Source organism: Photobacterium proteolyticum (assembly GCF_001939735.1).
In the GTDB taxonomy this organism is placed as follows: Bacteria; Pseudomonadota; Gammaproteobacteria; order Enterobacterales; family Vibrionaceae; genus Photobacterium; species Photobacterium proteolyticum.
The window spans coordinates 173,015-228,381 of record NZ_MJIL01000060.1 but is presented as its reverse complement, the minus strand read 5'-3'; the positions used below and the strand labels follow the sequence as shown (position 1 = coordinate 228,381).

42 protein-coding genes and 1 pseudogene (1 of these 43 cut by a window edge) are annotated in these 55,367 nt (G+C 47.6%); 18 read left to right on the top strand and 25 right to left on the bottom strand.

Features of this window, described 5'->3' with window-relative positions; all coding sequences use genetic code 11:
• Positions 1-59 precede the first annotated feature (59 nt).
• Positions 60-1,322 carry a S41 family peptidase gene (locus tag BIT28_RS10280; RefSeq protein WP_075763457.1) on the bottom strand — a complete coding sequence of 421 codons (1,263 nt, stop codon included), beginning with the start codon at positions 1,320-1,322 and terminating at the stop codon, positions 60-62.
• Positions 1,323-2,221: 899 nt separating this feature from the next.
• Between BIT28_RS10280 and BIT28_RS10275 the strand changes: the two genes are divergently transcribed.
• Complete coding sequence (locus BIT28_RS10275; protein WP_075763456.1) at positions 2,222-3,880, top strand: putative transporter; 1,659 nt, start codon at positions 2,222-2,224, stop codon at positions 3,878-3,880.
• 54 nt (positions 3,881-3,934) lie between these two features.
• On the opposite strand, the gene astA is transcribed toward BIT28_RS10275, so the two are convergent.
• Positions 3,935-4,951, bottom strand: coding sequence for an arginine N-succinyltransferase (astA, locus tag BIT28_RS10270; protein WP_075763455.1), 1,017 nt, complete (start codon positions 4,949-4,951; stop codon positions 3,935-3,937).
• A 401-nt stretch (positions 4,952-5,352) separates the two neighbouring features.
• Here astA and BIT28_RS10265 point away from each other — a divergent pair, with 401 nt between their 5' ends.
• Positions 5,353-7,041 (top strand): methyl-accepting chemotaxis protein, encoded by a 1,689-nt coding sequence (locus BIT28_RS10265; protein WP_075763454.1) that lies wholly within the window; start codon positions 5,353-5,355, stop codon positions 7,039-7,041.
• Between the two features lie 69 nt (positions 7,042-7,110).
• Here the strand turns inward: BIT28_RS10265 and BIT28_RS10260 are convergent, their stop codons facing one another.
• The 4 genes from BIT28_RS10260 to BIT28_RS10245 form a co-directional block, all read right to left on the bottom strand.
• The gene (locus tag BIT28_RS10260) at positions 7,111-7,983 is read right to left on the bottom strand and encodes a nuclear transport factor 2 family protein (RefSeq protein ID WP_075763453.1); all 873 of its coding nucleotides are present in this window, start codon (positions 7,981-7,983) and stop codon (positions 7,111-7,113) included.
• Between the two features lie 162 nt (positions 7,984-8,145).
• Complete coding sequence (locus BIT28_RS10255; RefSeq protein ID WP_075763452.1) at positions 8,146-9,021, bottom strand: AraC family transcriptional regulator; 876 nt, start codon at positions 9,019-9,021, stop codon at positions 8,146-8,148.
• A gap of 89 nt (positions 9,022-9,110) precedes the next feature.
• Positions 9,111-10,469, bottom strand: a complete 1,359-nt coding sequence (locus BIT28_RS10250; RefSeq protein WP_075763451.1) for a Na+/H+ antiporter NhaC family protein — start codon at positions 10,467-10,469, stop codon at positions 9,111-9,113.
• An 83-nt stretch (positions 10,470-10,552) separates the two neighbouring features.
• Positions 10,553-11,473: an NmrA family NAD(P)-binding protein gene (locus tag BIT28_RS10245; RefSeq protein ID WP_075763450.1), complete on the bottom strand. Its 921-nt coding sequence runs from the start codon at positions 11,471-11,473 to the stop codon at positions 10,553-10,555.
• 379 nt (positions 11,474-11,852) lie between these two features.
• Between BIT28_RS10245 and BIT28_RS10240 the strand changes: the two genes are divergently transcribed.
• The 4 genes from BIT28_RS10240 to BIT28_RS10225 all read left to right on the top strand — a co-directional run bounded on the left by BIT28_RS10240 (position 11,853) and on the right by BIT28_RS10225 (position 16,681).
• Positions 11,853-12,773, top strand: coding sequence for a M14 family metallopeptidase (locus BIT28_RS10240; RefSeq protein ID WP_075763449.1), 921 nt, complete (start codon positions 11,853-11,855; stop codon positions 12,771-12,773).
• Between the two features lie 187 nt (positions 12,774-12,960).
• The gene (locus tag BIT28_RS10235; protein WP_075763448.1) at positions 12,961-13,908 is read left to right on the top strand and encodes a LysR family transcriptional regulator; all 948 of its coding nucleotides are present in this window, start codon (positions 12,961-12,963) and stop codon (positions 13,906-13,908) included.
• Positions 13,909-14,087: 179 nt separating this feature from the next.
• Positions 14,088-15,197 (top strand): NAD/NADP octopine/nopaline dehydrogenase family protein, encoded by a 1,110-nt coding sequence (locus BIT28_RS10230; protein ID WP_075763447.1) that lies wholly within the window; start codon positions 14,088-14,090, stop codon positions 15,195-15,197.
• Between the two features lie 77 nt (positions 15,198-15,274).
• Complete coding sequence (locus BIT28_RS10225) at positions 15,275-16,681, top strand: YfcC family protein (protein WP_075763473.1); 1,407 nt, start codon at positions 15,275-15,277, stop codon at positions 16,679-16,681.
• A 64-nt stretch (positions 16,682-16,745) separates the two neighbouring features.
• Here the strand turns inward: BIT28_RS10225 and trpB are convergent, their stop codons facing one another.
• Positions 16,746-17,981, bottom strand: coding sequence for a tryptophan synthase subunit beta (trpB, locus tag BIT28_RS10220; protein ID WP_075763446.1), 1,236 nt, complete (start codon positions 17,979-17,981; stop codon positions 16,746-16,748).
• Between the two features lie 613 nt (positions 17,982-18,594).
• Between trpB and BIT28_RS10215 the strand changes: the two genes are divergently transcribed.
• Positions 18,595-19,266 carry an outer membrane beta-barrel protein gene (locus BIT28_RS10215; protein ID WP_075763445.1) on the top strand — a complete coding sequence of 224 codons (672 nt, stop codon included), beginning with the start codon at positions 18,595-18,597 and terminating at the stop codon, positions 19,264-19,266.
• A gap of 111 nt (positions 19,267-19,377) precedes the next feature.
• Here the strand turns inward: BIT28_RS10215 and BIT28_RS10210 are convergent, their stop codons facing one another.
• From BIT28_RS10210 to BIT28_RS10180, 7 genes and pseudogenes are all read right to left on the bottom strand, one after another.
• Positions 19,378-21,180 carry a M3 family oligoendopeptidase gene (locus tag BIT28_RS10210; RefSeq protein WP_075763444.1) on the bottom strand — a complete coding sequence of 601 codons (1,803 nt, stop codon included), beginning with the start codon at positions 21,178-21,180 and terminating at the stop codon, positions 19,378-19,380.
• Between the two features lie 129 nt (positions 21,181-21,309).
• Entirely contained in the window at positions 21,310-21,801 is a 492-nt protein-coding gene (locus BIT28_RS10205) for a hypothetical protein (protein WP_075763443.1), read from the bottom strand.
• Between the two features lie 113 nt (positions 21,802-21,914).
• Entirely contained in the window at positions 21,915-23,165 is a 1,251-nt protein-coding gene (locus BIT28_RS10200) for a sensor histidine kinase (RefSeq protein WP_075763442.1), read from the bottom strand.
• The gene (locus BIT28_RS10195) at positions 23,149-23,823 is read right to left on the bottom strand and encodes a response regulator transcription factor (protein ID WP_075763441.1); all 675 of its coding nucleotides are present in this window, start codon (positions 23,821-23,823) and stop codon (positions 23,149-23,151) included. The genes BIT28_RS10200 and BIT28_RS10195 overlap by 17 nt, the downstream gene beginning before the upstream one ends.
• Positions 23,816-26,881 (bottom strand): annotated as a pseudogene (locus BIT28_RS10190) (efflux RND transporter permease subunit); the annotation flags it as partial. The pseudogene BIT28_RS10190 and the gene BIT28_RS10195, both read right to left, overlap by 8 nt.
• A gap of 3 nt (positions 26,882-26,884) precedes the next feature.
• A complete protein-coding gene (locus BIT28_RS10185) occupies positions 26,885-28,036 on the bottom strand; it encodes an efflux RND transporter periplasmic adaptor subunit (protein WP_075763440.1) in 1,152 nt (383 codons plus the stop codon).
• Complete coding sequence (locus tag BIT28_RS10180) at positions 28,033-29,400, bottom strand: TolC family protein (RefSeq protein ID WP_075763439.1); 1,368 nt, start codon at positions 29,398-29,400, stop codon at positions 28,033-28,035. Before BIT28_RS10180 ends, BIT28_RS10185 begins: the two co-directional genes overlap by 4 nt.
• A gap of 639 nt (positions 29,401-30,039) precedes the next feature.
• Here BIT28_RS10180 and BIT28_RS10175 point away from each other — a divergent pair.
• Positions 30,040-31,494 carry a DUF3360 family protein gene (locus tag BIT28_RS10175; protein WP_075763438.1) on the top strand — a complete coding sequence of 485 codons (1,455 nt, stop codon included), beginning with the start codon at positions 30,040-30,042 and terminating at the stop codon, positions 31,492-31,494.
• Positions 31,495-31,648: 154 nt separating this feature from the next.
• Positions 31,649-31,972 (top strand): hypothetical protein, encoded by a 324-nt coding sequence (locus tag BIT28_RS10170; RefSeq protein WP_139310454.1) that lies wholly within the window; start codon positions 31,649-31,651, stop codon positions 31,970-31,972.
• 19 nt (positions 31,973-31,991) lie between these two features.
• Here the strand turns inward: BIT28_RS10170 and btuD are convergent, their stop codons facing one another.
• The 6 genes from btuD to pheS form a co-directional block, all read right to left on the bottom strand.
• The gene (gene btuD / locus BIT28_RS10165) at positions 31,992-32,753 is read right to left on the bottom strand and encodes a vitamin B12 ABC transporter ATP-binding protein BtuD (RefSeq protein ID WP_075763437.1); all 762 of its coding nucleotides are present in this window, start codon (positions 32,751-32,753) and stop codon (positions 31,992-31,994) included.
• An 85-nt stretch (positions 32,754-32,838) separates the two neighbouring features.
• Positions 32,839-33,831 (bottom strand): vitamin B12 ABC transporter permease BtuC, encoded by a 993-nt coding sequence (gene btuC, locus BIT28_RS10160; RefSeq protein ID WP_075763436.1) that lies wholly within the window; start codon positions 33,829-33,831, stop codon positions 32,839-32,841.
• A 115-nt stretch (positions 33,832-33,946) separates the two neighbouring features.
• Positions 33,947-34,990, bottom strand: a complete 1,044-nt coding sequence (locus tag BIT28_RS10155; RefSeq protein ID WP_075763435.1) for a succinylglutamate desuccinylase — start codon at positions 34,988-34,990, stop codon at positions 33,947-33,949.
• Between the two features lie 237 nt (positions 34,991-35,227).
• The gene (gene ihfA / locus BIT28_RS10150) at positions 35,228-35,524 is read right to left on the bottom strand and encodes an integration host factor subunit alpha (protein ID WP_075763434.1); all 297 of its coding nucleotides are present in this window, start codon (positions 35,522-35,524) and stop codon (positions 35,228-35,230) included.
• 471 nt (positions 35,525-35,995) lie between these two features.
• A complete protein-coding gene (gene pheT, locus BIT28_RS10145; RefSeq protein WP_075763433.1) occupies positions 35,996-38,383 on the bottom strand; it encodes a phenylalanine--tRNA ligase subunit beta in 2,388 nt (795 codons plus the stop codon).
• 18 nt (positions 38,384-38,401) lie between these two features.
• Entirely contained in the window at positions 38,402-39,385 is a 984-nt protein-coding gene (gene pheS / locus BIT28_RS10140; RefSeq protein ID WP_075763432.1) for a phenylalanine--tRNA ligase subunit alpha, read from the bottom strand.
• Positions 39,386-39,683: 298 nt separating this feature from the next.
• Here pheS and BIT28_RS10135 point away from each other — a divergent pair, with 298 nt between their 5' ends.
• Positions 39,684-41,192 (top strand): acyltransferase family protein, encoded by a 1,509-nt coding sequence (locus tag BIT28_RS10135; protein ID WP_075763431.1) that lies wholly within the window; start codon positions 39,684-39,686, stop codon positions 41,190-41,192.
• A 118-nt stretch (positions 41,193-41,310) separates the two neighbouring features.
• Here BIT28_RS10135 and BIT28_RS10130 read toward each other — a convergent pair whose 3' ends face one another.
• The 5 genes from BIT28_RS10130 to thrS form a co-directional block, all read right to left on the bottom strand.
• Positions 41,311-42,594 (bottom strand): trypsin-like serine protease, encoded by a 1,284-nt coding sequence (locus tag BIT28_RS10130; protein WP_075763430.1) that lies wholly within the window; start codon positions 42,592-42,594, stop codon positions 41,311-41,313.
• 368 nt (positions 42,595-42,962) lie between these two features.
• Complete coding sequence (rplT, locus tag BIT28_RS10125) at positions 42,963-43,316, bottom strand: 50S ribosomal protein L20 (protein WP_007469869.1); 354 nt, start codon at positions 43,314-43,316, stop codon at positions 42,963-42,965.
• Between the two features lie 41 nt (positions 43,317-43,357).
• Positions 43,358-43,552 carry a 50S ribosomal protein L35 gene (gene rpmI, locus BIT28_RS10120; protein WP_007469870.1) on the bottom strand — a complete coding sequence of 65 codons (195 nt, stop codon included), beginning with the start codon at positions 43,550-43,552 and terminating at the stop codon, positions 43,358-43,360.
• Between the two features lie 97 nt (positions 43,553-43,649).
• The gene (gene infC, locus BIT28_RS10115; protein ID WP_075763429.1) at positions 43,650-44,201 is read right to left on the bottom strand and encodes a translation initiation factor IF-3; all 552 of its coding nucleotides are present in this window, start codon (positions 44,199-44,201) and stop codon (positions 43,650-43,652) included.
• 3 nt (positions 44,202-44,204) lie between these two features.
• Positions 44,205-46,136 carry a threonine--tRNA ligase gene (gene thrS / locus BIT28_RS10110; protein WP_075763428.1) on the bottom strand — a complete coding sequence of 644 codons (1,932 nt, stop codon included), beginning with the start codon at positions 46,134-46,136 and terminating at the stop codon, positions 44,205-44,207.
• Between the two features lie 365 nt (positions 46,137-46,501).
• Here thrS and ompV point away from each other — a divergent pair, with 365 nt between their 5' ends.
• From ompV to hxpB, 8 genes are all read left to right on the top strand, one after another.
• Positions 46,502-47,275, top strand: coding sequence for an outer membrane protein OmpV (ompV, locus tag BIT28_RS10105; RefSeq protein WP_075763427.1), 774 nt, complete (start codon positions 46,502-46,504; stop codon positions 47,273-47,275).
• A gap of 195 nt (positions 47,276-47,470) precedes the next feature.
• Positions 47,471-48,175: a histidine utilization transcriptional repressor HutC gene (hutC, locus tag BIT28_RS10100; protein ID WP_075763426.1), complete on the top strand. Its 705-nt coding sequence runs from the start codon at positions 47,471-47,473 to the stop codon at positions 48,173-48,175.
• Between the two features lie 305 nt (positions 48,176-48,480).
• Positions 48,481-49,713: an imidazolonepropionase gene (hutI, locus tag BIT28_RS10095; RefSeq protein ID WP_075763425.1), complete on the top strand. Its 1,233-nt coding sequence runs from the start codon at positions 48,481-48,483 to the stop codon at positions 49,711-49,713.
• On the top strand, positions 49,703-50,731 hold the full coding sequence (gene hutG / locus BIT28_RS10090) for a formimidoylglutamase (RefSeq protein WP_075763424.1): 1,029 nt from the start codon (positions 49,703-49,705) through the stop codon (positions 50,729-50,731). The genes hutI and hutG overlap by 11 nt, the downstream gene beginning before the upstream one ends.
• 27 nt (positions 50,732-50,758) lie before the next feature.
• Positions 50,759-52,471 (top strand): urocanate hydratase, encoded by a 1,713-nt coding sequence (gene hutU, locus BIT28_RS10085; protein WP_075763423.1) that lies wholly within the window; start codon positions 50,759-50,761, stop codon positions 52,469-52,471.
• A gap of 25 nt (positions 52,472-52,496) precedes the next feature.
• Entirely contained in the window at positions 52,497-54,029 is a 1,533-nt protein-coding gene (gene hutH / locus BIT28_RS10080) for a histidine ammonia-lyase (protein ID WP_075763422.1), read from the top strand.
• 229 nt (positions 54,030-54,258) lie between these two features.
• Complete coding sequence (locus tag BIT28_RS10075) at positions 54,259-55,125, top strand: fructosamine kinase family protein (protein ID WP_075763421.1); 867 nt, start codon at positions 54,259-54,261, stop codon at positions 55,123-55,125.
• A 133-nt stretch (positions 55,126-55,258) separates the two neighbouring features.
• Positions 55,259-55,367, top strand: the beginning of a protein-coding gene (gene hxpB, locus BIT28_RS10070; RefSeq protein ID WP_075763420.1) for a hexitol phosphatase HxpB. 545 nt of this gene lie beyond the right edge of the window; only the first 109 of its 654 coding nucleotides appear in the window; it begins with the start codon at positions 55,259-55,261; its stop codon lies beyond the right edge, outside the window.

The window sequence follows — 55,367 nt, the reverse complement described above, 5'->3', positions numbered from 1 at the left end:
AAAATAAGGGTAGAGAAAAAGAGGGTAAAAAGGTGATCGAAAAAAAACGGAATCCTAGATCACAATCGCCGGAATACGCAGCTGATACCGAAACCAACGAAATCTCTTCCGTCAGGGTAAGTATCTCGTTTGGTACACACTCTGAAAGAGCCCCCTCCGGGTAAATCAACGAAAATGGGTTGGCCTGTACTGCCATAAGTCCGCTCACCGATCGTCGTGAAGTGCTGTAAGTTATCGGCGTAGATCAAAAAATCCTCTGCTGCAGAAGCTGTGTGTCTGCCAATCAGCACCACGGTAGGCACTATGTGACTATCACTCTTGGCTTTAAGCAACGACATAGAGCCAGACTCCCACGCGTTATCTTGAGCATACTCCTTATACCCCCATGCCTTGTAAGCTGCGATATGCTTCCTTGATTTCCAAGTCGAGCCATATAAGTCTTGATTGGTAAAATAGGATAATATCTCGGCACCTATACCAGAATTGCCGCCGCCATTAAACCTGAGGTCAATAATGAGGCCTTCAGATTGTTTTATATCTTCGTAAGCTAACTTAAAGTCGTGCAAAATCTGTCTATCGCTGAAACTATTTAACGCCACGTAAGCAACTTGATTATCCAACCACCGAAACTCAAACAACTGACCATTAGAAGCTGGCAAGTTAAGTGCAACTGTCTCAGTTTTAATGTGTCGTGAGTTTCGCTTAAGTGTGATTGCTTTTTGCTCTCCCAAGGGGGATTGGATAGCGAAATTAACTTGACTGCCAGGCGATCCTTTTAACATATCCCTTACTGAATGACTCCACAAAGCTTGCTCTGTTGAACTTGAAAGGTAAGGCATAAGATTAGTTTTTAGATATGTGTCTAAATCAACGCCTTCGACTGATATGATCGTTGAGCCGAGAGGAATGTCAGTTAGTAATCTCTTATCAATTTCTGTGATTACAGCTTGGTGATTAGCTTCCGTGGCCTTTATTGCGGGCCAGTCAACATATCTATCAGAAAGTCCTTTCGGTAAGTAAATATTGGTATGCCCGTCATGCAATAAAGCACTGAATTTCATCAATTCACGGTAATACTCATAATTATTTTCAGTTGCTAATACCTTTGGTATAAATTCTCTGTAAGCGTTATCAAAATCTAGCTCAGGCACTTGATCAAAATAAGCAAAGTTGTAGCTGGCCTCTTTCCAAAACAAAGACAGGCCATACAACTTATCCTCATCAGATAGATTCTCAGGAGTATCCAACGCTTCTTTAGCACATACAGATGTGGATGCTATACCCAAGGCGATTAGCATTGGTAATAACACTTTTCTCATCATTTCAACCAATCCTTAGTTATGTCGTGTTTTAAAGTACATCGCAGTGTTATGACGCCGGATGGTGCGCGTTGACTTGATGATTCACATCACTGAACCATACTATTTAATTACAACATACTCTTTAAAACATACCCTAACTAAACAATCAAAGTTTTCATAATCAGTGTTCAAAACACAACCAATAACGATTTGCTCATGGGAGGAATAATCATCACCACTTACACAGCATGTTCAGTCTAATAAGCGTTATAAAATACTGATTGTAGTTATTGTTTGATGTTGCTTCATATCTAAAAATAACTGGCTTAGATAATAATTTTATTACCAATTAGTTTTAAGAGATGCATCACAAATATATTTATCAAACTGTAATTAACAACCTTAATAATTCGACTTATTTCAAGTCTGATTCATTAATAATCATTGACATAAAAACAGAATATCAAAGTCAGATAATTGAGTGAATTGTTTCCCCCCTTGATTTGTCACACAATTACAACCCTTAATTAACAAAGACTTATCCTAACTAAATTAGAATCAGGCGCACTGCACAATTTGGCATATTGGCTATTAAAACCTTTTATATTTTAAGGTATTACTATTTATCAAGTTAAGGCGACATCCCAAATGGGCATACTACATCGACAACTCTGATAGCGTTTTATACATGCAATTCGATTTTTCAATGTGGTATGAAAAAAAGAATACAATGAGATTCCACCAGCTGTAGACAAAACTCCCTAACCACTCCTTTCGTTATCTATTACGAAATCAGTCTTTACTGAGTTCATAAGCCTACCCCTGGCGTCACAATACCGTCCCGGCGGATTGTTGCCACACACCAGCAATAATGAAAAAAATTGCGGTGAACAGAATTTTTATTAACCAGGAGACTCACCATGAGTGACATTGCGCTCTCTATCAGCATTCTTGCGCTGGTAGCGGTGCTTGGGCTTTGGATTGGGAATTGGCGTATCTATGGCGTAGGTTTAGGGATAGGCGGAGTGCTGTTCGGCGGCATTTTCGTTGGTCACTTCACCGGCACCTGGGGCATCGCTCTCGATTCAAATACCCTGCACTTTATACAGGAGTTTGGCCTCATTCTCTTTGTTTATACAATAGGAATACAGGTCGGGCCGGGCTTTTTTGCTTCCTTGAGAAGCTCGGGGCTAAAATTAAACGGTTTTGCAGCGCTGATAGTCTTGCTTGGCTGCCTCGTAACCATCGCCCTGCACCAACTGTTCGATGTGCCTTTACCCGTGATCCTCGGGGTATTTTCCGGTGCCGTCACCAATACGCCATCGCTGGGTGCTGGTCAGCAAATTCTCTCTGAGCTTGGCGCTCAGGAAGGTATGCTCGATCTTACCGGTATGGGCTACGCCGTTGCTTACCCGTTCGGGATCTGCGGCATCTTGCTAACAATGTGGACCCTACGCCTCGCCTTTCGCGTCAATGTCAACAAAGAGGCCGATGAGTTTGAAATTCATAATGGCCATAAAAAAGAGAGCCTTCACACCATTAACGTCGCGGTCAAGAACCCCAACTTAAACGGACTGATGCTGATGAATGTTCCAGCACTGACCGAGGGTGATATTGTTTGCTCGCGCCTCAAGCGCGAAGACCACCTCTATGTTCCTAAACAAAACACGCATATCGAAACCAATGATCTACTGCACTTAGTGGGCGACAAGACTGCACTTGAAAAAGCACGTCTGGTTATTGGGGAAGAGGTTGATGCCTCGCTCTCAACCCGCGGCACAGAATTGCGTGTTCAGCGTCTGGTTGTCACCAACGAGATCGTACTCGGCAAAAAGATCCGCGATTTGGATCTGAAAGAAAAATACGATGTCGTTGTGTCGCGTCTCAACCGTGCCGGCGTCGAGTTAGTACCAACCAGCCAGTCTACCTTGCAGTTTGGTGACATTCTCAACCTGGTCGGCAAACAGGAAGCCATTGAAGCGGTGAGCGGTATCGTAGGTAATGCTCACCAAAAGCTTCAGCAAGTTCAGATGCTCCCTGTTTTCGTCGGTATCGGGCTCGGGGTGTTGCTGGGATCAATTCCGTTCTATCTGCCTGGTTTCCCGGCAGCCATCAAGCTTGGCTTGGCGGGCGGACCACTGATCGTCGCCCTAATCCTGGCTCGAATCGGCAGTATTGGCAAGATGTACTGGTTTATGCCGCCAAGTGCCAACCTTGCCCTGCGAGAGATCGGTATCGTGCTCTTCCTGGCTGTTGTCGGACTGAAATCCGGGGGTGGGTTTATCGATACTTTGGTTAATGGCGACGGGCTAAGCTGGATGGGATACGGAATCTTGATCACTGCGATCCCGTTGATCACGGTCGGCTTCATTGCTCGCATCTTTGGCCAACTTAACTACCTGACTATCTGCGGCATGCTAGCCGGCTCAATGACCGATCCACCGGCGCTGGCCTTTGCCAACGGCTTGCACCCAACGAGTGGCGCATCGGCATTGTCTTATGCCACTGTCTACCCGCTTGTCATGTGTTTGCGGATATTATCCCCTCAGTTGCTCGCTATTCTGCTCTGGGCAATGTAAGACTTCAGCAAGCCACGCTACTGCGTGGCTTGATTTTTTCATCTACTCCCGAGCCTATTGTGCCAGCAAACGAACCTGATCACCGTCATTCACTTGAAGGGCATCTGCCATTTCAGGGGAAATCCGCGCTTTGGAAAGCGCTTTGTTCACATCGACCTTGCCGGCAACCGCCCTGAAATGCTGAAACTCAGTATTGCTGACCAAATAGTCAGACTGGCTACTATGTTCACTTATTTCGACAGTGCAATAAAACGCCTGGTAGACAGAGCGAATATTCACCATATCGCATTCTACTGTTGGCCCGGCATCAAAAATCGCCGCATAACCACGGTTGGTAAATCCTTCTTTCTCTAGCAACCGAAGCGCCGGTCGTGTGTTTTCATGGACCTGACCTATAACCTCCTGCGCCTCATCACTAAGTAAACTGACATAAATCGGCAGTTTAGGCATAAGATCGGCAATAAACCCTTTTTGGCCTACCCCAACCAAATAATCTGCATGGGTAAATTCAATCGAAAAGAAATGATCTCTTAGCCACTCCCAGAATGGAGAGTGCCCCTCTTCATCGGATACACCACGCATTTCGGCAAACACTGTTTTGGAAAAACGCTGCGGGTGCTCACCCATCATTAAGAATCGACATTTTGACAGCAGACGCCCGTTGAGCCCTTCACGCCACTGAGGACGTAAAAACAAGGTACATATTTCGCTGCAACCTGTGTAGTTATTACCGAAGGTTAATAGCTCGACGATATTATGTACTCCCAACTTGCGCGAAGAATGCACCACTTTGCTTATATGGTAACTGTAAAAAGGTACGTCAAGCCCGACCGTGGCCTCGATACCTGTGGTGCCAACAACTTCTCCGGTTTCAGTATCTTCGGCCACCATCAGGTAACCTTCAATACCCGGCGAGCTCACCTCTTTGGCAAAGCTCTCCAGCGAGTGTTGAATTTTCCCCCGGATCAGTTCTTCGTTTACCGGAAGCGAGGTGAACCCATGACCTGACTCTTCGGCACAACGCATAAGCGCCGGAAAATCGGCCTCCGTAATTGGACGAATTACTAGCATCGAACATCCCTCCTGATGCATATAGTGGCCTCCTGGCCACTCGTTACAATAAGATCGCTAAGAAGATAGCTGGCAGCATGACTGCTGAGTAGAAGATCGAAATGAACACACTAAACAAACATAACAATTCAGACACAGAATAACTGTTATACCCCTTGCATATTTATAACAATAAAATCACTTCAACGCATAAATTGCTTATACTTCGTCCTCTGCCTGCCTTTCTTTGCGCACGAAAGTAAAATAACGCTTCATTTGTGAGCTGTAGCCCATTTTTTACTGATAGCTGTATAAATAACACAACATTCTGTAAAGAATTAATAGTCAGTGCCGACATACTTTATTGGGAAGTGCATAACCCCCAAAATTATAATTATGAATGTAGATGAGTCCGAGTCGCTATGAATAAATTACAGTTAAAAAGCAAATTATTGCTGCTAAGCATATTACCGGTTTTCATCATAATGAGTGTAGCGATAGGGATTATCGTGACACTTGAAAACAAAGCAGTAGAAGAAGAGGTTACCCTTTACAAAGAACGTCTGATCCTCGAACGCAAGAACCAGCTAAAAGATGCGACAACCATCGCCCAGCACGCTGTTGACGGCGTTCTTGCCGACAACACCAACCCTAGCATTGCACTAGAGAAAGTCCGTGCCCTGCTTACCCCTCTTCGGTTTGCCAGTGACCGCTCTGGGTACTTTTTCATTTATGACATGAAAGGCACCAACGTAGCGCATGCGACCGCTCCGGCCAACCACAATCAAAATCGACTGAACAACACCGACGTTAACGGTGTTGCCTACATTAAGGGATTAATCAAAGCCGCTCAGAGTGGCGGTGGTTTTGTTGCCTATAGCTATCCCAAAAGCAGTGGTGGTCAACCACAGCCGAAATTAAGCTACTCGACAACAGTTAATAACGGCCAGTGGTTCATTGGTACCGGCCTTTATATTGATGATATCGACGCCCAGGTCGATGCTTATCATACCCATGCTGCCGCTAGCATGGCTGAGAGGTTTAAGCTTGTTTTGCTTAGCTCTATCGTGCTGGGTGCGCTGAGTGTGCTTTGTATTCTGTTCATAGCCAACCGCATGACCCGCCCGGTTCAGAATATGGCTAAAACGCTCAACGAAATTGCCGATGGTGAGGGTGATTTAACGCGCCGTCTGGAAGTACAAGGGCATGACGAAATTGCCGAGCTTGGTAATGCATTCAACCGCTTTGTTGCCAAGCTGCAGGGGATCATTACCCAGGTTTCAGATGTGACTGATAATGTCAGCGGTGCTGCCAACAATATCCATGATCAGACTATTCGCCTAACGCAGCAGCTTCAGGAGCACAACAACGAAACCGAGCAAATCGTAACAGCAGTTACTGAAATGAGCTCAGCTGCAAGCGAAGTGGCAATGAATGCCAACGAAGTATCGAATGCCACCAGCAATGCCAGCGAAGATTCACATGTTGCCCAGCAACGTGTTGATACTTCCGTTGTCTCCATCAGCGCGCTCGTCGACGAAGTCGATCAGGCCGCCCAGCACATCCACTCTTTGAACCAGCAGTCACAAAAGATTGATAACGTTCTGAAAGTAATCGGTGAAATTGCCGAGCAAACAAACCTGCTAGCACTAAACGCAGCCATTGAGGCAGCGCGTGCAGGTGAACAGGGCCGAGGCTTCGCCGTCGTTGCCGATGAAGTTCGTGGGCTGGCAAGCCGTACCCAGTCTAGTACACAGGAAATCAAAGAGATGCTTGATGAGCTTCATGCCCTAGTTTCTCAGGCCGTATCATCAATGAACAACAGCCAGTCGACGTGTACCGAGGCGGTAGGTGCGGCGAACTCTATTACCGAAAGTCTGTCATCAGTTACCGGTGCAGTTGAAGCCATAAATGACATGACCAGTCAGATAGCTACCGCGGCTACTGAGCAAAGTTCGGTGACGGATGAAATCAACCGTAACATGGTTGCTATCCAGGATATCGTTACCGACCTTATCCATTCAAGCAGCAGCTCAGAGCAAGTGGTCAGTGAGCTAAACCATGCCGGCACAGAGCTAAAACAACTGGTTGGCCAGTTCAAGACAAGCTAACTATTTATCTCGGCTCTAACACTCCCTCAACAACGGCTACCTTGGAAAAGGTAGCCGTTTAACATCCTGTTACTGCGCAGTGAAACCAAACTTGCCGTTATTGTTCTTCCACTGATCTTTGGCAGGAATTGGTTCGATCGTATCCCAGTGTTCGACGATTTTACCTTCATCAATACGGAACAAATCATAGTAAGAAACATGTTCGCCACCCAGGCTTCCTTCGCTAATGCTCAAGACAAAGTTGCCTTCTCCAAGCACCAGGTGGTTCTTGTCATACACCATCTTGATACCTTGAGCTGTCATCTGCTCCAGTGCCAGCGCCAAGCCACTCAGGCCATCGGCTATCACCGAGTTATGCTGCAGATAATCTTGCTCTCCACTATCAATAAAGCGCCCGAGCTGGGAATAATCACCTTTCATGAGAACTGTGCTGACAAAGTCTTCCACCAACGCTTTATTCTGCTCGGTCTTTTCGAGATCCATAACTTGTGTCTGGCCGTCAAGCTGCGTTCTGCCGCTAGGGTTTGGCGACGTTTTCTCAGCCAGGTTATCCCAATGCTCAACAATCAGACCGTCTTCAAACCTAAACACATCAAAACCGACTTTAGGACCAAAGAAGTTATAATCGGTATGCGTAAAGACATAGTCACCATCCTGGAAGGCCCGTTTAACATCAACCTTCGCGCTGCCTTTAGGAAGCGCCTGAAGTACGGCACCAAACCCTGCAAGTCCATCTCCGACAGCAAGGTTATGCTGAATGTAATTATCTGGGTTCACGTAGCTAATGGCTTGGTGGTCACCTGTTTCGATACTGTTAAGAAGTGCAACAGCTTTGTCTTTATTGGGCAAGGACAGTAATTGCTCTTCAGCTGAAATCTGACTTGTGCAAGCACTACATAAGATAACGGTTGTTGCCAGTACGGCAGATAGACCTTTTTTCATTTTGTTCACCTCTTGTTGGAATGAGGAAATAGTAATGAAAGCAAGGAAGGGTCACATGGTCAGTACCCGCTGAAAAATGGTCAATTTCGAACATCTTTACCGAATCCAAAAACAGGTTCAGACACAAGGTAAACCAGACTCCGCAGAGGGTTCAATTTGAAGTCACTTAACTGAATACTGTTTCTGAAAGCGGGAGGGCGTTAGCAACGTATGCTTTTTAAAGTACTTAACAAAGTTACTGGCATCTTCAAAACCCAAATCATAAGCCAGTTGCTGGGTTGGCAAACCATCTAACACCAAGCGTCGTTTTGCCTCCAGAATCGTGTAAGCATCAATAAGTTGCTTGGCTGTCTGGTTCGTTGCCAGCTTCGATATCTGATTAAGCGTCTTATAGGTGGTATGTATTTGCTCTGCATAATACGTTGCATCACGGGTACGTTGAAAGTTTTTCTCCAGCAATTCAATAAAGTGGGAAAACTTACTCAGCTGCTCTTTGTTCAACCTGTCATGGTGACTTTCAGGCATAGCGCGGCGAAGTATTAACGACAGTGAGGAAAACAGGAACATTGCAATGAGGGGATCCGCATTCTGATAACTCAGCTCTTTGACGATCTCTGCCAGAATACTTTGGCTGCTACTCAGCACCTCAGAGTCCGGCGTAAATACTGGCTGATAAGCATGTTCGAGGTGGATGGGAGTAAACTCCGGAAGACGCATATTAGCCAGCGCCTGATCGATAAAAGTCTGGGTAAACAACAGCACCTTTCCTTTAGGCCTATGGCTAAAATCAAATGCATGAACCTGGTTTTTCTGCACCGAAATAAAGGCTCCGGATTGATAAGGATAGTTTACAAAATCAATAAAATGGCTCCCCTCTCCTTCTTCAATATGAATGAGAAGGTAGAAGTTGACTCGGTGCGGCAGAGTTGGCGTATGGTTAAGGCGATGAGTACGCTGATATATTTCTTCCAGATCAATGGCTTCGATTTCTCGGTTTGCCGTTTTTGCGTGATTGAAGCCTACTTCAGGTATATTCATACAACTCTTATTAACTTCTTGTTTGTCAGGAGCTTCTCAAAGCACTATCGCATACTCTATAGCCAAACAACCATGCCAAGCATTAAGTATTAGGCACTTAGTCCGACCACCAGATAAAATGCAAGTGACAATAAGGCCACTGCCAGCGTGTAGGGCAGCTGTGTCGCGAAGTGTTTTTCCGGAGGACAGTCTGCAGCGGATGATGCGACAATCACCGAGTCGGAAATTGGCGAACTTTGATCGCCAAATACCGCTCCGGAGATCATTGCCGCAATGCACAGCGGTACCGATGTACCAGTACTCACCGCCAGTGAAACCACTATTGACGTCATAATACTGACCGTCGCCCCCGAGCTGCCCGTTGAAAATGAAATCAGTATACACAACACAAAGATTGCAACAGGAACAAGCCCTAGAGGCAGCTCACCTGCAAACAAAGTTGCCAGGTATTTTCCGGTTCCCAGCTCGCCAGATACCCTGCTTAATGAGAAAGCCAAGATCAGAATAATCGCGGCAGGCAGCATATTTTTCATGCCTTGTAGGCACCAGTCTATATATTGTTCAACGCTCACCATATTGGCACGAAAATAAACACCTGAACCGATAAGCGAAATAAAACCGCTCAAATAGACTGCCGAGCTAATATCATCCGTCATATAAGTTATTAAGCCAATCGGTGTTATTAACAGAACAATAGGCACTAGCAGATAAAATGCAGTCGCTGATGAATGAGCAGCAACCCGGCTTTTCATGTTTTCATTATCGACGATAACAGTTTCACCAGTATTCGCAACAAGCCTCTCTTTCTTCAATAGTGCCAGCAACGGCACTAAAGCCAATATCACAATCGTATAGAACTGATAAGGCAAAGCGCTAAGTACATAGCTAGCTGGTTGCTCAGACAACATTCCCTTTTCAACTTCTGAAGCAATCAGGCTGGTCAGAAACACTCCGGCACCACTAAAAGGGACAAGCCAGGCCAGAGGTGCACCAGTGCAGTTAGCTACGAGTGCCAGCCTTTCATTAGAGATCTCAAACTGCTTGAACAAGGGTCTGCCAACCACACCAACCAACATCATCGAGCCAACACCTTCCAGACACATTAAGAATCCAAAGCCGAAAGTGACTAGCTGCGCACTGACTTTTGTTCTTACCGGGCCTCGTTGTCTGGAAAGCTGGTGAATTAGTGCTTCTACTCCGCCAGACTGTTGCATTACATTAATAATGGCACCAATCATCACGATAAAGATCAGGCTTTTCACCGAGCTCGGCGATGAAAAAGTGACGGCAATCGCATTGAAACTATCTGCAATTCCACCAATCACTGTTTGTGCAAGCAGAATTGAACCCGCCATGATGCCAGTAAAAATAGCGACGTAAACTTGCCGGGTAGTCATCGCAAGGAGTATTGATATACACGGGGGTAATAAGGTTAGCCAAGAGTCCATAAACGGCCTGTTCTGAAGGGAAGCTTGCAACAAACACGAAGAGATAACCCGGAAGCTATCTCTTCGCCATTAGCAAAAAGAGATCAGTCCTCGAAGACAAACTTAGCGTCGTTTAACACTTCTTCCGGCCGCTTACAGACATAATCAGGATAGAGTTCGCTGGTACGCAATGTCTGCTCATTAAACGCAGCAAGCTTACCAATGACATAAATCGCGTAGTTGATCCCCCAGCGCTCTTTGTCTGTTTCCGATCCTTTTTTCGCCGTCACTTCATCACCAGCACTCTCTTTCATGGTCGTAATATATTCTGATGAGAAGTGTTCATACTCGAAGGAATGATCAGGCCAGTTTCGTTTAAGCTGATCCAGCATGTCGTGTTGGGAAAGCGCATTGTAGTCAACCTGAACGCACTTGTTCAGAGTTCGCTCATCAGTTACCGCCAGCGCCGCAAGATAACCGATGTCTTCGATATCATGGGTATAGATAGGCAACTCAAGATCACCGAACGTGGTGATTTTTCTGAAGAACCGCAGGTTCGGCAGAAAATAGTCAAAGATGCCGCCGTTGTAAAATAGCGTCCAGCCAATGCCTGAGCTCATCAACAGGTCGTGAAAGCGCTTCTTGTTGTCAAACACTTCACCATCACCCATTTCAAGCGCTTGAGTATGACAACCAAACTCAGACGGAACAAAGCGTTTCACGCCGGCTTTCACTGCCGCCTCCAGCCAAACAGGCTCGGATTGCTCGATGATAGTTTTTGAACCCGGAACACTGGCAACCAGAGTATCAACCCCCTGAAGTATCTCTGTCATTGTATCCACATCATGCATATCAACACAGACAGAAATCAAAGCCCCCTGTTGTTCAAAAGCCATCAACTTAGCGTCTTTTTGCGGCTTACGGGTAATGATGGTGGCATCATGCCCAAGCGAGAGCAGACCTCGTGTTAATGGTGTCCCCACTTGTCCTGTCGCACCAATAACAGCCACATGTTGCTTTTTCATACCAAGCTCCTCTCACTTCATAAGATGCAATTTGTCAGGCACAGTTCACAACGGCTCAGAGTAATAGCACAAGCCTGCCTGTACCTGAGGAGAAAATTGTAAATGTCCCCATATTGCATTTCATGGTCAGAGCCAGTCTTAAAATGGTAAATATCGAACCCGGCACTCTCTTTCTGATGATAATCAAGGTTCCTTTCAATCGACTCACACTTACTTACATATAGCCGCGACCAATAACCTGCAGCTATACAGCATCTCTTTGATATAAAAGTTAAAACGAGCTGTAGATCTCCACAAAAAATACTGTTGCCTATGCGAAGTAGGCTGTTTATTCTCTAAATTGTATTTTCCGATAACGACGATCACTAAAGGCAGAGTAATGAGCAGTTCACACAGCTACCCGATTGGTGCTCCAGGGCAAAAATGGAGTGATAAAGAAAAGGCCGTATGGCTTAAACAAGTTACGATCAAACGCTCTTACCAGGACGAAGTCGTTAAAAAACTCACCCCGCTCGGGGAGCGCTTTGACTTGCTCCAGTATGGTGCTCTTTCTTATGATAGCGAGAAATACCCTCTCTTTGCGCTAAAGACCCGAAACTGGGACAGCAACAAACCAACAGTCCTGATCACGGGCGGTGTTCATGGCTATGAGACCAGCGGTGTGCATGGTGCTATTCAGTTTGTTGCTACGGAAGCTGACAACTACAGCGATACATTCAATATCATTGTCGCCCCTTGTGTCAGTCCATGGGGATATGAAACCATCAATCGCTGGAATCCCAATGCTGTCGATCCTAACCGCTCTTTCTATGAAAACAGTCCGTCTGAAGAATCGGCTGGCTTGATGGCATTGGTTGCTTCACTCGGTTGTGACATTCTTGCCCATATAGACTTACACGAAACTACTGATACCGATGAGCTGGAATTCAGGCCGGCCCTCGCCGCTCGAGACGGCATTGAGTATGTCAAAGGCATGATCCCAGACGGCTTTTATCTTGTCGGTGATACCGACAACCCTCAGGATGAGTTCCAGAAGGCTACTATCGAATCAGTCCGGAAAGTCACCCATATCGCCCCGCCTGACGGGGAAGGAAAAATCATTGGTGAGGCAATAACCCAGGAAGGCGTGATTAATTACCCAACCAAGAAACTAGGCCTATGCAGCGGCTTGACGAATTGTACTTACGGCACCACAACCGAGGTGTACCCGGATAGCCCTCTCGTTAATGATCAGGAATGCAATGACGCACAGGTAGCGGCAGTAACCGGCGCACTTGATTACATTATCAAGCTGTTGTAGCAAGACCCGACGTATTCTTTAACGCCTTCATACTCAAATGATATCGCATCAAGACAAAGCCAGGTTTTCAACCTGGCTTTGTCTTTTTACGTTGCCTGTCACGGTTGAGGTACGCCAAAAAAGTATTAACCAAAGATATTTGGTAGCTTACAGCCATAATCAAGCCAATAAGAGTAGCGCAACGCCGATGAAGCTATCCCAACTCAATGCATTCAAAGCAATTGTCGAATGCCAAACCGTTACCGCTGCAGCGGAGCGGCTCAGCCTCAGCCAACCCGCCGTCAGCCGATTGCTTTCTGGGCTGGAACAGCGCCTGGGTTTTCACTTGTTTATCCGCAAGGGAAACCGGTTGGTATTGAGCGATGAAGGACAGGCATTCCATCTGGAAGTTGCCAAAGTTTTCGATGCTGTGACCGGGCTCGACCTCGCTGCAGAATCCATCAGATCCAGTCACTTTGGAAGTCTGAATATTGCCGCTATGCCTTTGCTGTCCAACGCCTACCTTCCCCGTATTCTGGCAACCTTTCTCAAGAATGCCCCGAAAATGAAGGTCGGCTTCAAAACCTACCGTTCCGAAGAAGTGGTTCGCCGGATCCAAAGCCAGACCACCGATATCGGTTTTGCCTTCGTCGACGAACATCTGGCAGGGGTAAAAGCTCAGAAGATCGAGTGTGAATGCGTCTGCCTGATCCCCGCGGACAGCCCGCTCGCCAAACGTTCGGTGATCGATATTTATGATATCGCCGACCAAATGCTGATCCGCCATGAAAAAGATGCCATCCAACGGCGCATAGATGCCCTACTGCGCCGCTACAACCTATCGACCGTAGAACAAATAGAAGTATCATTGGCCAGTACAGCCGCCGTCCTGGTTCGCGAAGGGGTAGGAATTGCGATTACCGATCCGTTTACGGCCCATATGGAGTGCGAGCATCCCCAGGTTGTGATGCGCCCTCTGGTTTTTAGTCTTCCCTTTGAGTTCGACATGCTCTACCCGGCACTCAAGCCAATACATCGGCATGCCGAGCAATTCATCGAGCAATTCCTGCTCCTTGCCGACGAACTGGATATTTACCTCAAAATCGGCCCGATGCGGGATCTTGATGAAGATGCAGATGCGCAATCTCACAGATAACCAGTAACTGTCATGAATAAACACAACTTTAAAAATAGTCAAAATATCAGGTAGTTAAGATCAAACTCGATGACAACCATTACTTTTTTGCATGGTTGTTTGCGTCTTCTTCATTGGCTGTAAAAGCAGGTTCTTCCTTAATCTGAAAACACCAAATCACGTTTCAAAAAGGAAGAACTATGGCACCTCGTGTATCTGTTATCGGCTCTGGCAATGCCGGGTTAACAGCAGCCTATCATTTCACACTTCAGGGAGCGGATGTCTGCCTGTACGGCGCAACAGGTTTTGACCAGCCTTTGGCTGATATCGAAAAGTGCGGCGGTATCAAAGCGCTCGAAAGCTTTAATGATGTCCCCCTCACCTATTCGGGCTTTCAGGCTATTGATAAGGTAAGCCGCGATCTCGAAGAGACCATCCTCTATTCGGACTTGCTGGTCCTCCCCGTCCCTTCATTTGCCCAGGAACCTTTATTCACCAGCATGTTGCCGCATTTACGTGACGGTCAGATCATTATGCTGATGCCGGGTAACTACGGCTCATTGGTATTAAACCGGATCAAGAACGAACAAGGTTATGAAGACCTTAACCTCACCTTTGTCGATGCGATTTCCATCCCCTGGGCGACCCGGATTGTCGGCCCTGCCGAGCTGGCAATTCTCGGCATGAAAGAGTTTCTGCCAGTATCAGCACTGCCTGCCAGTAAGACAGCGGAGGCAATTAAAGCACTGCAACCTGTTATGCCGCTGCCACTAAAACCGTTGGACAATGTTATCGAAGCCGGGCTGGAGAATATCAACTTCGGTGGTCACCCGCTTTTGACAACGCTCAATATGGGGCTGCTAGAAAATTATGACGGCCAGTTCAACTACTACAAAGATTGCTGTTCAGTCTCGACAGCCAAAGCTGCTGCGGTGATGGAACAAGAACGCCTGGCAATAGGAAAGGCATTAGGAATTAGCCTACTCCCGGAACTTGAGGCGATGAATGCCCTCTACGCCATGGATTGTGAGAGTGTGTACGAGGTAAACCGTACCTCGGAAACCCATGGCAAACTAAACAGTGCGCCTAATTCGGCCAGTAACCGATACATCACAGAAGATGCTGCCTACCTGCTTGTGCCTTGCTATGAGCTTGGTCAGTTGGCTGGTGTCGAGACTCCGCTGATCACTTCCTGCCTGCATATCGACAATGCCTATAACGATACCGATTACTTTACCAGTGGCAGGACACTGAAAAAGATGGGGCTGGCTAATTTGTCACCACAAGAAATTCTCAATTTTGTGGCCTAACAGCTTTCGTTGCACCAATGAGAGGTGGTTACCACCCGTTTATGGGGCAGTTTGCCCCATCTGAAAAGGACATCTGTATGACTAGAATAAAATTTCCCTCTGCCTACACAATTTTGATGTTGCTTACCGTCGTCATGGCACTACTAACCTGGGTGATCCCGGCCGGGCAGTATCAAATGGAAAACAATGAAGTACTGGGTCGTATGGTGCCGCTTGTCGGCTCCTACCAAACGGTCGACGCTAATCCACAGGGTATTGTGGATGTACTCATGGCCCCCATTCAGGGCTTCTACGATCCGGCAAGCTACGCGGCACGCGCCGTTGATGTTGCCTTGTTCGTCTTGGTTATCGGTGGCTTTCTGGCCGTAGTAACAGAAACCGGTGCAATTGATGCTGGTATTGCCGGCACCATGAAACGCCTGGCCGGTCGTGAAAAGTGGATGATCCCAATCCTGATGGGTCTGTTTGCCCTCGGAGGCACCGTTTACGGTATGGCAGAAGAAACAATCCCCTTCTATGCGTTGCTGATCCCGGTGATGATCGCTGCTGGCTATGACAGCATTGTCGGGGTGGCCATTATTATGGTCGGTGCGGGAATTGGCTGTCTCGGCTCTACAATCAACCCTTTTGCAACAGTGATTGCCTCCAACGCTGCCGAGATCAACTTCATGGAAGGCTTCGCGCTGCGTGCTGTTATCCTAGTGTTAGGTTGGCTGGCCTGTGTTATCTACGTAATGCGCTACGCCGACAAAGTAAAGCGTGACCCGATGCAATCCATTGTTGCCCACCAAAAAGAAGACAACCTCAAGCATTTCCTTCACAGCAAAGAACAGCAAGCCCCAGAGCTGACAGGAAAACGTAAAGCGGTACTGGTGATTTTCGGACTCACCTTTGCAGTAATGATGTGGGGTGTGTCTCTTGCTGGCTGGTGGATGGCAGAGCTATCCGCACTATTTATCGGTTCGAGTATTGTTGTCGGATTTGTCGGCCGCCTGTCAGAGGTCGAGATTACCGACAGCTTTGTTAACGGCGCCCGCGATTTACTTGGTGTTGCCCTCATCATCGCTATCGCCCGGGGATTGGTTGTCGTGATGGATAACGGCAACATTACCCATACAATTCTCAATTATGCCGAAGGCCTGCTGGGAGGGTTACATGAAGTTGCCTTTATCAATGCTATTTATTGGGTTGAAGCGGTACTCTGCCTTGTTGTTCCCTCTTCTTCTGGCCTAGCCGTTCTGTCGATGCCGGTACTCGCCCCGCTTGCTGACTTTGCCGGAGTAGGACGTGAGCTGGTTGTTACAGCGTTCCAATCCGCCTCTGGCCTGCCAAACCTTGTTACGCCAACTTCCGGGGTAGTGATGGGCGGACTGGCTATCGGCCGCGTCTCCTACTCTTCCTGGCTGAAATTCATTGGCCCGCTACTTGGTGTTTTGACAGCTATGGTAATGATCTTGCTCAGCCTTGGGGTTATCTTCAGCTAGCGCTTTCACCACAGACACAAAAGCCAGACACAAAGTCTGGCTTTTCTCTGTATATAAAGTAGAGCTATTTGGCCGTATTTAATAGCGACTCAATGCCATAGTCTTTTCCGAAGTTTTCAACGACAAAATCGATATCCTTGTCACCTCGCCCCGACAAGTTAATCAGGATTGCTCCCTTCTCTCCCTGCTTGGCCAGCTTCAAAGCGTAGGCTACAGCATGGGCTGATTCAATTGCCGGAATAATACCTTCATGGCGCGACAATTCGAAGAAGGCATCGATGGCTTCCTGGTCATTCACCGTGCCATATTTGGCTCGGCCGGTATCCTTCAGGTAGCTATGCTGCGGTCCGACAGACGGGTAGTCCAGGCCACTGGCCACCGAGTACACTTCCTGAGGTTCACCTTCTGTATCTTTCAGCATATATGACTTAAAGCCATGCATCACACCCGGCTCTCCCAGGGTAAGCGTTGCGGCATGCTCTCCGACTTCGGTTAGCGAACGCCCGGCAGGCTCAACACCATGAATAGCCACGTCAGCATCATCAAGGAAGGCTGTAAACAGACCCATTGCATTTGAACCGCCGCCAACACAGGCAACCAGGTTTTCGGGTAAGTTACCGGTCATCTCCTTAAACTGAACACGAGCCTCGTTACCGATAATCGATTGGAAGTCTCTGACCATCATCGGGAATGGGTGAGGACCGACTACTGAGCCAATCGCATACAATTGGTTAATCGGATCTTTCAGGTAAGCCTCAAAGGCTGCATCTACGGCTTCTTTCAGTGTTTTACGTCCGTGAGTAGCCGGAATAACGTTAGCACCGAGGATCCGCATTCGAACAACGTTAGGATGCTCTTTGGCAATATCCACTTCTCCCATGTAGATATCGCACTCCAGGCCAACCAATGCAGCCGCTGTCGCCAAGGCCACACCATGCTGGCCTGCACCTGTTTCTGCAATCAGTTTCTTCTTGCCCATTTTCTTGGCAACAAGCGCTTCACCCAAACAGTGGTTAATCTTGTGGGCACCGGTATGGTTAAGATCTTCTCGTTTAAGATATATAGGCGCGCCATATTTGGCGGATAAGTTTTCAGCATGAAATATCGGGCTCGGGCGACCGACAAAATGCTTATACAAACGAGCGAGCTCATCCTGAAAAGCCGGATCCTTGCGGCATTCATCATAAGCGGCTGCAATCTGGTTCATTATTTCTTGTAGTTCTTCAGGAATGAAACTACCGCCATATTCACCAAAATACCCTTCTGCATTCGGCAGAGCATGGTCAAACGTATTCTTCATGGCATTCCTTGTCCTATTCAATGAGNTCACCAAAATACCCTTCTGCATTCGGCAGAGCATGGTCAAACGTATTCTTCATGGCATTCCTTGTCCTATTCAATGAGTATACCCAAGCTACCTCAAGATGCTCGTTTCAGCGAGAATTACTTGGCTTGTAGGCTAGGCACCGATTAGAAAATCTAGTGGCTCTAAATTAATAATCGGTAACAACGCATAGAAGCCAAGTAAACTCGCCCTTTGGGAGTGAGCCAGCGACCCCATTTCTGTGTCAAATAACGTTGAAAGGGAAAGGCCATTCCTACCGTTATTTTCCTTGAACTGAGCTCGCTGGTCTCACTCTGAATCCTGCATCTTGAGGTAGCTTGGGTATACACTCACCTATCATAAAGACTTCGCGTTACTGATTGAATAGAAACCATGTGACTATCAAGGATAAATGTGATCCCTGTTAGCCAATTCGCCCAATAATCGACCAAACAGTCAAAAAATAAAAAACATCGTACAAATAATTATTGCACAGTGTTTTTAATGGGCGTACTATGCGTTCATCTTTTGAAGCCGCCAACGAATTAGCTTTATTGTCGGCGAGCACCAACTTTATTAGGTTTATATAATGAAAAAAATCGCACTACTTCCACTTGCTGCCATTCTTGCAACAACTTTTTCTGTGCAAGCGGAATCTACCGACGCTGCGAGCCACAACCTAACTCAAAACTTCAACTATATCTCAGGCGGCCTGCAGCTAAACTCGTACGACCACGACCTACCATCTTCTGTATCAGTATGGAACCAGAATGCTTCTCTGACTGACAACACAGCGGGTATGTACCTTCGCGGTAGCTGGAACTTTACTGATAACTTCTTCCTGGAAACCCGTGGTGACGCGACAGCTAAAGACGATCTGACTATCTCTCACGGTTTGCTTGGCCTGGGTTACTTCCACCCAATCAACAGCGACCTGACTATATATGGTCTGGCTGGTTACTCTCGCTCAGAAGTCGAGTTGGATGTGCATGTATTTGGCTTCTCTAGCGCCACCACAACATTCAGAGGCGACGACTCCGGCCTGACAGGTGAAATCGGTGCTCGTTACCAGCTAATGGATAAGTGGACTGTAGAGCCGGCAATGCGTCTAGCAGATTACGACGATACCCTGTATGAGCTTCGCCTTGGTAACAACTTCAAGGTATCTGATCACATGAGCATCGAAGCCAACCTTCAGCACCGTGCTTTTGATGATCTAAAAGAAATGAGCTACCAGCTAGGTGCTCGCTATAGCTTCTAATTAGCGACTTTTAGCAAAGGCCGTCATTCCTGCCTCATAAGAACTCAAGCGGTTTAGCATCATGCTAAACCGCTTTTTGTTACGGCAATTTGTACTCGAGAGATACTTTGCCTACTGGCGGCCAGCCTCAATAAGTTGTTCAAACGCATCAATCTGTGTCGAAACCATATCAACACTCTGCTGCCAGAACTCGGGCTGACGAATATCCATGCCCAAATGTTTCTGTACCACCTCTTCGGCGGTCATCGAGCCGGTATCACGCAGCAAGGCTTTATAGTCAGAATAGAATTGCTCGCCCTTTACTGCTCGTTGGGCATAAACGCCCTTGCTGAACAGGTAACCAAACAAATAAGGGTAGTTGTAAAAGCTAAGCTCCGGAATGCTAAAGTGCAGCTTGCTGGCCCAGAACATATCGTTCGTCTCGTCCATCGCCTCGCCATACCACTCTCTCCATGTGCTGGCCATCAGCTCCCTAAATTGAGCCGGGGTGAACTCACCCTGCTGACGCTGCTCATAAAAGGCTTGTTCAAACTCAAATCGAACTGGAATATTGATCATCAAAGCCAATGTTGCCTGAGCTTCTTCCCATAGCATCATCAATCTATCCCGATCACTCTCCGCTTTCTCCAACAGCGCATCACGAACAATATTCTCGGCAAAAATTGACGCCGTCTCAGCCAATGTCATCGGGTACTCACTACGTACTACGGGCATATCCCGCATTACCCAGTTGTGGAATGCATGACCAAGTTCGTGGGCAAGCGTTAGTACGTCGGACATACTGCCGCCCCAGGTCATAAATACCAAAGGAGTTCGGGTGTTCACGAACTTGGTACAATAGGCCCCCAGACGTTTTGTTGACTGAGGAGCGGCATCAATCAACTGCCTTTCAACCATCATATCGACAAAGTCCGCCATTTCCTGATCGACACCGGCAAACGCCTCGCGGATAATCGAGATCCCCTGCTCGAAGTTATAACTTTCGCTCTCCCCTCCCTCGATGGCAGGCATAGACGCCAATTCATCCCAAGGTTTGAGTTTCTCTGTACCGAACAGCTTAGCCATCTGTAAACCCGCTTTGCGCCCTACCGCCTGGTTGTCTCTGGCGACCTTGATCATCGCCTCCAAGGTTTCCTTCTCAATACGGCTGCTATGAAGGCTAGAATCCAAAAAGTGCACCTGCTCGGTATGACTTCGCTTTTCGTACTCCGTCAGTCTGCCACCCGCCAAGCCATTTAAAATCGCTGCAAAACTTTGCTCATGAACACACATTACCTCTGAGATCGCTTTCCATGCTGGCTCACGGCGTTCACTGTCAGGCCCATACAGGATACTTACCGCTTGAGATAGTCCCATTGACTCCTCGCTGCCGTCCTTCAGCTTTAAAGTAACAGAAAGGCTCCCGGTCAGGTTGTCATAAAGACGGCCCCAAGCATTTCTGCCATCAACATTCATTGCCGAAAGTAGCTGCTCTTCACCCACAGAAAGAAGGCGGTTTCGTTTCAACCTCTCCCGTTCCAACTTGAAACGGTAGGCTTCCAGTTCGCCCAGATCGTCATTACCGGCAAGAACCGTATTGAACTCATCGACACTTAAATGGATCAATGCCTGAATAAATGGATTGAACGCTTGCTCAAACTCAGAAAAAAGTTTGTCGACGTTGCCAGCTAACTTTTTCGCGCCGTCGTCTGAAGCGTCAACCGAAGACAGGCAACTTGCATAGCTGGACAAGGTTCTCACTATAATAGTGAGCTGATCTTTCAGGGCGATTGCCTTCATCAAATCACCAATAGCAGTGGGATCCAAGGCAGCAAAGTCCGCGACTTTTTCCTTGGCGATTTTCATATCCTGGGAGATTTTAGGATCAGATAAACTTTCATACGCAATGGAAAGATCCCAGCTTGGTGCATTCATTTGTTGTTCCTCAACAGTCAGCGACTTTCTTTCTATCAATCAGAAATACGATTTAAATCATTATATTAGATTAGCGTATCTGGGATTTATTTTCTGCTTTATCAAATAAACACGGGATCTCAGCCCTGACTAGTTAAGCCTGCCAGATTGCATTAAAGAGGCTGAATGCTGCAACTGATGAAAGTGATGGTGGGACTTCTGGACATTCGCCAGCTCCTGCATCCAGTCCGCGTTGCCCTGGGCGGTACAAAAGGCACTGATATGAAGAAACAAGTTTTCACTATGATTGCTCAACACAGTATGTATTGCCTGGACGATGGTGTGAGATTCCAGCGCTAGAAACTGAAAATAGTTATAGGTATGAGAAAGCAAAGTGAATGCTTCATCTTTCCTTCCGAGGTGATTCAGTATTTCAGACTGATTAATACATGCATTTCGATAGCCATCGAGCATACAGGCAAACTGGCAGGGCTTCGTATTTGGGCAGCTTACTGCATGGTGAATATAATTCGGCAAATGCGACAACACATCATTATACAAATAATACGCCTCGGGCCAGTGCCCCTGCTGGATCAACTCTTCTGCCTTTGTATAGTGCTGCCAACATTGTTCGAGTTTCATTTTCACGCCCACCTTAAACAGAAAGGTATATTTAAATGAAAAACAATAACAAATGCAAATAATTATCAATTACATAGCCCCACTAGGAACATGCCTAGCGTGAAAACGCCAATTTAAAACCTGACTTTAACCACGTGGCCAGTCACCTCTTTGCGATGTTCATACTGCCAGCCAAAGCGTTTTACCAGCTTTTCTGTAAGATCCAACCCTAAGCCGAAGCCCAAATCACTGGTTTCACCAGATTGACTATCACTATTTGAATTTTGGATAAGCACCGTATTTTCAACTTGGGTAATAACAACCCGCCCATGTTGAGTATGCTGAAATGCATTTCTTATCAGGTTTGTAAGTACTATTCGACACCCAATCACAGGAAGCAATACTGAGTGCGGTGATGTCTCTACCTCAATGGAAACACTCTTGCCCTGAAGTAAGTAATGCAGTTCGTCAACCAACTCTTCAAGCAAAACACCCAAGTCCACATACTCAGCCGGCAGTGATGAAGTGCTTTCTCGACTCATCCATAACAAGGTGTCGGTCAAATGCCCCATCGTCAAACTGGCCCGTTCAATACGCTCAACGATAGCCTGAGATTTGTCTGGGTTGCTTGTTCCGAGTTTTTTTAACAACTCAGTATTGGTACGAATAACGGCAATCGGTGTTCTTAGTTCATGGCTGGCATGTCGTAAGAAAACCTGCTCGCGCTCAAGGCCCTCCTGGACCAAATTCAGGCTATTTTGGATTAGCGTTGCCAATGTATTCAGCTCGTTATAACGAAAATCCGGCGCAGCCTGTTTCAGGCTATCGGCACTAAGTGATTTTGCCCAATCACGTAATTTCTCGACGGGTGATGCCACTGAGCGCATCATTAAAATCAATACCACTGAAAAGGTAACAATCCCCGAGATACAAAAAATCAAGATCCTAAAGAAGTGAGAGAAATCCTCCTTGATAACGAAATCAGGGGGCGCACCAACAAAAGAGCGTGATACAAAGCGCCGTTCCCCCCGGCTATTTATCACTAACATCACAAAATAACCCGCCTCGGGCGGGCCGGAGAATACTGAACCTTTAATATGTTTTTCCAGCACATAAAGTTCAGTTGGCGGGGTTGGGATATGCTCTTTGATATCTTCGGGAACATCTTGCCAATCACTGGCGACAGTGAAACCAATCACTAACTTCGGCAGACCTTGACGAACGCCTTCTACTTCAGCGGTATCAATCGCAGCCAAACGCATAGCCTTGTCCATACCTTTGAAATAGTAACTGGCGGTCAGCCCTGAAAACACCATCACCAAGGACACACCGAGCAGTAGCATCGCCGCCAGAAAGTACAACCTGAGACTAAGCCTGATTTTCATCCGCTCTCCTCAAGACAAACCCAAAGCTAGCCATGGTATGGATTAGTGGTGGGCCACCAGCCATATCCAGCTGCTTTCTGATATTAAACACATGCACTTTCAAACTATTGCTGTCTGGCTGCTCGTCTCCCCAAACACGCTGCATCAACACTTCCCTCGAGACAGGGCTGGGACTCTCACGCATCAGCACCTCTAGGATCTTAATTGCAGTCGGTGACAACTTCAGTAACTGCTGGTTGCGGTAAGCTTGCTTCTGGCTTAAATCTAACTCGAGATCCTCGACAGTGAGCTTGTTGATCTGCCCGCTGCGGCGACGTGACAATACCTTGACCCTGGCGATTAGCTCTTCCATCGCAAACGGCTTAACCAAATAATCATCAGCGCCGGAATCAAAACCGACCAGCTTATCATCAAGGCTGTCTCGTGCCGTCAACATCAGCACAGGCGTGTCGTTACCCAACTCGCGCATTTGCCTGCACACTGTTAATCCATCCATTCGGGGCAAATTCAAATCCAGAATAATAGCCTGGTAAGGGTTTTTCTTAATCAGGTTCAAGCCAACCACGCCGTTAACGGCGTGGTCACACTGAATGGATTCGAGTTCCAAATAATCGACAACCGCTGTTGCCAAATCCAGATCATCTTCTACCAGCAGCAGGGATCAAAAACTGGGCTTGCATCGAGGTTTCTCCCAGCAGTGGGGTTAATCCGGCAAAGGTAGTAACAGATGTCAGCAATACTGCTCGCAAACGCCCGGAGCAAGCCTCTTTAATTGCTTGCTTAACAGGGATGCTTTCATCTTCCCTAAGCTCGTTGAAACGGGATACCAATAGCAAACTGTCATTAACGACTACTCCGCTCAGCGCCAAAATACCGTTAAGCGACAAGATACTAATGGTCAAATCATTCCACCAGTGACCCAGTATTGCCCCGACAATACCGAAAGGAATCGCAGTCATGATCAGCAACGGCTGAATATAGGACTTCAACGGCACGGCCAGCAAAACATAAATAGCCAGCAATGCAACAATGAACATATTGCCCATCGAGCTAGTCGCTTCCTGCTGCTGCTCGGCCTCACCGGCAAAATGCACGCTCAAATCCGGATACTGCCGTTGCAATTCAGGTACTACGTCTTGCTGCAATCGAGCCACCAACTCGTTGGGAGCAACAATCGTCTTATCGACAACAGCCGTAATATAGATAGCCCTCAAACTATCAATGCGGGTAATTTCATCTTGTTGGTACTCTGAAACAACATTGGCAACTGTGCTTAACGGAACCACTGTGCCATCAGGGGTGCGCACCCGAGATTGCATTATGTCGGCCATATTCTGACGTTTTTGTTCAGGGTATCGAACACGAACCTTAACTTCGTCTTTGTTACGTTGATAACGCTGAACAATTTCACCACCAAAGGACTGTAATACCTGTTGTGACAAATTAGCCGTATCCATCCCCAGTGTTCTGCCCTGCTCAGTGAGTTCAAACCGGATCTGCGGCAGGCCCGGATTCAGGTTGTCATCGATACCACTCACGCCCGGAGTCTGCGCCAGCAGGTCTTTAAACTTCAGCCCGGCCTGGCGCACAGTTGCATCATCCCAAGCTTTAAGCTCCACCTTGAAGTTATCAACCATTTCAAAGCTGGACAAAAACTTCAGCTTCTTAACCCCTTCCGGCGATCCGCTAAGTCGCTCCCATTCCTGTTCGAACTCTGTCGAGGTATACAGCCCGTCAGATGTTAGCTCAACTTGCAATTTACCCGAGCTATCGTCTTCGGCAATAATCTGCAAACTTGTTATTCCACTCTTGGCTAGTAGGCCAGTATCTGATGAGTTAGCAGTCGGGTTGCCATTTGCCTTTCGGGCAATGAGGTTACGGTCTGCCTGAAGAGCTGCCTGCTCAAGCTTCAATAGATTTCGATTCGTCTGTCCGAAACTCGCATCATTCTGCATTGACAGATCTGCCGTGACAACGTCACCCGGTATGTCCGGGAAAAATGCTACACGAACACTTCCTGTCATCGGCATTCCCGCTACCAGCACCATTAGGGCAATAAAGGCCAAAATGACGGCATAACGGAAATTCAATGCCCATTCAATCACGGGACAATAAATACGTCGGTTGAACCACATCAGCCCACTATCGGCACCATGCTGGATATGTGCCCACCAGCCTTTAATGCCTCGTGGGATCTGGCGGTGAGTATTGAGATGCGCCAGGTGCGATGGCAGGATCAGCTTGGATTCAACTACCGACAACAACAAGCAAATGGTAACTACAGTACCGAACTGGGCATAAATCTGCCCTAAATCACCAGTGACATTCGACAAAGACATAAATGCTGCGACAGTTGTCAACACCCCGAACAGTGTAGGCACGGCGACCTTTAGCGTGCCTTTTATGGTATTGGCAAGGGTATCCCCATCCTGGCGCCGGGTAGCATATACACTCTCTCCCACCACGACAGCATCATCGACCACTATCCCCAGCGCCATAATGAAACCGAATGTGGTCATTTCATTGATCGTCAGTCCGGTAAAGCTGTCGCCCATAAAAAACAAGGTACCGAAAAAGACGAACGGCAGACCAGCTGCTACCCAGAAGGCCACGCGCAGATTAAGAAACAGGGCCAGAACAATAAACACCAATGCGATACCTGTCAGGGCGTTACTGGTCAGCAGTGACAGTCGATCTTTTATTAAAGTACTTTTGTCGTACCAAGTGACCAACTCCACGTTCGCAGGCAACAAACCACGCTGATGCCAGTTCTCGACCACTTGTTTAGCCTGCTCGACAATTTGGGTAACATCGCCATACTCATCCATGACGATCTCAATACCCATTCCGTTTGTTTGCTGATAGCGAGACAAAGTAAACGGATCATCTTCGAATGCCTCGGTGACACTAGCAACATCACCAAGGGTAATAATGGTCCCTTGCGCAGTCGTGACTAACGGAATACGTGCAAATTCAGCTGCCTGGTATGCTTGTTCTGCCGCTTTAAGCCGTACCACCTTCTCACCGTTGCGCAGGCTTGTCCTCAAGGCAGTAGATGATTCGGCATTGATCGCCGTTGCGATATCCGACAGAGACAGACCATAGGCCTGAAGCTGCCCTTCATCCACTTCGACAGAAATGATCGGCTCAGACTTACCTTTGATTTCCAAATCCCGAATCGATGACTGCGCCAGAAGATCAGCTTTTAACTTTTCGGCCAGTGCCTGCAGCGTTGCCCTGTCTGCATCACCATATAGCTGCACCCAGAGCGCATGATCCTGCATTCTTGCTTTGTCGATCACCGGGTTTTCAGCATCTGCCGGAAAATTATAAATGGCATCAACTTTGGTTTTGACATCAGTCAGCAAAGTCTCAAGCTCGTAGTCACTGAGCTTCTCGATTCGCACCGAGCTTCCATTAGCATCAGATGTCGATGTGATACGCTTGATACCCGGCACCGTTTCCAATGCATCTTCAATTTTGATCGCAATACCTTCTTCGGCTTGCTTGGCATCGCCGCTGTCATAATTCACCGATACGGTGATGACGTTAGGCTCCATGCTGGGAAAGGCTTCCTTGCGAATAGAATTCAGCGACATGATACCAAGCACAATCATGCTAACCAGTAACAGGTTCGCCGCAACCGAGTTAATCGCAAACCAACCAATAATGCCGCCAGACTGCTTGGCCACAGCTATATCCTGAGGAGATGTCATTGCTTACCCCTCCACAACCGGCTGAACATACATACCCTGTACGTAACTGTTCAACGGACGAATAACCACTCTGGCATACTCAGTGCCGTCAGGCGGAACCACATAGACATAGTTACTGTCTTCGAACTGTTTCTTGGCCTTAATACTGAACAAACTTTGGTTGTCATCGACGAGCCAAATCTCTCCTGTTTGCGAGATCGCCGATGCAGGTAACTGCCACAGTTCGGATAAATCCCGGCCTTGTACTTTCGCTTCTACGAATGTACCTGCATACAAAGGGTTGGCTTTTTGCAGCGGCTGCTCAACCACAACTATCAATGAACGCTGCCGGCTTGCACTATCCAGGTGCTGCTCAACCCGTTCAACGTAACCCTGCCATTGCTTGTTCCCCTCGGTACTGGTTAGTTCGACCGGCCATTGTTCATTACCGAGCGAATTTAGCGGCGGCAAATTCCCCCACTGATTGCCGGACAGCGGAATGCTAATTTCAATTCTGTCGGTACTGTAGAGCATAGCCACCTTACTGCCAGCCTGAATATAGCTGCCCGGCTGAACCTCCCTTGAGATAATCAGGGCATTAAAAGGAGCTTTGATTGTGGTCTTCCCCAAATCGCGCTTTGCTTTCTCCAGCTCCCGTTTGGCATTTTCCAATTTAGCTTCTGCTGCTTGTAGTTGCGGTTCGCGTAACACCAGGGATGAGTCCGGTTGGCCTTTGAGCCCGGATCGCTTCCACTCTTTCAGGGCCTGCTGGCCCTGGCGCTGTTCTTCAAGCAACGCCAGTCTGGCATCGGCGACAGATGCCTTTGCACTGGCAACAGCCTGCTGGTAGTCCGTCTGATTCAATCTGACTAAGGCGTCGCCCTTTTCAAACTCCAACCCCGTTTCAAAACGATCGGCCAGGCTCTCAACCTGCCCGCTAACCTCTGCGGTTAAATCAAGTTCATAGCGTGGTTTTGCTTCGCCGTGTCCCGTTATCGTTGCCCTGTAATCGCGTCGGGCAACTTCAACAATCGCAACATCAGGGTATTGAGGGCCGCGTGTTTCAACAGCGGGAACAATAACGGCACTCATCTGCTCGCCGTTATAGGCTGCAACAGCAACAATACTGGCAGCTGAAGCAAGTGTTACAGCAATGGTAAGCATTTTTAATTTCATGATGACACTCCAAGCCCTAGCGCCAGGCCTAAGTCAATTCGGTTTACGAGTCGGTTATACGTTATCTGTACCAGCTGAGATTGAAGATCAAACGTTTGTTGCTGTACCGATAACAGGTCAAGAATATCGACGAGCCCTTGTCGATATTTGGTTTGGTAGTTAGTGACACTGCGAGATGCGCTGCTTAGTGCTTCTGTCAGGTGTTGCTGCTGTCGTTCCAGTGACTGCTCCTGACCCAAAGTGTTTTCAACTTCAGTGACAGCATTGAGCAATGTTTCCTGATACGCCCAGTAACTTTGTTCAGCTGTTAGCTCGGCAATATCAACCTGGGCTCTGAGCTTACCCCCCTGAAACAATGGCGCCGTCAGTTGCCCTAGCAGGCTCCAGGCAGGACTTGTCAGTAAGGCATCACTCGGGCTCGAACCGATATCTGTCAGCGAAGCCGATAAACTGATAGATGGAAGCAGCGCCTTATACGCCACAGATGTCCGGTATTGCTCTGCCAATATTGTGTAATAGGCCGATTGCAGATCAGGTCGACGCCCCAAATCCTGCTCAGGAAGCGACGCAAGCGGTTCGAATACTTCCGGAAAGCTCTGCTCTATATGAGGGAGCGTGGAGGATGGATCCCTGCCCAGCAACTGATTTAGTGAGCGGTATTCCTTGGCAAGCTGCTCTTTATAATCCGCCAGTGTCGCCCTTGTCTGGGCACTGCTGCTACGGGCGTTATCAAGCTCCTCCAATTGCCCAAGCCCCACACGGTAACGTTCCAGAATAAAGGTTTCGTTGTTTTCCAGAACCACCAGCCGCTCAGTTTCGATGTTCAGCAATTGCTGCCTGAGATTAATCTGCAGCCAAGCCCGCATAATATTCGCCGCCAAGGCATCTTGTGCCGCCTGAAAGGTAGCCTGTGAACTAGCTACATCCATCTGGGCAGCCCCAACGCCATCGCTGATCTTCTGCCACAGATCCAGCTCCCAGCTCACCGTCAGATCGGTACTGTAACTGGTGTCCTTATCTTCTTCTCGCTGACCACTGAACCCGGCACTCAGCGCTGGCAACTGATCACCTACGGCAAGTTTTTCCTGGGCATAGACAATTTGGAGTGCCAATGCCGTTTGTTGAAGGCCGGGGTTCTGGGCCAACGCATCATCAACTAACTGTGTTAGCGTCGGTATTGCAACTATATCGGTAAGCTGGCTCGCCTGAGAGGCATCAGTTTGCTGATAACTCCATGCTTGGTGTTCGGCACGTGAGTCCTGTGCAGTTTGTTGGAAGTTCACACCGCCCGAGGTACTACAGCCGGTAATACCCAGTATCATGAGTGAAACAAGTGAGATCTTAAATTCACTTGGCAAAATCATTAAGCCTGTCTCCTGAAATTTTCTGAAGCAAGCATAAAGATGAAGGCGTTAAGGCAGGGTTAATATTGGCGTATACCCAAACTAATATATTCAACAAAAGGAATAATACTTAATTGAACATGAGTATATTAGAACCTAATAATATTTATAAAAATTACTATAAATGTTAAACACTTTTAAGGAATATGAATTGATTACAAAGATTTTAACTTTTTAATTGATAGATCTCCCTATCCACTCAAAAATAACCCAAAGAATCAACTGCAATGAGATCAAACATCAATACAAGCCACCGAATATGTAAAAATAACAGCCACACCATCTCAATGTTAACGAGCAGTTACCAGAAAACCACTGTTAAGTTACCATAAAAAGTTTAAACATATAAAACAAACAACTAGAGAAAATATAATACAAATAAAAAACTTAACAAAACACAAAATAATCAACTTGTAATATAAAATATCTTTATGTGCATCTTGTTTATATGTTCACGTTGATTATGAGATCTAGGTCAAATTAAATATCAAAATATATTTCAATGTTTATATAAATATTTCAGACTTATTTAATACCTCTTTAGTAATATAACTATTATTAGCACTGAAGTGCATATATCTATTAATTTTTGGAGTTGACATGAGTGTAGATCATGGGACCTATAAACAGCGCCGTAAAAAAGCCAGCGAGTTTGAATCGAGGGCGGCGTATTTAGAGCACGAGCTCTCTATTATGGATCTTAAGCGGTGGAGGGTGCACTTACCGTTTCGAGATTTTGGCATAGAGATCGAAGACTGGGTGCCAGCCATTGCCGCAACCATAGGTAAAGTTGTCATGGTTACCGCCATGGTCGCCGCATTTGCTGCACAATTCGGCCTATCACAAGAATTCGTTGCTGAAAACGTACGTTTTGAGCTATTGATTGCAGGACTTCTTTTTGTTGTTTTCTTCTCTGCCATCTTAAATCCGTTATCCAACCTGGCAGGTACTCATGGGCCAATGATCCCATTAATTCCATTAATTGCTGCCGCTGGAGGGCACCCTCTTGCATTAGGTATTATGGTTGGTGTATTTGGTTTAATATTAAGTGCAACCAAGGGTGGCTCAAGGTTAGTTAATTTAACCGGCGAAGGTGTTCGTGGCGGACTATTAATATACCTTGGTGCCGTTGGACTTATCGGACAATTAAATAAATTCGAATCATGGTCAGTAAGTTCTGGTCTGGATGCCGTTTCATTTATTGTTATTCTTACGACAATTGTTATTTATGCCTACCTAGCAAAAGTAGAAAAACGTTGGCTCGCCATTCCACTTTGCTCATTAATTGCAGGTGTGGTTGCATATATCATGGGTGTACCTTTTGAGTTTGTCACTGAGCCTGGCTTACCAAATATGAGCCCATTCTTCTGGTGGGGAGAAAATACCGGCTGGCAGCTTGGCTGGCCTCAACTAGAGCATTATATTGCGGTTATTCCTTTTGCTATTCTAGCCGTTGCTATGTGGTCGCCAGATTTCCTTGGCCACCGTGTTTTCCAGGAATTAAATTACCCGAAAAGTGCCAAAGGCGCTCTGATGAACGTCGACGATACGATGGCAGTATGTTCTATTCGTCAGATGATCGGTGCTGGCCTGGGTGGTGGTAACCTGGCATCGTCTTGGGGTACTTACATGATTCCGGCTGCGATTGCCAAACGTCCAATTCCAGGTGGTGCACTACTAACAGGCTTACTATGTGTTTTGGCAGCGGTTCTTGGCTTCCCGATGGATCTGGCTATGTGGGAACCGGTTCTGCGTGTTGCCCTGCTTGTTGGTGTATTCCTACCGTTACTGGAAGCCGGTATGCAGATGGTGAAATGTTCACGTAATTCACAAAGCGCTGGTATCTGTATGTTTGCCTGTGCACTGGTTAACCCTGTATTTGGCTGGGCACTTACCATGCTGCTGGACAACCTGGGACTTATCGGCAACAAAGAACGTGCTGATTCTCTGTCCCGCACCGATAAGCTGATTATCCCGGCAACAGCAGTGATTGTTTGTGTCGGTGCATTGGCCCTTGTCGGTCAATTGCCAGGTATCCCTGCACTGCTAGGCTAACTAGCCCTGCAATAAGCATTAGGCCGGACATTCTGGCCTAATGCGCACAATCAACAGGAAGCAAAATGAAGCTTAATTTCACCCAACAAGCAATACCGAGCTTCCTGTTTACCACCACAGTGAAATAATAATTCTAATTATCTTGGTTAAGAATATGCGATTGACAGACATGGCTCCAAACCATGCCCTGAGAATGCTGAAACATGGATTGTATTCTCTACTTATTAATCTGAAATCTTTTTTCTTTCTTGCCTATCCAATGCTACAGCTATTATGTGGGTTGGGTGTCGGAATGGGTATTCTGCTTAACTTCACATCATCTGATATACAAGAGAACAGCTACCTGATCGGATTGGCATTTATTGGTCTGAGCCTGCTGCTGTATCTGCAAAAGAAGTATTACCAGCAGCTTATTGCATGGTCTGCCCCGCGTAAAAATAACGTTGTAAGCATTTCAAACCATTCCGTTCAGTCTTAATTGTGCCCATTTGAACAACCTAATCGACAAACAATAAACAAGACTTCCCGTCATGTTCGATTCGCTGTACCCGAGTGACGAAGGTGGACTCAAGCATTTCAACAGTCATAACATCACTCGGTTTGCCTTTAGCGACACAGGAACCATTGTTCAGCAACAACACCTTATCAGCCTCACGCAAGGTACGATTTAAGTCATGGTTTGCCATCACAACCGCAATACCTTGCTCTGCCATCATGCGTATCAGCTTATACATTGCAGCTTCCTGGCCGATGTCCAGCGCAGCTGCTGGTTCATCGAGCAACAGCAATCTGGCCTCGGGGTTCAACGTCGGCCACACCTGAAGGCATGCTGCCGCAAGACGAACACGCTGCCATTCCCCGCCAGATAACTGCTGAATATTTCGGGTTAGCTTATCGGCTATATTCAGGGCGCTACATACCTCATCTAATGCCGACTGAACACTATCAGCATCTAGCTCTCCAAGCGCCGACAGCGCCAGGGAAAGGTAATGGTAGACACCAACAGAAAAAGCAGGGCGATCCTGCTGGGCCAGATAGCAGCGCAGCCTTGCCAATGATTGCAAATCATAATCTTGCAATGATTTACCGAGCAGCTGTACTTCACCTTCCCCCTGAAACAGCCCGGATAGCATCGAAATAGCAGTACTTTTACCACTGCCATTAGGACCAATTAGGTGAACGATCTCACCGGCCTCTATGGAAAATGAAACAGGCAACAGCCTAGGTGGCATCGCCAGATTCTTAGCATCTACAATCATCGCACTCTCGTCTTCTGAATGGCTCTTTGTGGCATTATTCTTTATTACACAGCCAGTTATGGCATTGCTCATCAGTGTATCGCTATCAGTCAAGCTGTGAGCGCAGCAGCATCCAGATAAATATCGGGGCACCAATGCTTGTAATAACGACACCGACAGGCAGTTCGGCCGATGGCAAAATAACTCTTGATAACGTATCAGCAACAGCCAGCAGCAACGCACCACACATTGCAGCCAGCGGCAGCAAGAAGCGGTTCTCGGTGCCTAGAGCCAAGCGAAGCAAATGCGGGACAACCAGACCGATAAAGCCGATAACGCCCCCCAAAGCGACAGATGCTCCCACCAGGAGTGACACAGTCAGGATCAACCGCCAGCGAAAGGCTGAAACGTCTAATCCCAGTTGTTTGGCCTGCCCTTCACCTAACATCAGCAAATCAAGCTTCTTGCCTTGCGCACATAACCACGCCAATACTGGGAACACTAACACCAGCAAAGAAAGCTGTGACCAGCTCACGCCACCGACACTGCCCATCAGCCAGTACATCAGCTGTCTGAGGTTCAGGTCGTCACTGAAATAAAACGCCCACGTCACGACGGCCCCGGAGAGGATCCCCAGCGCAACACCGATCAGCAGCAGCCTGGCCGTTGACACTTTGCGTCGGCGGGACAGACCAACAAGGATCAGCGTAAAGCACAATGCCCCAAGCATTGCGGCTAACATGGTTATCATTGGATTGGGGACAAACGGCAAGGCAAATAACAGAATAACCAAGGCAAGGCTAGCGCCACCTGAAATTCCAAGTACACCGGGTTCGGCCAAAGGGTTGCCTAGCAATACCTGTAATACGGCACCAGAGGCAGCCAGAGAGGCCCCTATTGCCAGCGCCGCTAGTAACCGAGGCATCCGTAGCTGAAGCAGTAACTGTTGCTCCAGGCCGCCATCAGGCGACCATGGCCAGATAAAAATTTCGCCCACAGCGAGAGAGAAAAAACAGGCAACAAGCAATACCAATAAAATCAGAACAACGCTGAATTTCCACCTGGCCTGCTGACGTAAAATAAGATCATGTAATTGCATGGGACGAACACGGTAAAAAAGAAGCGTTAACCATACCTTTTCACCGTGGGAATGAAAAGAAGGCCATTTAAGAATACTCTGGAAATCACCTTCATTTTCAGTAGATAAGCGAGTATTACTTTACAGACACCTGTTCACCGAAGTTCACATCAGTTTTCTTGACCAACAAGCACGCACGCTGTCCAAGCGCAACGTTCGGGTTGGGGAATACCACGGACTCCCCGCCTTCCAGGGAGAAGTACTCGACACCCTCGTCGCCTCCCAGCAGTTTGCCCTGCTCAAAATAGGTAAAGTTGGCCTGGTTTGCCGGAAAGGTAAAATAAAAAGTATCCGTTTGTTTCACCAGGGTACGGGTCACCTTGTAGACACTGAGCTTATCGCCTTCCCACAACATAGGTAATTCGGGTTCGGTCACCAGAGCGAGCATGGCAGCGTTGAAAACCGCGAGACGTTCGAGGTCATTTTCACCAAACTGCGCAACTTTACCCAGCTCCATCGTCAAGGCCTGCGCACCGAAATACTCGGCACTGTGCCAGCTGAACGTCGGTGATGGTGAGTTAGACAATAACGCCGCTTCAATTTCGGCATGCTGCAAAAATGCAAACAACCGGTTACTCCGGGTCGGCTTGTCACTGTATGGGCTAACGGCAAAGGTATAGTGCTCAGAATCCCGAATGGCACAGTGAAGATCCAAATGCCAGCGATCTGAGGTGTTTGCTGTTGAGCCCGCATAAAAGAGGCTTACAGCCTGTTGCAGCTGGTTGGCAGTGATACTGTCGATATTGCGTTCTTCGTTGTAGCCTTTGAACAAGCGATTCATATTTTCATCGATGAAACGGGTATGTGCATTAATCGCTTCTGGATGAGCAATGATCAGCAGCAGACGGTGAGCTGGAATAATGTCCCCTTTCAACACCCCTTCTGCCAATTGCTGAACAAGTTCTATCGGGCTGGTCTCGTCCCCATGAACCCCTGACGACAGGACGATATCTTTCTCGTTACCGTTTAAGTCAGCCGGCGTCACCTGAAGTACACCACGCATAAGCAACTGGCAATGGGCTCCTGATGATACAGTCCATTCACCACCTTCAAACGCTAACGACAAATCAAGGGTAGCCTGAAGAAACTTCCCATCTTTGACCTGCTGCAGAAATGCCATTTACAACCTCCATGTCTATACGGTTAACTGGTAAGTTCATTGTCACTAGCGGCTATTTGTTACCAGCCGCAGTAAAACCCACCACAAACCAATATACAAGCTAGTTACATCTTTGTAACCAGCTTGTTTCAGCAGAAGATCGCAAAAAAGAGAATAAAGTTATATATACCCAAAAAAAGAAAACCCAAGTGAGTCTACACATCTCACTTGGGTTCTTTGTTACCTTGCTTAAAGCTACTATTTTTCGATTTCGATACTTTCTACGCGAGCTTTAAGTTTTTGACCTGGGCGGAAAGTAACAACACGGCGGGCTGAAATAGGAATATCTTCACCCGTTTTAGGATTTCTTCCTGGTCGCTCATTCTTGTCACGAAGGTCGAAATTACCAAAACCTGATAGTTTCACCTGCTCGCCACTTTCAAGAGCTTTTCTGATTTCTTCAAAGAAGACTTCCACCGTATCCTTGGCGTCCCGTTTGCTTAATCCAACATTCTCAAACAGGTTCTCAGCCAAATCGGCTTTTGTGAGCGCCATAGATCATTCCCTCAAGACTATGTTGAATGGAGTACAGATATACACCGTATATCTGCTGCGAATTAGTTTCGTGAGAACTGAGCAATTTATCAACGAATCACTATGCACCATATGTCGCATAATAACTGCTCACCCTCAACTAGAGACAAGTTTAAGCCAACTTGCTGATTTCCGCCAACTTTTTTAATTAAAGTTATCATCAAATAATTGATTTTTAATAGCAAGAAAAGGCTAATTCCATGCACCCGGTTGTGCTTAGAGATCACATAACCCCAAAATTAGTCCTGTTAAATCAGGGGCATACCGAATAACTCTCTAAAATAAGACCAAGAATCAGTAAATAGCGCTATCTATCAGAATGTTAGATATTTTTGAATACAGATCAAAAAAAAGCAGCCTTTTACGGCTGCTTTCATAAAACAATGACTTAAATAACAAAAAATTGCCGATCTAAGACAGATTGTTAATCAGTTAGTCACGCAGGTTTGCACCGAAACGCTCAGCCAATACTGCAACGATACCGTCTACGGCACCGGCAATGTCAGCTTCTTCCAGCGTACGCTCAACCGACTGCAGTGAAAGGGCAATTGCAAGGCTCTTCTTGCCTTCCTCTACGCCCTTACCTACATAAACGTCAAACAGTTTTGCGTCAGTCAGGAACTCGCCACCAGCTTCCAGACAAGCGTTAACGATGTCGCCAGAAGCCACTGCTTCATCAACAACAACCGCGATGTCACGACGGTTTGACGGGAACTTAGACAGTGCAACCGCTTCTGGAATCACTTTAGTGTCAATCGCAGACCATTCGATTTCGAATACGATCGTGCGGCCGTTCAAACCAAACTTACGCTCAAGCTCTGGGTGAACCGTACCAATCACACCCACTTCTTTGCCGTCTACAACAATTGCTGCTGACTGGCCAGGATGAAGTGCAGGATGCTTAGCCGCTGTGAAGCTGTAAGCCTTCTCGTTAGCAGATAGCTCAAGGATCGCTTCCAGATCGCCTTTCAAGTCAAAGAAATCAACAGTGTTGGTTTCGATGTCCCAATGCTCTTCGCTACGCGTACCGGCGATAACACCAGCCAGCATAGGCTCTTGGCGCATACCGTTTTCAGCAGATTCACACGGGATGAAACGCAGGCCGTATTCGAATAGGCGAACACGTGGCTGCTGTCGCTTCTGGTTGTGAACAACAGTGTTAAGCAGGCCTTGGATTAGACCAAGACGCATTGCAGACATATCCGCAGAAATCGGGAAAGGCAGGACTAGCGGCTCAACACCAGGAACGATCAGCTTCTGCTGCTCTGGCTCAACAAAGCTATAAGTGATCGCTTCTTGGTAACCACGGTCCACAAGCAGGTTACGAACACGCTTAAGAGGAAGCTTAGCTTCAACGTGGTCGTGCATCTTAAGTGCTGCAGCAGGGTTCTGGTTTGGAATGTTGTCGTAACCGTAGATACGGCCAACTTCTTCGATCAGGTCCTGTTCGATAGCAATATCGAAACGCCATGTCGGTGCCGTTGCAGTCCAGCCAGCATCAGTCGCTTCAACCGTCAGACCAAGACGCTCAAGGATCTCAACTACATCAGCATCAGCAATGTGGTGGCCTAGCAGGTTGTCCAGCTTAGTACGACGTAGTGATACTGTGTTTGGCTTAGGAAGATCAGCCTCAGACTCAACAGCCACAACCGGTGCAACTTCGCCGCCGCAGATTTCAACGATCAGCTGAGTTGCACGCTCCATTGCGCTGTACTGCAGTGCGTAATCCACACCACGCTCAAAACGCATAGAAGAGTCAGTATGCAGACCATAGCTACGCGCGCGTCCACGAATATGGTCAGGCGCGAAGAATGCACACTCCAGCATGATATCTGTTGTACCAGACATCACACCAGACAGTTCACCACCGAAGATACCGGCGATAGCCAGTGCTTTGTCGTGATCGGCAACAACCAGCGTATCGGCATTTAGCTCATTCTCTGAGCCGTCAAGCAGCGTCAGCTTCTCGCCCTGCTCTGCCATACGAACCACAATGCCACCATTGATCTTGGAAAGATCAAAAGCGTGCATTGGCTGACCCTGCTCAAGCAGTACATAGTTTGTAATATCGACAACCGGGTCAATTGAGCGGATACCACAACGGCGCAGTTTTTCCTGCATCCAAAGTGGTGTTTCAGCTTTTACGTTGACGTTGCGAACTACTCGACCAAGGTAACGTGGACACGCTGCGCCCTCTTTAACCTCAATCGATACGGTGTCATCAATAGACGGAGCAACAACGTCAAACTGAGGCTCAGCCACGTCAGCGCGGTTAAGTACACCAACTTCACGTGCAAGACCACGGATGCTGAAACAGTCAGCGCGGTTTGCAGTCAGATCAACATCAACGGTAACATCGTTAAGACCCAGGAATTCACGGAAGTCAGTACCGATAACAGCGTTTTCCGCAAGCTCCATGATACCGTCTGATTCTACGTCAATACCCAGTTCAGTGAATGAACAAAGCATACCGTGAGAAGGCTGACCACGCAGTTTCGCTTTCTTGATTTTGAAATCACCCGGCAAAACAGCGCCAACAGTTGCAACAGCAACCTTCAGGCCCTGACGGCAATTTGGCGCACCACATACGATGTCCAGAAGCTCTTCTGCACCAACATCAACTTTGGTAACACGTAGTTTGTCGGCATCCGGGTGCTGACCACACTCGACAACCTGACCAACTTTAACGCCGGTAAATGAGCCAGCAACAGGTAGTACATCGTCTACCTCCAGGCCAGCCATAGTAATTTGGTGAGTAAGCTCGTCAGTAGTAACCGCAGGGTTTACCCACTCACGAAGCCATGATTCGCTGAATTTCATAGTGTTTGAACCTCTGGATTACTTGAATTGTTTTAGGAAACGCAGGTCGTTCTCGAAGAACGCACGCAGATCGTTTACGCCATAACGAAGCATGGTCAGGCGCTCTACACCCATACCAAATGCGAAACCAGAGTATTTCTCAGGGTCAATGCCTACGCTGCGCAGTACATTCGGGTGAACCATACCGCAGCCCAGAACTTCAAGCCATTTACCGTTCTTGCCTTTAACGTCTACTTCTGCAGAAGGCTCTGTGAACGGGAAATATGACGGACGGAAACGCACTTCCACTTCTTCTTCGAAGAAGTTACACAGGAAGTCATGCAGAATGCCTTTCAGCTGAGCGAAGTTTACGTTCTCGTCAACCAGCATACCTTCCACCTGGTGGAACATTGGGGTATGAGTCTGGTCATAGTCGTTACGGTAAACACGGCCAGGTGCGATAAAACGGAATGGCGGTTTACCGTTTTCCATTGTACGGATCTGAACACCCGATGTATGGGTACGCAACATAAGATCAGGGTTAAAGAAGAAAGTATCATGATCCGTACGCGCCGGGTGATCTTCTGCGATATTCAGAGCATCAAAGTTATGGAATGCATCTTCAATCTCAGGGCCTGCCTCAACGTTGAAGCCAAGTTCACCAAAGAACTGCTCAATACGTTCAACAGTACGAGTAACAGGGTGCAGGCCACCATTCTCAATACGGCGACCAGGCAGAGTCACATCGATAGTTTCTGCAGACAATTTTGCTTCCAGCTCAGCACGCTGTAGTGCTTCTTTACGAGCAGAAATCGCCTGCTGAACAGCCTGCTTAGCTTTGTTGATGTTCTGACCAGCTTCGCGGCGTTCTTCCGGTGGAAGTTTACCCAAGCTCTGTAGTTGAAGGGTTAGTTCGCCCTTCTTGCCCAGATACTGGACACGGACTTCGTCCAGAGCGACTAGTGATTCAGCCTGCTCAATAGCTGCCGTTGCGTTGGCAATAATCTCGTCTAGATGTTGCATCGTTTCCTCATCCACCCACAGGTGGCGTCCTTAAGGGAGATATAAATTCGCGTAACGATACATACTAAAGAAACATGCGTCTAAATCCAAATTGAATCGCAATAAAAAGAGGGAATTGAACAAAATTAATGCCGCTTTGGTTCTTAGTGGTATAACACTTTCATAAATAAGTAATCAATCGCGTGGTGCCATGAAAAAAGGTGTAACTCTACGATAGTACTTGAATATAGTTATCAAGATACGAATGATGCCCCAGTATGAACACATTTGCTTATCTGATTATAGAGTGAAAGCTTAAATGAAAAGAGTGCACGCATTTGATAGCCTGAAGTTACTGGCTATGTTGGCAATATTCGTTATTCATTATCCGATATTTTATGCCTATGGTGGCGAAGAAGAAAATGCCATTCATATCAGTCTTAATATAGTTGCCCGCTTCGCCGTACCATTTTTCTTTGCTGTCGCAGGTTACTTGTATTATTTCCAAAGCATGGCTGATACCAACCGCTACACCTGGCGGTATCTGGCAAAACTCATCAGGATGTATATTAGCTGGACCCTGATTTATGTCCTTATTACCGGAATCATATACCGGTTCTGGCATCCGGCCGAATTTACTGCCGCATTATTTTATGAAGCGCTCTATCACGGTACAGTAGGCTCGCAAATCATGTGGTTTATGCCAGCCTTGACGATCGCGGTATTCATTCAGTTCATTGCCAACAAGTTCAAAGCCGGCACCATTTTGTTTACGGTTGCCTTTGCCCTCCACCTTGTTGGCCTCAGCGGGCAGTCCTACCAACCACTGATACCGTTTGAGCTCTTCAACCCGGAAACAAATACCTTCTTTGTGAACTCTCGAGACCCCCTCTTCTTCGGCCTTTTCTACGTCACCCTTGGCTATCAACTGGCCAAGATAAATGCCGTCAGTCTCTTTAAAAAAATGCCATGGCCGGTGTACCTGGTTGGCGTTATGATTTTTTCCGGGCTATCAGTCGCAGAAGGCTTGTGGTTAGTCAAAGGCCATGGCGGTATCCTTGCCGACTATTATTTAATGACAATACCTGTGACGCTATCATTTGTTGCCCTGGCACTGACGCTGCCAAGAACAGACAAACCTTCGCTATTTGCAAAGGGCGGTGAACATAGTGGCGAGATTTACTTAAATCACGGCGTACTCAACATCACGGTAATGTCATTGTTTTTCCACATGGGGGCTTATTCTAACCCTGAGATTAACGCCGCACTGAGTAATAACCTAGCACTGCAAGTGCTGCTTGTACCAGCCGCTTTTACTGTCAACCTGATATTATACTTTTCACTCAGGAAGCTATTCCAACGCTGTTTTGGCAAGCAGGTGCTCGGGGCTTACCGCGAGTCAGCTATGGTACTCAGCGCTTTCTGGCTATTATTTTTCTATGCGCAAGACGGGCAGAACGGCAGTTTATTTGACATCAGTAACCCAATGACGATCGCTAAAGCTATACTTGTCTGCTGCATCAGCTATTATGCTTTTCTTCGCTGGCTTACCCCAGGGAGCAAGCAAATGACAGTGCCTGCCTACAAACATATTGGCGTTGTCATCGTTGTTTCCGGCTACTGGTTAGCACTTTCTATGACAGGGTTGCTAAACATGCTGCTGGGAGTTTATCAAATGGATATAAACCCATACCTTGCTGTACTCTCTAGTCCGTTAGTTACCTTCAGCGTTCTGATTATTATCTCTGTAGGAGTCACCCTCGCGATTCAGAAGTTAGCTTATTCCCCTCGTATTAAATCCCAAAAACAGATAGGCGAAAGTTACTGAAAAACTTCCCTATAACGAGCTAGCCTATATTGCCGAGCACTGACTCTTCATTATGAAAAATCAGTGCTCGGCTTAAGGCTTAGCCTTCGCGAATAAAGAACAGCTACTCGCTTAAGTATTATTTAGCACCGCAGTTTGACAGCCCAACTTCCTGCCAGACACCCCAAGGCCCCGAATCAGATGGGTTATCGCCCTGAGTCCACCACTGCGCTTGCCACACTTTACCGGCCCATTTCACTTTGTCGCCCTTGTTGTAAACCTTTACTGGGTCCCAGCTACCATCGCATGTACCAGAGTTTCCACTATCAGTGGCAACCGCACTGATGTTAGCGGTATAAACCGTCGTAGCCTTATCTGTTGAGAAATTCAGGGCAACCGTCGCCGCTCCTGCCGCAGAGGCGCCGAACTCAATCGCAACCGAACAAGCCTGGCTAGCATTTAATGTTGTGGCAGAACACGTGTCGCGACTGATCACAGGCCGCAGGGCTACCCCTCCGTAGCCAAGTTCAATATTGGTGACTGTAAAGCCTGTTGTGCCGGTATTGGTCAGCTCAAACGTATGAGTTTTAATTTCTCCAACCTTAAATCCGGCCAGCGTCTGCTGCTTAGTATACCCGACAGAAATGCTACCTGACGGGCTGGCAATGACGCTATCGACCCAGCTTCGCAAAGCCGCAATATCACTATAGACGCCATATTTGCCCGGTCTTGCACACCCAATCCCCCAACTTACCACTCCCAACTGAGTTATGGTTCCTGAGCGATTAACAACAATAGGGCCACCGCTGTCACCCTGACAGGAATCTTTGCCCCCCTGAGGTAACCCGGCACAGAATGAAACTGCACCAACATTGGTATAGCTGCCCCCGGCAGTACGACATGTCGCATCCGACACCAAAGGCACATCCACCTCCATAAGGACGGATGGCGAACTTCCGCCTTCCTGAGTGCGACCAAGCCCGGCAACCGTTAACCAGTCACCCACACCTGCATACTGAGTCAGCGAGCCCTGGGCTATCTCAACCATTTGTGCACCGACGGGTATACGGTCGAGTTTCAATACAGCGATGTCATTGTCCAGATTGCGCGAGTTGAAGTTCGGATGGATATAAATATTAGATACATTAACTCTTTGGCCATCTGTTCCATTATATTTCATCCCTCCTACCTTGACGGCGATCTGATTCGGAGCATCACCATCCACACAGTGGGCTGCCGTAAGAACATAGCCATCTCCCAGGTAACTCGCGCCACAGTAGGAACGGTTACTATATCTACTCACAATTTGCGTATAGAACCCCCACTCTGCCGCATTGGCAGGCTTGCCACCCACAATACGAGGTTCATTTTTTGGAGAAATAGTATTCCCGTTATCAGCTACCACCGGGATAGTAAACAACATCGCAGCAGCTAACGATACATGCCCTATTGATTTCAATTTATCGCCCTCTTGATTAGTGATTAAATAGTAAATAATTCATATATTTACGCCACATATCAAACCAAGCAGATTTATTTGAAATACCAAATCAGAGGCCTGCAAACTGTACAGAGTCTCGAGATAAATCCCAGTTATTCAATCAAAGATACATTCATTGCCCTATCAGAGTGACAGGCATCAATAAGAGAGTTGAGAGTTGAGAGTTGAGAGTTGAGAGTTGAGAGTTGAGAGTTGAGGCAACACGAAGAAGAGAGGTGAAGCAATAGGAAAGCAAAAAAAGAAAAAAGGAGAGCCGAAGCTCTCCTTTCCACATCAAAACTGGACTGAAATTACAGTGCAGCTTTTGCTTTTTCAACTAGTACTGTGAAAGTAGCTTTGTCGAATACAGCGATGTCAGCAAGGATCTTACGATCGATCTCGATAGATGCTTTCTTAAGACCGTTGATGAAGCGGCTGTAAGACATACCGTTCTGACGAGCAGCAGCGTTGATACGTGCAATCCATAGTTGACGGAAAGTACGTTTCTTGTTGCGACGGTCACGGTAAGCGTACTGACCAGCTTTAGTTACTGCTTGGAAAGCTACGCGGTAAACACGTGAACGTGCACCGTAGTAACCTTTAGCTTGTTTAAGAACTTTCTTGTGACGTGCACGTGCTTGTACACCACGTTTTACGCGAGGCATAGGAGACTCCTAACTAAATTAAAATATAAAACTAAAAACTATTAAGCGAACGGAAGCATACGTGCAACTGCTGCAACTTCACATGCTGGAAGAATCGCATTTGGACGAAGCTGACGCTTGTTCTTAGTAGTACGTTTAGTAAGGATGTGACGCTTAGTCGCGTGCTTAAACTTAAAGCCACCAGCAGTTTTCTTGAAACGCTTAGCAGCACCTTTGTTGGATTTCATCTTAGGCATGATGAGACTCCGCATTGTTGATAGTTAATAACATAGTAATCAGGCGAACAAAAAGCGCTGCGGTTAAGCAGCGCTTTGTGCTACTTGAATGCCGTAATTACTTCTTCTTTGGGGCAAGCATCATCGTCATTTGACGACCTTCAACTCGATTAGGGAAGCTCTCTACAACCGCTAGGTCAGCTAGCTCTTCCTTAATACGATTTAGAAGGTCAATACCCAGACTCTGGTGGGCCATTTCACGACCGCGGAAACGCAGTGTGACCTTACCCTTGTTGCCCTCTTCTAAAAAGCGAGTCAGGTTGCGCAGTTTTACCTGATAATCGCCTTCGTCTGTACCAGGACGGAATTTAACTTCCTTAACCTGGATTTGTTTCTGCTTTTTCTTTTGCTCTTTAGCAGCCTTGCTCTTTTCGAACAGGTACTTGCCATAGTCCATCACACGACAGACTGGTGGCTCGGCATTAGGGCTGATTTCAACTAGATCTACTCCAGCTTCATGAGCAATATTCATTGCTTCTTCAATAGAAACAACACCGACTGACTCGCCGTCAAGACCAGTTAAACGTACTTCACGTACGCCGCGAATTTCACCATTCAAACGATGTGCGTTTTGCTTAACTGGTGCTTGTGTTCTTCTTCCGCCTTTAATACCTTATTCCTCCAAAATATTGAGCTTGCGACTGCTAATTTCTTGCTGCAAGAATGCAACAAGATCGTCAATCTTAAATTTACCCAAATCTTTACCCTTGCGAGTACGAACTGCAATCTCACCTGCTTCGACTTCTTTGTCGCCGCAAACGAGCATGTAAGGCACTCGCTTCAAAGTATGTTCGCGAATTTTAAAGCCAATCTTCTCATTTCTCAAGTCCGCATTGACTCTAATTCCACTTTTTTGCAGTTTTTCTACTACTTCTTGTACATATTCTGACTGACTGTCAGTAATATTCATCACAACAGCTTGTTGAGGCGCCAACCAAGTCGGGAAGAAGCCTGCGTATTCTTCAATCAGAATACCGATGAAACGCTCTAGTGAACCAAGAATAGCACGGTGAATCATAACCGGAGTGTGACGCTCGTTGTCTTCACCCACGTATGTTGCACCAAGACGTTCAGGCAGAGCAAAGTCTAGCTGAACGGTACCGCACTGCCAAGCACGATCCAGGCAGTCATGCAGGGTAAACTCGATCTTAGGACCGTAGAATGCACCTTCGCCTTCTTGAATTTCAAAAGGAATTTCCATTGATTCAAGAGCAAGCGTCAGGTCAGACTCTGCTTTATCCCACATTTCATCAGAACCTACACGCTTTTCAGGGCGTGTAGACAGCTTAACAACAATGTTGTCAAAGCCAAATGTCTGATAAGTATCATAAACCATTTTAATACAAGATGTAACTTCTTCTTGTACCTGAGCTTCTGTACAGAAGACGTGTGCATCATCCTGAGTAAAGCCACGCACACGCATAATGCCGTGCAGTGCACCAGATGGCTCGTTACGGTGACATGAACCAAACTCGGCCATACGCAATGGCAGATCACGGTAAGACTTCAGGCCTTGGTTAAAGATCTGAACATGACCTGGGCAGTTCATCGGCTTGATAGCGTACTCACGGTTCTCTGAAGAAGTTGTGAACATTGCTTCTGCGTACTTGTCCCAGTGACCAGAACGTTCCCAAAGAACGCGGTCCATCATCAGAGGACCCTTAACTTCCTGGTAACCGTACTCAGTCAGCTTCTCGCGAATGAATACTTCCAGATCACGGAAGATTGACCAACCGTTGTGGTGCCAGAACACCATACCCGGCGCTTCTTGCTGCATGTGGAAAAGATCAAGCTGCTTACCGATTTTACGGTGGTCACGCTTTGCGGCTTCTTCCAGGCGAGTCAGGTGCGCCTTCAGTGCTTTCTTATCATGGAAAGCAGTACCGTAGATACGCTGAAGCATCTTGTTGTCGCTGTCACCACGCCAGTATGCACCAGCAACGTTCAGCAGGGTAAAGTGCTGACAGAAGCCCATGTGCGGTACGTGCGGGCCACGACACATATCGATATATTCTTCGTGGTGGTACAGGCCAGGACGATCATCACGAGAAACGTTCTCGTCAAGGATTTCCACTTTGTACGGTTCTTCACGTGATTCAAACGTATCACGTGCTTCCTGCCAGCTTACCTTTTTCTTGATAACTTGGTATTTGGTCTTCGCCAGTTCTTTCATACGCTTTTCAATCTTTTCAAGATCTTCTTGCGTAAGTGACTCGTCAAGGTCAATGTCGTAGTAGAAGCCGTTGTCGATGGTTGGACCAATCGCCATTTTCGCTTGTGGGTAAAGCTGCTTCAGCGCGTGGCCGAGAAGGTGAGCACACGAGTGGCGAACGATCTCGAGACCGTCTACTTCGTCTTTAGCCGTGATAATTTCAAGGCTAGCATCTTCTTCGATAAGGTCACACGCATCGACGCGGTTACCATTAACGCGACCAGCAATGGTCGCCTTCGCAAGACCAGGGCCGATCGATTGCGCGACTTCAAAAGTAGAAACTGGATTGTCAAATTGACGCTGACTGCCGTCAGGAAGAGTAATTACAGGCATGAATATGTCCTTTCACAGTGGTGCCACACACCAAGTAGCACATGTTGAATATATATAAGCTTTGGATAGCTTAGATGAATGAGTAAAAGCTTCTGAGCCAGTCCCGCAATACTGAGCAGTACAGAGAACAGAAACGAAGGTGGAACTATATCAAACGGTTGTAACTGATTGCAAAGGCCCTGACAAATTTAATTGTTTTATACCCAAGCTACCTCTCACACGACATTAAAAGCATTTTTGTACTCGATTGTAATAGGCTGTGACATTTCCGGACAATCCTTGGATAGCCTATACCAAACCCATTTTGTACAGTGTTCACATCTTGATTAATGACAACAATTCAAACTCATAGACGGAATTCAACCATGAAAAAGCTAGCACTGTTCATCGCCGCGTCACTTCTATCCTCGCAGGCATTTGCAGGAGACACCTATATTCGCAATGGTAATATTTACACCAACGAGGGAGCAGGTTTTGTAGAAGCAGGCGTTGTTACCGGCAGCGAACTATACAAAGGCCAGGATAAAACAACGGCCGTGGTACTTAATGGTGGTTATCACGGCGAAGACTTCAACATTGACCTCGGTGGTATCAACTATCGCTTTATCGGTACTGACAATGATCTAGTCAATATGAGCGCTTATTTTACAGCAGGTGGTACCGGATATGACGCTGATGATGCTGACGTATTGAAAGGAATGAAGGACCGTAAGATGAGCGGCGATCTTGGCCTTAACGCTGACTTCCATCTTGGGCTGGGAACCGTCTCCACATTCTTACAACACGATGTTACCGGGGCCTATAAAGGATTCATTGGCGGTGCCAAGTACTTTCACGTGATGAACTTAGGGGTTGCTGACTTCGTACCGTTTGCGGGTGTTAGCTACCTGAGCAAAGACTTTGTCGACTATTACTATGGCGTTAAAGCCTCAGAGGCGACCTCGACCCGCAAAGCGTACAAAGGTGATAGCGACTTTGCCTTCAATGTCGGATATAAACTTGTGGTCCCTGTAACAGACAGTATCGACATTACTCAAAGCACAGCCTATACCCGTCTGGGATCTAAAATCTCGGACTCACCGATTGTAGATAGCGCGAACCAATGGGTCGTAGGCGCAACCGTTGCCTACCACTTCTAACTATTGCTTTCATAGCACTATATAGGGAGTTGCACCTGCCCTTGGGCGCAGCTCCCCTATTAACTTACCTCTGCTATCACAACAGCAAGCTCCTCCCCCCCTTCAAGTAGATTATTTCTGCTCCTGATCAGAACAAACTTGAAATACAGCGGAAAAATTGCTTTCATTTGTATAGGCAATTATGGAATGACAGCAATGGCTCAGTCACCGCGATACCTTCAAATAAAAAAATACCTCAACGACAAGATTCAATCACGCAGTTGGCCACCTGGTTACAAGATCCCAACAGAAATTGAGCTATCGGAGCAGTTCTCCGTCAGCCGTATGACCGCAAACAAAGCGATTCGCGACTTGGTTAAAGACGGTTTTCTGGAGCGAACCCCTCGGCTCGGCACGTTTGTCTGCCAAAAAAAAGCCGAGTCACCACTGATGGAAATTCGCAATATAGCTGCAGAGGTCAAAAATCGTGGCCATGATTATGCCAACAAGGTGATTAACCAAACGACAGTAGAAGCCAATGATGACATTGCTCTGTGGCTAGGTGTTCGCCACGGAACCAGTGTCTACTTCACTCAGATAGTCCACTATGAAAATGACACCCCAATTCAGCTCGAAGAACGCTGGGTAAACCCCGACTTTGTCCCCGATTACATAGAGCAAGATTTTACCCAGCAGACCCCTAACGAATACCTGGTACAAACCTGTCCGCTGAGCGACATTGAGCATACTGTCGAAGCCATTTTACCGGCCAAGCGCGTATCGGATCTGTTGATGATGGCTTCGGGTTCACCGTGCCTGTTGCTAAACCGCCGGACCTGGAGTGATAAGAACCTGATCAGCACCGCGCTTCTCTATCATCCGGGAGATAAGTATAAACTCAGCTCGAGAAGTCAGGTTTAACACTGACAGCCTCGCGCAATGTCAAGCTAGGAACTTAATACTTTATTATCAAGTACCTAGCTAATTTCCTACGCCAGTAAGACAACGAACAGCGAGAACTCACCGCCTACGCCACCTCCTCACCACGGCTATACAATAAATCGTCAAAGAGAAGTATCACTTTCCCGATCAATCACCAGTTTTTTACTCACTGTCAGCCAATAATTACAATTCTGATCACATTTTCTTTACATAACATCTTGAGTTTATCTCAATAATTGTCTATTTATTTGTATATACATAATCAACATTGAAGATAAACGTCCATGGATCGAGTACTGACGAATCTAAAAATGGTCACCATGCAGCCAGAAGCTGGTTACCAAATCATAGAGAACGGCATGATTGGCATCCGAGAAGGCAAAATCATGTTTGCTGGTCATGCTGACCATGAAGATTTGCATGGCCACCCTGATGTTATCGACTGCCATGGCGCACTCGTCACTCCAGGACTGATCGACTGTCATACTCACCTAATTTTCGCAGGCAACCGGGCCAACGAATTCGAGCAGCGTCTAAACGGCGTTCCTTACGAAGAAATTGCCAAGGCCGGAGGCGGTATTCTGTCAACAGTAAAAGCGACCCGCGAAGCCTCGGAAGATGAGCTCTATGAACTGGCAGTCCAGCGCCTCAATGGCCTGAAACAAGACGGTGTTACCACCGTCGAAATCAAATCCGGTTACGGTCTGACTATAGATGACGAACTGAAAATGTTGCGGGTTGCGCGCCGTATCGGCGAAATGACGGATATCAAAGTCACCACGACGCTTCTTGCGGCCCATGCCCTGCCACCAGAATACACTGGCAAAAGTGATGACTACATTAAATTTGTCTGTCACGAAATCATCCCGGCTGCCGCCAGGGAAAAACTGGCTGATGCCGTCGATGTCTTCTGTGAAGGGATCGGCTTTAGCATCGAGCAAAGCCAACGCGTTTTCACCGCAGCAAAAGCACACGGCCTGAGCATAAAAGGACATACCGAGCAGCTTTCCAACTTGGGCGGCAGTGCGCTGGCAGCAAGCATGGGTGCAACTTCCGTTGACCATATTGAGTACCTCGACGAAGACGGTGTTGCTGCCCTGGCAGCCAACAATACGGTCGCTACCCTGTTGCCAGGTGCCTTTTACTTCTTGCGCGAGACACAATATCCGCCTATTGAACAATTACGCCAGCAAAATGTACCTATGGCTATCGCCACCGACTTTAACCCAGGTACATCACCGATTGCGTCGTTGCGCACAATGATGAATATGGGCTGTACCCTGTTCCGACTCACACCGGAAGAGTGTTTGCGAGGTGTGACTTGCAATGCCGCTCAGGCTTTGGGTCTGCAGGAAGCTCGTGGACAAATTGCCCTTGGCATGGATGCCGATCTTGCTATCTGGCAGGTCGAAACACCAGCAGAGCTGTCATACCGCCTTGGTGTGCCGGATCTCATTGCCCGTGTGGTAGATGGTCATGTCTTTCCCCTGAATGGAGATCAGTTAAATGTCAATTGATATGAGTCCGTGGCAGGGTCGGAGAGATCCTGAAGATGGCAAGCTAGGTCTGCGCTGGCACCAGAAAGTACAGCCAGCAGATCAGGCCAATGAAGAAGGGATCATGATACTCGGTTTTGCCTGCGACGAAGGCGTTTCCCGAAACAAAGGCCGTACAGGCGCCTATGGTGCGCCGGTCGCGATTCGCAAAGCACTGGCCAACTTGGCCTGGCACCACACCGAGCCCGTCTACGACGGCGGTGATATCAACTGTAACGACGGCAACCTCGAACTGGCTCAGTATCGCTTGGGCGAAGATGTCAGCAAAGCGCTGCGCCAGCGCCATAAAGTGATTGTCTTTGGTGGCGGGCATGAGGTGGCTTGGGGCACCTTCCAGGGGATTGGCAATTACCTGGTGCAAAAGCAGCATGTCGCTAATCCGGACTCTGACCAAGACTTTGAGGAGCCAAGCTTAGAGCCAGCGCCAACTGTCGGGATCATCAACTTCGACGCCCATTTTGATCTAAGGAACCCACCAGCCGGACATCAATCTGAGATGGGTAGCTCAGGCACCCCTTTCCATCAGGCAGCACGCTTTTGTCAGCTGCAAAACTGGCCCTTTAAATATGCCTGTCTCGGCCTGAGCCGTACCAGCAACACTCAGGCACTGTATGCCAAAGCTGATCGCCTAGGCGTGCTCTATAAAGATGACACCAAGCTGACGCATCAGCATATCGAGAAAACAGCTGCTGAGCTTCAACTATTTATCGATCAATGTGACTACCTCTACCTCACCATTGATCTGGATGTATTTCCCGCCGCAGTGGCCCCCGGTGTAAGCGCACCGGCTGCCCGCGGCGTTCCGTTTGATATCGTCGAGTTACTGCTTGAGCCGATCCTTGCAGCCAAAAATCAGGAAGGTGAATCCAAAATCCTGGTTGCAGATCTTGCCGAGTATAACCCTCGTTTCGATATCGATAACCAAACAGCACGGTTAGCCGCAAGGTTAGCCTGGACAATCGCCCGTGCCATTCGCTAACTGAATCGGTACTGCAAGGAGAGCCAAATGACGCAATCTACGTCTCAACAACAATCAAACCCACGTTTAGATGACACTAGAACAATTAAAGCCCCAACAGGGACACAACTAAATGCAAAGTCATGGTTAACAGAAGCCCCGCTAAGGATGCTGATGAACAACCTGCACCCGGATGTTGCCGAGCACCCTCACGCGCTAGTCGTATATGGTGGCATCGGTCGTGCGGCCCGTAACTGGGAGTGCTATGACAAGATTGTTGAAGTATTGCAACGTCTGGAAGACGACGAGACCTTACTGGTTCAGTCCGGTAAGCCTGTTGGTGTTTTCAAAACCCATAGCAATGCGCCGCGTGTATTGATCGCCAACTCAAACTTGGTACCACACTGGGCAAACTGGGAGCACTTTAACGAGCTCGATAAAGAAGGCCTGATGATGTACGGCCAGATGACAGCGGGAAGCTGGATCTATATCGGCTCTCAAGGCATTGTTCAGGGCACCTACGAAACCTTCGTTGCCATGGCACGACAGCACTTTAACGGTGATGCCAAAGGCCGTTGGATCTTAACCGGTGGTCTTGGCGGTATGGGTGGCGCTCAGCCGCTGGCAGCGACAATGGCGGGATTCTCTATGCTGGCTGTCGAATGCGATGAATCACGTATCGACTATCGTCTACGCACCGGCTATGTCGATTGCAAGGCAACCAGCCTGGATGAAGCACTGGCAATTATTGAAGAGTCGAAACAAACCGGCAAACCGGTTTCCGTTGGCCTGCTGGCAAACGCGGCAGATGTCTATCCGGAGCTAGTTGAGCGCGGTATTGTTCCTGATGCCACCACTGACCAGACCTCGGCGCATGACCCTCTAAACGGCTACCTGCCGAAAGGCTGGAGCATGGAATACGCTGCCGAAATGCGAACCAAAGACGAAGCCGCAGTTGTCAAAGCCGCCAAGCAGTCAATGGCAATCCAGGTACAGGCGATGCTGGATCTGCAAAAAGCCGGTTCTGCAACAGTCGATTACGGTAATAACATCCGCCAGATGGCATTTGAAGAAGGGGTTGAGAATGCCTTTGACTTCCCGGGCTTTGTTCCTGCCTATATCCGTCCGCTGTTCTGCGAAGGTGTCGGACCATTCCGCTGGGCTGCCCTGTCTGGCGATCCGGAAGACATTTACAAAACCGACCAGAAGGTAAAAGAGCTTATCCCGGACAACCCTCACCTGCACAACTGGCTCGACATGGCCCGTGAGCGTATTCAGTTCCAGGGACTACCGGCTCGTATCTGCTGGGTTGGCCTGAAAGACCGTGCTCGTCTGGGTAAAGCGTTTAACGAAATGGTTAAGAACGGCGAGCTGAAAGCGCCAATTGTTATTGGCCGCGACCACCTGGATTCTGGCTCTGTTGCCAGCCCGAACCGCGAAACCGAAGGTATGATGGATGGCTCTGATGCCGTATCAGACTGGCCACTCCTCAATGCGCTGCTTAATACCGCTTCTGGCGCAACATGGGTATCTCTGCACCACGGCGGCGGTGTCGGCATGGGCTTCTCGCAGCACTCAGGCATGGTTATCGTGTGTGACGGCAGTGACGATGCAGCCGAGCGTGTTGGTCGTGTTCTGCGTAATGACCCCGCTACCGGGGTAATGCGTCATGCTGATGCAGGCTATGACATCGCCATTAACTGTGCAAAAGAGCAAGGACTTGACTTGCCAATGATCACCACCCCGTCAGTATCAAAGTAATCAACGGTAGCAAGAAGGAAGTTGTATGTACCATTTAGAAATCAAGCCGGGAACGCTATCACTGAAGCTACTCCGCGAGATCAGCCGTCAACCTGTCGAGCTGTCTCTGCATGAGTCAGCACTGGAAGGTATGCAGGCAAGTACTCAGGCCGTTGAGCAAATCATCGCCGAAGATCGTGTGGTCTACGGTATCAACACGGGATTTGGGCTACTCGCCAACACCCGTATTGCTGTTGAAGATCTCGAGACCCTTCAGCGCAGCATCGTTCTCTCACATGCCGCCGGCATCGGTGAGTTCATGGACGACGCAACAGTTCGCCTAATGATGACTCTGAAAATCAACAGCCTTTCTCGCGGCTACTCGGGTATTCGTCCTCTGGTGGTCAATGCGCTGATGAAACTGGTGAACTCTGAAGTTTATCCGTGTATTCCGAAAAAAGGATCAGTGGGTGCGTCAGGTGATTTGGCTCCCCTCGCCCATATGAGCACAGTACTGCTTGGCGAAGGTCAGGCACGCTTCGAGGGCAAGGTGATCTCTGGTGAAGAAGCACTGAAAATCGCCGGTCTCGAGCCTATTACACTGGCACCGAAAGAAGGCTTGGCCTTGCTTAACGGTACCCAGGCTTCTACGGCCTTTGCCCTTGAGGGACTGTTTGCTGCAGAAGATCTTTATGCTTCCGGTACTGTCTGTGGAGCCATGTCAGTAGATGCGGCATTGGGTAGCCGCCGTCCATTTGATCCACGAATACACCGTGTTCGTGGTCATCGCGGACAGATTGATGCCGCAACGGCTTATCGACATATGTTGAGCAAAGATAGCGAGATTGGCCTGTCGCATCAGCAGTGCGAAAAAGTACAAGACCCATATTCTCTTCGCTGCCAACCTCAGGTAATGGGGGCCTGCCTACAGCAGATCCGCCACGCTGCCGACATTCTGGAAGTTGAAGCCAATGCGGTCTCGGATAACCCGCTGGTATTTGCCGACGATGGCGACATCATTTCAGGCGGGAACTTCCATGCCGAGCCTGTCGCCATGGCCGCTGACAATCTGGCGTTGGCAATTGCTGAAATTGGTAGCCTTTCCGAGCGTAGAATGGCCCTGCTAATCGATAGTGCCCTGAGTAAACTGCCTCCTTTCTTAGTCGACAACGGCGGCGTAAACTCAGGCTTTATGATTGCCCAGGTCACCTCGGCAGCTCTCGCTAGCGAAAACAAAACACTAGCCCACCCCGCTTCTGTTGATAGCCTGCCAACGTCAGCCAATCAGGAAGACCACGTTTCGATGGCGACTTTTGCGGGTCGACGTCTGGCCGATATGGCAGAAAATACCCGTGGTATCCTGGCCGTAGAGCTTCTGGCTGCTGCGCAAGGGCTGGATTTCAGAACCCCTAACAAGAGTTCAGAGCGCATCGAGCAGGCTAAAGCTCAGCTTCGTGAACGTGTTAGCTTCTATGATAAAGACAGGTACTTCGCACCGGACATTGAAAAAGCAAACCAACTGCTTAAAGAGGCAACCTACAACTCACTGATGCCAGAGCAGTTACTGCCAAGCTTGTAATCCCCACCTAATCAAAAGCCGGAAAATACCTTTTCCGGCTTTTTCATTATTTTGTCATCCTTTTAAATCAACTTTTTGAGGCTGAGTTGACTATTATTTAATAGTCGTCACCTATTCGGACAGGCTAAAACCTTGATAAGCGCACAGTAATTTGCTCAATAAATAGACTAAGATGTTGATGAGACAATTATAAAGTCTCGTATTATCTTGATCAGCCGTGGAGGGTGCTATGTGGCAAGCGATTTCTCACCAGCTTTCAGAAGTTTTAGATAAACCATTCAAAATCATTGAAAAGGAACCTCTTGAAGGCGGTGATATCAATGAATGCTACTGTATTGGCGATGGCAATGATCGGTACTTCCTGAAGCTCAATGATCGTGAGCAACTGATGATTTTCGAGACGGAAGCCGAAAGCCTTCATGTCCTTAACGAAGCTGATTGCATACAGGTTCCTGAATTTATTCACCTCGGTACCTGCCGCGACAAATCATTTCTGGTCTTAAACTACCTGCCAACCAAAGTGCTTGATAACGATGCCGCCTATACTCTCGGGCAAGAGCTTGCCAGGCTGCATTCCTGGGGCGAGCAGGCTGAATACGGTTTTGACTGGGACAATTATATCGGACTAACCCCGCAACCGAACAAGTGGCGTCGGCGTTGGTGTCGATTCTTTGCCGAACAGCGCATTGACTGGCAGTTGCAAATTTGTCAGGAGAAAGGCATCGATTTGGGCAATATTGATACCATAACCAGTCGAGTCATCGATCTTTTGATGCACCACCAGCCCAAACCATCACTACTCCACGGTGATCTCTGGCATGGCAATACCGCCGTTACTGTCACCGGACCGATTATTTTTGACCCGGCCAGTTACTGGGGGGATCGCGAGTGTGATATTGCGATGACCGAACTTTTTGGTGGCTTTCCGCCAACCTTCTATGAGGGTTACCAGTCTGTCTGGCCTTTGGATGAAGGGTATCAAGAGCGTAAAGAGCTTTATAACCTTTACCATGTGCTCAACCACTGTAACCTGTTTGGCGGTAGCTATATTGCCCAAGCTGAACATTCGATAGAGAAACTCGGCCTGCTCAAATAGTCAGGTGCCTTCGAGATTATTCTCTATCTAAGATATATGGTATCTTCAGTAAAAATTACAAGCTGAGCACTTGGCCGGTTATCCTGCCGAGCTCTCGGCTTGTTTTCGTTCATACTTTTACTGAGAGATATTGATGTTACAAGCAGCTGTTTTTGATATGGATGGCCTGTTGGTCGATTCGGAACCCTTCTGGCAACGTGCACAGGTTGAGATTTTCTCTTCGCTAGGCGTGCAAATTGAGC

Coding starts and splice junctions, on each gene's coding strand:
- BIT28_RS10175 (WP_075763438.1), top strand. CDS start 30,040: ATGAGTGTAGATCATGGGACCTATAAACAGCGCCGTAAAAAAGCCAGC.
- hutU (WP_075763423.1), top strand. CDS start 50,759: ATGACGCAATCTACGTCTCAACAACAATCAAACCCACGTTTAGATGAC.
- btuC (WP_075763436.1), bottom strand. CDS start 33,831: ATGCAATTACATGATCTTATTTTACGTCAGCAGGCCAGGTGGAAATTC.
- hutG (WP_075763424.1), top strand. CDS start 49,703: ATGTCAATTGATATGAGTCCGTGGCAGGGTCGGAGAGATCCTGAAGAT.
- btuD (WP_075763437.1), bottom strand. CDS start 32,753: ATGATTGTAGATGCTAAGAATCTGGCGATGCCACCTAGGCTGTTGCCT.
- rpmI (WP_007469870.1), bottom strand. CDS start 43,552: ATGCCTAAGATGAAATCCAACAAAGGTGCTGCTAAGCGTTTCAAGAAA.
- hutH (WP_075763422.1), top strand. CDS start 52,497: ATGTACCATTTAGAAATCAAGCCGGGAACGCTATCACTGAAGCTACTC.
- BIT28_RS10180 (WP_075763439.1), bottom strand. CDS start 29,400: ATGATTTTGCCAAGTGAATTTAAGATCTCACTTGTTTCACTCATGATA.
- BIT28_RS10185 (WP_075763440.1), bottom strand. CDS start 28,036: ATGAAATTAAAAATGCTTACCATTGCTGTAACACTTGCTTCAGCTGCC.
- astA (WP_075763455.1), bottom strand. CDS start 4,951: ATGCTAGTAATTCGTCCAATTACGGAGGCCGATTTTCCGGCGCTTATG.
- BIT28_RS10240 (WP_075763449.1), top strand. CDS start 11,853: ATGAGCAGTTCACACAGCTACCCGATTGGTGCTCCAGGGCAAAAATGG.
- BIT28_RS10230 (WP_075763447.1), top strand. CDS start 14,088: ATGGCACCTCGTGTATCTGTTATCGGCTCTGGCAATGCCGGGTTAACA.
- BIT28_RS10210 (WP_075763444.1), bottom strand. CDS start 21,180: ATGAATGCACCAAGCTGGGATCTTTCCATTGCGTATGAAAGTTTATCT.
- rplT (WP_007469869.1), bottom strand. CDS start 43,316: ATGCCTCGCGTAAAACGTGGTGTACAAGCACGTGCACGTCACAAGAAA.
- BIT28_RS10250 (WP_075763451.1), bottom strand. CDS start 10,469: ATGGACTCTTGGCTAACCTTATTACCCCCGTGTATATCAATACTCCTT.
- BIT28_RS10225 (WP_075763473.1), top strand. CDS start 15,275: ATGACTAGAATAAAATTTCCCTCTGCCTACACAATTTTGATGTTGCTT.
- ompV (WP_075763427.1), top strand. CDS start 46,502: ATGAAAAAGCTAGCACTGTTCATCGCCGCGTCACTTCTATCCTCGCAG.
- BIT28_RS10260 (WP_075763453.1), bottom strand. CDS start 7,983: ATGAAAAAAGGTCTATCTGCCGTACTGGCAACAACCGTTATCTTATGT.
- BIT28_RS10245 (WP_075763450.1), bottom strand. CDS start 11,473: ATGAAAAAGCAACATGTGGCTGTTATTGGTGCGACAGGACAAGTGGGG.
- ihfA (WP_075763434.1), bottom strand. CDS start 35,524: ATGGCGCTCACAAAAGCCGATTTGGCTGAGAACCTGTTTGAGAATGTT.
- trpB (WP_075763446.1), bottom strand. CDS start 17,981: ATGAAGAATACGTTTGACCATGCTCTGCCGAATGCAGAAGGGTATTTT.
- BIT28_RS10265 (WP_075763454.1), top strand. CDS start 5,353: ATGAATAAATTACAGTTAAAAAGCAAATTATTGCTGCTAAGCATATTA.
- BIT28_RS10170 (WP_139310454.1), top strand. CDS start 31,649: ATGCGATTGACAGACATGGCTCCAAACCATGCCCTGAGAATGCTGAAA.
- BIT28_RS10235 (WP_075763448.1), top strand. CDS start 12,961: ATGAAGCTATCCCAACTCAATGCATTCAAAGCAATTGTCGAATGCCAA.
- pheT (WP_075763433.1), bottom strand. CDS start 38,383: ATGAAATTCAGCGAATCATGGCTTCGTGAGTGGGTAAACCCTGCGGTT.
- BIT28_RS10130 (WP_075763430.1), bottom strand. CDS start 42,594: ATGTTGTTTACTATCCCGGTGGTAGCTGATAACGGGAATACTATTTCT.
- pheS (WP_075763432.1), bottom strand. CDS start 39,385: ATGCAACATCTAGACGAGATTATTGCCAACGCAACGGCAGCTATTGAG.
- BIT28_RS10200 (WP_075763442.1), bottom strand. CDS start 23,165: ATGAAAATCAGGCTTAGTCTCAGGTTGTACTTTCTGGCGGCGATGCTA.
- BIT28_RS10205 (WP_075763443.1), bottom strand. CDS start 21,801: ATGAAACTCGAACAATGTTGGCAGCACTATACAAAGGCAGAAGAGTTG.
- hutI (WP_075763425.1), top strand. CDS start 48,481: ATGGATCGAGTACTGACGAATCTAAAAATGGTCACCATGCAGCCAGAA.
- BIT28_RS10255 (WP_075763452.1), bottom strand. CDS start 9,021: ATGAATATACCTGAAGTAGGCTTCAATCACGCAAAAACGGCAAACCGA.
- BIT28_RS10135 (WP_075763431.1), top strand. CDS start 39,684: ATGAAAAGAGTGCACGCATTTGATAGCCTGAAGTTACTGGCTATGTTG.
- thrS (WP_075763428.1), bottom strand. CDS start 46,136: ATGCCTGTAATTACTCTTCCTGACGGCAGTCAGCGTCAATTTGACAAT.
- BIT28_RS10075 (WP_075763421.1), top strand. CDS start 54,259: ATGTGGCAAGCGATTTCTCACCAGCTTTCAGAAGTTTTAGATAAACCA.
- BIT28_RS10275 (WP_075763456.1), top strand. CDS start 2,222: ATGAGTGACATTGCGCTCTCTATCAGCATTCTTGCGCTGGTAGCGGTG.
- BIT28_RS10280 (WP_075763457.1), bottom strand. CDS start 1,322: ATGATGAGAAAAGTGTTATTACCAATGCTAATCGCCTTGGGTATAGCA.
- BIT28_RS10215 (WP_075763445.1), top strand. CDS start 18,595: ATGAAAAAAATCGCACTACTTCCACTTGCTGCCATTCTTGCAACAACT.
- hutC (WP_075763426.1), top strand. CDS start 47,471: ATGGCTCAGTCACCGCGATACCTTCAAATAAAAAAATACCTCAACGAC.
- BIT28_RS10155 (WP_075763435.1), bottom strand. CDS start 34,990: ATGGCATTTCTGCAGCAGGTCAAAGATGGGAAGTTTCTTCAGGCTACC.